Source organism: Nitrospirales bacterium (genome assembly GCA_031315865.1).
Classification (GTDB): Bacteria; Nitrospirota; Nitrospiria; order Nitrospirales; family UBA8639; genus JAGQKC01.
Genome location: JALDRJ010000002.1, coordinates 1,665,319 through 1,722,989 on the forward strand (window position 1 = coordinate 1,665,319; position 57,671 = coordinate 1,722,989).

At 51.5% G+C, this 57,671-nt stretch carries 51 protein-coding genes, 1 tRNA gene and 1 pseudogene (2 of these 53 only partly in view); 38 read left to right on the plus strand and 15 right to left on the minus strand.

Going from position 1 to position 57,671, the window contains the following annotated elements; all coding sequences use genetic code 11:
* The 3 genes from xerC to MRJ96_07750 form a co-directional block, all read right to left on the minus strand.
* On the minus strand, window positions 1-487 hold the 5' portion of the coding sequence (gene xerC, locus MRJ96_07740) for a tyrosine recombinase XerC (protein MDR4501325.1). 461 nt of this gene lie to the left of the window's left edge; the window shows 487 of its 948 coding nt (coding positions 1-487); it begins with the start codon at window positions 485-487; its stop codon lies beyond the left edge, outside the window.
* Window positions 460-1,776 carry a methylenetetrahydrofolate--tRNA-(uracil(54)-C(5))-methyltransferase (FADH(2)-oxidizing) TrmFO gene (gene trmFO / locus MRJ96_07745; protein MDR4501326.1) on the minus strand — a complete coding sequence of 439 codons (1,317 nt, stop codon included), beginning with the start codon at window positions 1,774-1,776 and terminating at the stop codon, window positions 460-462. The genes xerC and trmFO overlap by 28 nt, the downstream gene beginning before the upstream one ends.
* A gap of 70 nt (window positions 1,777-1,846) precedes the next feature.
* On the minus strand, window positions 1,847-2,671 hold the full coding sequence (locus MRJ96_07750) for a 3'(2'),5'-bisphosphate nucleotidase CysQ (GenBank protein MDR4501327.1): 825 nt from the start codon (window positions 2,669-2,671) through the stop codon (window positions 1,847-1,849).
* A 107-nt stretch (window positions 2,672-2,778) separates the two neighbouring features.
* Here MRJ96_07750 and MRJ96_07755 point away from each other — a divergent pair, with 107 nt between their 5' ends.
* From MRJ96_07755 to MRJ96_07790, 8 genes are all read left to right on the plus strand, one after another.
* On the plus strand, window positions 2,779-3,258 hold the full coding sequence (locus tag MRJ96_07755) for a hypothetical protein (GenBank protein ID MDR4501328.1): 480 nt from the start codon (window positions 2,779-2,781) through the stop codon (window positions 3,256-3,258).
* A 299-nt stretch (window positions 3,259-3,557) separates the two neighbouring features.
* Window positions 3,558-4,169, plus strand: coding sequence for a carbon monoxide dehydrogenase (locus MRJ96_07760; GenBank protein ID MDR4501329.1), 612 nt, complete (start codon window positions 3,558-3,560; stop codon window positions 4,167-4,169).
* A gap of 148 nt (window positions 4,170-4,317) precedes the next feature.
* Window positions 4,318-5,526 (plus strand): ferredoxin oxidoreductase, encoded by a 1,209-nt coding sequence (locus MRJ96_07765; GenBank protein ID MDR4501330.1) that lies wholly within the window; start codon window positions 4,318-4,320, stop codon window positions 5,524-5,526.
* A gap of 56 nt (window positions 5,527-5,582) precedes the next feature.
* On the plus strand, window positions 5,583-6,491 hold the full coding sequence (locus MRJ96_07770) for a thiamine pyrophosphate-dependent enzyme (protein MDR4501331.1): 909 nt from the start codon (window positions 5,583-5,585) through the stop codon (window positions 6,489-6,491).
* A gap of 37 nt (window positions 6,492-6,528) precedes the next feature.
* Complete coding sequence (locus tag MRJ96_07775) at window positions 6,529-7,233, plus strand: 2-oxoacid:acceptor oxidoreductase family protein (protein ID MDR4501332.1); 705 nt, start codon at window positions 6,529-6,531, stop codon at window positions 7,231-7,233.
* A 28-nt stretch (window positions 7,234-7,261) separates the two neighbouring features.
* The gene (locus tag MRJ96_07780) at window positions 7,262-7,540 is read left to right on the plus strand and encodes a pyruvate ferredoxin oxidoreductase (protein MDR4501333.1); all 279 of its coding nucleotides are present in this window, start codon (window positions 7,262-7,264) and stop codon (window positions 7,538-7,540) included.
* A 132-nt stretch (window positions 7,541-7,672) separates the two neighbouring features.
* Entirely contained in the window at window positions 7,673-7,936 is a 264-nt protein-coding gene (locus MRJ96_07785; protein MDR4501334.1) for a hypothetical protein, read from the plus strand.
* 121 nt (window positions 7,937-8,057) lie between these two features.
* Window positions 8,058-8,133, plus strand: a tRNA-Asn gene (locus MRJ96_07790).
* An 84-nt stretch (window positions 8,134-8,217) separates the two neighbouring features.
* Here the strand turns inward: MRJ96_07790 and MRJ96_07795 are convergent.
* A complete protein-coding gene (locus tag MRJ96_07795) occupies window positions 8,218-8,631 on the minus strand; it encodes a 2Fe-2S iron-sulfur cluster-binding protein (protein MDR4501335.1) in 414 nt (137 codons plus the stop codon).
* A gap of 238 nt (window positions 8,632-8,869) precedes the next feature.
* Here MRJ96_07795 and MRJ96_07800 point away from each other — a divergent pair, with 238 nt between their 5' ends.
* The 7 genes from MRJ96_07800 to iscX all read left to right on the plus strand — a co-directional run bounded on the left by MRJ96_07800 (window position 8,870) and on the right by iscX (window position 14,368).
* Window positions 8,870-9,343 carry an Rrf2 family transcriptional regulator gene (locus tag MRJ96_07800; protein ID MDR4501336.1) on the plus strand — a complete coding sequence of 158 codons (474 nt, stop codon included), beginning with the start codon at window positions 8,870-8,872 and terminating at the stop codon, window positions 9,341-9,343.
* Window positions 9,340-10,554: an IscS subfamily cysteine desulfurase gene (locus tag MRJ96_07805; GenBank protein ID MDR4501337.1), complete on the plus strand. Its 1,215-nt coding sequence runs from the start codon at window positions 9,340-9,342 to the stop codon at window positions 10,552-10,554. The genes MRJ96_07800 and MRJ96_07805 overlap by 4 nt, the downstream gene beginning before the upstream one ends.
* Window positions 10,555-10,601: 47 nt before the next feature.
* Window positions 10,602-11,012, plus strand: coding sequence for a Fe-S cluster assembly scaffold IscU (iscU, locus tag MRJ96_07810; GenBank protein MDR4501338.1), 411 nt, complete (start codon window positions 10,602-10,604; stop codon window positions 11,010-11,012).
* A gap of 43 nt (window positions 11,013-11,055) precedes the next feature.
* Window positions 11,056-11,406, plus strand: coding sequence for an iron-sulfur cluster assembly accessory protein (locus MRJ96_07815; GenBank protein MDR4501339.1), 351 nt, complete (start codon window positions 11,056-11,058; stop codon window positions 11,404-11,406).
* 124 nt (window positions 11,407-11,530) lie between these two features.
* The gene (gene hscB, locus MRJ96_07820) at window positions 11,531-12,250 is read left to right on the plus strand and encodes a Fe-S protein assembly co-chaperone HscB (GenBank protein ID MDR4501340.1); all 720 of its coding nucleotides are present in this window, start codon (window positions 11,531-11,533) and stop codon (window positions 12,248-12,250) included.
* 37 nt (window positions 12,251-12,287) lie between these two features.
* Window positions 12,288-14,108 carry a molecular chaperone DnaK gene (dnaK, locus tag MRJ96_07825; protein ID MDR4501341.1) on the plus strand — a complete coding sequence of 607 codons (1,821 nt, stop codon included), beginning with the start codon at window positions 12,288-12,290 and terminating at the stop codon, window positions 14,106-14,108.
* Window positions 14,109-14,155: 47 nt separating this feature from the next.
* Complete coding sequence (gene iscX / locus MRJ96_07830) at window positions 14,156-14,368, plus strand: Fe-S cluster assembly protein IscX (GenBank protein ID MDR4501342.1); 213 nt, start codon at window positions 14,156-14,158, stop codon at window positions 14,366-14,368.
* 20 nt (window positions 14,369-14,388) lie between these two features.
* On the opposite strand, the gene MRJ96_07835 is transcribed toward iscX, so the two are convergent.
* Window positions 14,389-16,815 (minus strand): PBP1A family penicillin-binding protein, encoded by a 2,427-nt coding sequence (locus MRJ96_07835; protein MDR4501343.1) that lies wholly within the window; start codon window positions 16,813-16,815, stop codon window positions 14,389-14,391.
* Between the two features lie 319 nt (window positions 16,816-17,134).
* Between MRJ96_07835 and MRJ96_07840 the strand changes: the two genes are divergently transcribed.
* Both MRJ96_07840 and MRJ96_07845 read left to right on the plus strand, forming a co-directional pair.
* A complete protein-coding gene (locus MRJ96_07840) occupies window positions 17,135-17,605 on the plus strand; it encodes a redoxin domain-containing protein (GenBank protein MDR4501344.1) in 471 nt (156 codons plus the stop codon).
* A 91-nt stretch (window positions 17,606-17,696) separates the two neighbouring features.
* A complete protein-coding gene (locus tag MRJ96_07845) occupies window positions 17,697-18,032 on the plus strand; it encodes a thioredoxin family protein (GenBank protein MDR4501345.1) in 336 nt (111 codons plus the stop codon).
* A gap of 25 nt (window positions 18,033-18,057) precedes the next feature.
* Here MRJ96_07845 and MRJ96_07850 read toward each other — a convergent pair whose 3' ends face one another.
* The 7 genes from MRJ96_07850 to MRJ96_07880 form a co-directional block, all read right to left on the minus strand.
* Window positions 18,058-18,855, minus strand: coding sequence for a 6-carboxytetrahydropterin synthase (locus tag MRJ96_07850; GenBank protein ID MDR4501346.1), 798 nt, complete (start codon window positions 18,853-18,855; stop codon window positions 18,058-18,060).
* Between the two features lie 182 nt (window positions 18,856-19,037).
* On the minus strand, window positions 19,038-19,358 hold the full coding sequence (erpA, locus tag MRJ96_07855) for an iron-sulfur cluster insertion protein ErpA (protein MDR4501347.1): 321 nt from the start codon (window positions 19,356-19,358) through the stop codon (window positions 19,038-19,040).
* 169 nt (window positions 19,359-19,527) lie between these two features.
* On the minus strand, window positions 19,528-20,112 hold the full coding sequence (locus tag MRJ96_07860; protein MDR4501348.1) for a DUF3501 family protein: 585 nt from the start codon (window positions 20,110-20,112) through the stop codon (window positions 19,528-19,530).
* On the minus strand, window positions 20,109-21,392 hold the full coding sequence (locus MRJ96_07865) for a hypothetical protein (GenBank protein MDR4501349.1): 1,284 nt from the start codon (window positions 21,390-21,392) through the stop codon (window positions 20,109-20,111). The genes MRJ96_07860 and MRJ96_07865 overlap by 4 nt, the downstream gene beginning before the upstream one ends.
* A gap of 99 nt (window positions 21,393-21,491) precedes the next feature.
* Complete coding sequence (locus MRJ96_07870) at window positions 21,492-21,917, minus strand: rubrerythrin family protein (protein MDR4501350.1); 426 nt, start codon at window positions 21,915-21,917, stop codon at window positions 21,492-21,494.
* A gap of 49 nt (window positions 21,918-21,966) precedes the next feature.
* Window positions 21,967-22,395, minus strand: coding sequence for a transcriptional repressor (locus MRJ96_07875; protein ID MDR4501351.1), 429 nt, complete (start codon window positions 22,393-22,395; stop codon window positions 21,967-21,969).
* Between the two features lie 149 nt (window positions 22,396-22,544).
* The gene (locus tag MRJ96_07880) at window positions 22,545-23,912 is read right to left on the minus strand and encodes a sodium-dependent transporter (GenBank protein MDR4501352.1); all 1,368 of its coding nucleotides are present in this window, start codon (window positions 23,910-23,912) and stop codon (window positions 22,545-22,547) included.
* Between the two features lie 273 nt (window positions 23,913-24,185).
* On the opposite strand from MRJ96_07880, the gene MRJ96_07885 reads away from it, so the two are divergent.
* Window positions 24,186-24,845 (plus strand): hypothetical protein, encoded by a 660-nt coding sequence (locus MRJ96_07885; GenBank protein ID MDR4501353.1) that lies wholly within the window; start codon window positions 24,186-24,188, stop codon window positions 24,843-24,845.
* A 123-nt stretch (window positions 24,846-24,968) separates the two neighbouring features.
* Here MRJ96_07885 and MRJ96_07890 read toward each other — a convergent pair whose 3' ends face one another.
* Window positions 24,969-31,667 (minus strand): YDG domain-containing protein, encoded by a 6,699-nt coding sequence (locus MRJ96_07890; protein ID MDR4501354.1) that lies wholly within the window; start codon window positions 31,665-31,667, stop codon window positions 24,969-24,971.
* A 168-nt stretch (window positions 31,668-31,835) separates the two neighbouring features.
* Here MRJ96_07890 and MRJ96_07895 point away from each other — a divergent pair, with 168 nt between their 5' ends.
* From MRJ96_07895 to MRJ96_07910, 4 genes are all read left to right on the plus strand, one after another.
* Window positions 31,836-32,390, plus strand: a complete 555-nt coding sequence (locus MRJ96_07895) for a hypothetical protein (protein ID MDR4501355.1) — start codon at window positions 31,836-31,838, stop codon at window positions 32,388-32,390.
* Window positions 32,391-32,448: 58 nt separating this feature from the next.
* The gene (locus tag MRJ96_07900; GenBank protein ID MDR4501356.1) at window positions 32,449-32,979 is read left to right on the plus strand and encodes a hypothetical protein; all 531 of its coding nucleotides are present in this window, start codon (window positions 32,449-32,451) and stop codon (window positions 32,977-32,979) included.
* A gap of 71 nt (window positions 32,980-33,050) precedes the next feature.
* Complete coding sequence (locus MRJ96_07905; protein ID MDR4501357.1) at window positions 33,051-33,455, plus strand: hypothetical protein; 405 nt, start codon at window positions 33,051-33,053, stop codon at window positions 33,453-33,455.
* 225 nt (window positions 33,456-33,680) lie between these two features.
* On the plus strand, window positions 33,681-34,076 hold the full coding sequence (locus MRJ96_07910) for a hypothetical protein (GenBank protein MDR4501358.1): 396 nt from the start codon (window positions 33,681-33,683) through the stop codon (window positions 34,074-34,076).
* Window positions 34,077-34,489: 413 nt separating this feature from the next.
* On the opposite strand, the gene MRJ96_07915 is transcribed toward MRJ96_07910, so the two are convergent.
* Window positions 34,490-36,184: a BamA/TamA family outer membrane protein gene (locus tag MRJ96_07915; GenBank protein MDR4501359.1), complete on the minus strand. Its 1,695-nt coding sequence runs from the start codon at window positions 36,182-36,184 to the stop codon at window positions 34,490-34,492.
* A gap of 294 nt (window positions 36,185-36,478) precedes the next feature.
* Here MRJ96_07915 and MRJ96_07920 point away from each other — a divergent pair, with 294 nt between their 5' ends.
* Both MRJ96_07920 and MRJ96_07925 read left to right on the plus strand, forming a co-directional pair.
* Window positions 36,479-37,969 (plus strand): FAD-dependent thymidylate synthase, encoded by a 1,491-nt coding sequence (locus tag MRJ96_07920; protein MDR4501360.1) that lies wholly within the window; start codon window positions 36,479-36,481, stop codon window positions 37,967-37,969.
* 47 nt (window positions 37,970-38,016) lie between these two features.
* Window positions 38,017-39,039, plus strand: a complete 1,023-nt coding sequence (locus tag MRJ96_07925; protein ID MDR4501361.1) for a tetratricopeptide repeat protein — start codon at window positions 38,017-38,019, stop codon at window positions 39,037-39,039.
* A gap of 6 nt (window positions 39,040-39,045) precedes the next feature.
* Here MRJ96_07925 and MRJ96_07930 read toward each other — a convergent pair whose 3' ends face one another.
* A complete protein-coding gene (locus MRJ96_07930; GenBank protein MDR4501362.1) occupies window positions 39,046-39,315 on the minus strand; it encodes a hypothetical protein in 270 nt (89 codons plus the stop codon).
* A gap of 258 nt (window positions 39,316-39,573) precedes the next feature.
* Between MRJ96_07930 and serC the strand changes: the two genes are divergently transcribed.
* The 14 genes and pseudogenes from serC to ispG all read left to right on the plus strand — a co-directional run.
* Window positions 39,574-40,656 (plus strand): 3-phosphoserine/phosphohydroxythreonine transaminase, encoded by a 1,083-nt coding sequence (gene serC, locus MRJ96_07935; protein ID MDR4501363.1) that lies wholly within the window; start codon window positions 39,574-39,576, stop codon window positions 40,654-40,656.
* A 52-nt stretch (window positions 40,657-40,708) separates the two neighbouring features.
* Window positions 40,709-42,307: a phosphoglycerate dehydrogenase gene (gene serA, locus MRJ96_07940; protein ID MDR4501364.1), complete on the plus strand. Its 1,599-nt coding sequence runs from the start codon at window positions 40,709-40,711 to the stop codon at window positions 42,305-42,307.
* 71 nt (window positions 42,308-42,378) lie between these two features.
* Complete coding sequence (gene hisZ / locus MRJ96_07945; GenBank protein ID MDR4501365.1) at window positions 42,379-43,704, plus strand: ATP phosphoribosyltransferase regulatory subunit; 1,326 nt, start codon at window positions 42,379-42,381, stop codon at window positions 43,702-43,704.
* Window positions 43,691-45,040 carry a replicative DNA helicase gene (gene dnaB, locus MRJ96_07950; protein MDR4501366.1) on the plus strand — a complete coding sequence of 450 codons (1,350 nt, stop codon included), beginning with the start codon at window positions 43,691-43,693 and terminating at the stop codon, window positions 45,038-45,040. The genes hisZ and dnaB overlap by 14 nt, the downstream gene beginning before the upstream one ends.
* Window positions 45,041-45,108: 68 nt before the next feature.
* Window positions 45,109-46,959, plus strand: coding sequence for a tetratricopeptide repeat protein (locus tag MRJ96_07955; GenBank protein ID MDR4501367.1), 1,851 nt, complete (start codon window positions 45,109-45,111; stop codon window positions 46,957-46,959).
* Between the two features lie 299 nt (window positions 46,960-47,258).
* Window positions 47,259-47,396: pseudogene (locus MRJ96_07960) on the plus strand (prepilin-type N-terminal cleavage/methylation domain-containing protein).
* Between the two features lie 480 nt (window positions 47,397-47,876).
* On the plus strand, window positions 47,877-49,181 hold the full coding sequence (locus MRJ96_07965; GenBank protein ID MDR4501368.1) for a nucleotide sugar dehydrogenase: 1,305 nt from the start codon (window positions 47,877-47,879) through the stop codon (window positions 49,179-49,181).
* Between the two features lie 225 nt (window positions 49,182-49,406).
* Window positions 49,407-51,587: a squalene--hopene cyclase gene (gene shc, locus MRJ96_07970; GenBank protein ID MDR4501369.1), complete on the plus strand. Its 2,181-nt coding sequence runs from the start codon at window positions 49,407-49,409 to the stop codon at window positions 51,585-51,587.
* Between the two features lie 15 nt (window positions 51,588-51,602).
* Window positions 51,603-52,427, plus strand: a complete 825-nt coding sequence (locus tag MRJ96_07975; protein MDR4501370.1) for a hypothetical protein — start codon at window positions 51,603-51,605, stop codon at window positions 52,425-52,427.
* 248 nt (window positions 52,428-52,675) lie between these two features.
* Window positions 52,676-53,299: an ABC transporter substrate-binding protein gene (locus MRJ96_07980; GenBank protein MDR4501371.1), complete on the plus strand. Its 624-nt coding sequence runs from the start codon at window positions 52,676-52,678 to the stop codon at window positions 53,297-53,299.
* Window positions 53,300-53,364: 65 nt separating this feature from the next.
* Window positions 53,365-54,519, plus strand: a complete 1,155-nt coding sequence (locus tag MRJ96_07985; protein ID MDR4501372.1) for an outer membrane protein assembly factor — start codon at window positions 53,365-53,367, stop codon at window positions 54,517-54,519.
* Window positions 54,520-54,683: 164 nt separating this feature from the next.
* Window positions 54,684-55,370 carry a tetratricopeptide repeat protein gene (locus MRJ96_07990; protein MDR4501373.1) on the plus strand — a complete coding sequence of 229 codons (687 nt, stop codon included), beginning with the start codon at window positions 54,684-54,686 and terminating at the stop codon, window positions 55,368-55,370.
* A gap of 156 nt (window positions 55,371-55,526) precedes the next feature.
* Window positions 55,527-57,425: a 1-deoxy-D-xylulose-5-phosphate synthase gene (dxs, locus tag MRJ96_07995; GenBank protein ID MDR4501374.1), complete on the plus strand. Its 1,899-nt coding sequence runs from the start codon at window positions 55,527-55,529 to the stop codon at window positions 57,423-57,425.
* An 11-nt stretch (window positions 57,426-57,436) separates the two neighbouring features.
* Window positions 57,437-57,671: the start of a flavodoxin-dependent (E)-4-hydroxy-3-methylbut-2-enyl-diphosphate synthase gene (ispG, locus tag MRJ96_08000; protein MDR4501375.1), read on the plus strand. Its footprint extends 971 nt past the window's final position; only the first 235 of its 1,206 coding nucleotides appear in the window; the start codon lies at window positions 57,437-57,439; its stop codon lies beyond the right edge, outside the window.

Sequence of the window (57,671 nt, forward strand, 5' to 3'; positions counted from 1 at the left end):
GGTCGTCCCAATCTAACCCAACCAGCTCACTCACCCGTGCGCCGGTAGAATAGAGGGTTTCAAGGATGGCCCGATCTCTCATGGCCGTGCGGTCTTGACTGTCCGGCGCATCCAAGAGGATTGCAGCATCATCTTTAGTCAGGACTTTGGGCAATCGTTGACCTTGACGAGGCGAGCGAATTTGGGCGGCCGGGTTCGTGTCGATCCAGCCTTCGTGCGTCAAAAAACGGTAGAAGCTTTTGAGTGTCGCGAGCTTTCTGGCCAACGATGACTTTTTTTCATGTTTGTCATCGAGCCATTTGAGGAAGCCTCGAATCGTCACGCTCTCCACAGAGGTTGGAGTGGGACATGGTTGGGATTCGGCGTGTATGGATTGCAAGAAGGTCACAAACTGTCGAAGATCGGAACGGTAGTTACGAATCGTTTCAGGAGAGGCTCCACGCTCGACGTCGAGATACGTTATGAAAGCTCTGATCGCCTCATCCATTCTTGAAACTCATGTTCAGCCCGTTGTTGAATGTTCTGTCGTTTTTTTTGTTTGTCCCGAATCGTGGATGTGAGGGGAGGGAAGAGTCCGAAATTGGTGTTAATGGGTTGAAAGTGCGCTGAGTCTGTTGTGGTAATGTACTGTAACAATGCCCCATGCGCTGTTGTGGCCGGTGGGGGGATAATTGGTTTCCCGGCTACGGTTTTCGCCGCATTGATCCCCGCCAACCCTCCGCTGGCCGCGGCTTCGACATAACCTTCCACTCCGATCAGTTGCCCGGCGAAGAACGTCTGATCGTGGGTTTTGAGTTGCAAGGTGTCTTTGAGAAGTTCTGGTGAATTGATAAACGTATTACGATGAATGCTGCCGCACCGTAAAAATTCAGCCTCTTCGAGGCCTGGAATCATTCGAAAGACTTTTTTCTGATCGGGGTACGTGAGCTTCGTCTGAAAACCGACCATATTATAGCAAGATCCATGGATATTTTCCGGACGGAGTTGGAGCACGGCATAGGGCCGTTTTCCCGTTTTCGGGTCGAGCAATCCGACTGGCTTCAGCGGACCAAAGAGGAGTGTTTGCTTGCCACGATCGGCCATGACTTCAATGGGGAGACAGCCTTCAAAGTAGGGAACGTTCTCGAAATCTTTGGGTTGCACCCGATCGGCTTGTGTCAACGCGTCATAAAAACGATCGTAGGTTTCGCGATCCATCGGGCAATTTAAGTAGTCAGCTGTGCCTTTATTGTAACGAGAAGCGCGAAACACTTTGGTCATATCCAGGGAATCCGTATCGATGATAGGTGCGATCGCATCGAAAAAAAACAAATTTTTCGAATGAGTGAGTGTGCTGATGGCATGGGATAAATCGTTAGATGTGAGGGGGCCGGTCGCAACGATACTGATACCGTCTTCGGGAATGTCTTTGATCTCCTCTCTCACGATTCGAACGTTTGGATGATCCTCCAAAGCTTTGGTGACTCCCAAGGCAAACCGTTCGCGATCCACGGCCAGTGCAGATCCCGCGGGAACCTTGGCTTGATCGGCTTGTTGGATGATCAACGAATTCAGCTTCCGCATCTCGTTTTTGAGGATGCCGGGAGCGCTCATCGCATCATTGGACCCCAGGGAGTTGGAACACACAATTTCCGCGAGATAATCGGTTTTATGAGCGGCCGTCCCTTCTTGGGGACGCATCTCGTAGAGCGTGACCTTGGCTCCGTGGTTGGCCGCTTGCCAGGCTGCTTCTGAGCCGGCCAACCCTCCACCGATAATAGCAATATCGTTTCGCATTGCAATGAGGGGTCGAAGAACAAAAAATGATATAAAGGAAGCGAATTCTAAGAGCCCTGCGAAAATCCTGTCAACCGCGAATGTGTTCAGTGATCGAACTGATGGATTGAATAATCACATCATGACAAGCCCCGTTTGTTGCGACGAGACCTTTCGTGTTTTTTAGGGTATCATGACCATAGAGAATGTGGTTGCCATAGATGTCAGAAAACTGGCCCCCAGCCCCTCGAATGATGGCTTCTGGGGCACAAGCGTCCCAGAGACTGGTGTAGGGACCCGGCTCAATATAGACATCTGCCTTTTGTCTGGCGATGAGACCTATTTTTAGCCCTACGCTTCCACTGGAATATTCCTGCGAGATTCCGGTCTGTTGTTTAATGGTTTCTATGTGAGGATTTCGGTGTGAGCGCGAGACAATGAGGGTTAAGAGTTCGGGTGTCTTCTGGCGTGCGGTTTGAAGTGGTGTGCGGCCGGTCGCGGTTTCCATCCATGCTGTTTCGTCAGCGATGCCTGCATAGAGCCTGTCTTCACTCGGTTGATACACAACTCCGAGTTTGGCTCGGCCGTTAATCGCCAGTCCAATCATGACAGAAAACTCTCCATTTTTATTGATGAATTCTTTAGTGCCATCTAAAGGATCGACGTACCAGACGCGTCCTCTGCTGGAGAGGTCTGGAGGGGGAGGACTTTCTTCGGCTACGATGAGATCTTCCGGGAATTGGCGATGGAGTCCCTCCACGATGATCGTGTTGGCTCGTTGGTCAGCTTCGGTGACTGGATCTGACGGTTTTTTGTATGCGACTGAAAAGTCGGACTGACTGACGTCCATGATGAGTGTTCCCGCTTGTTTTGCAAGATCAGAGGCTATCGAGACTTCGGATGATAGACTATGCATACCTGTTCTCCTTTATTCCCCTAGTCCTGACTGTCTGATTATCCAGGACGATGCGTAGGGTGTCGTTATTGAATCGAGTGTCATTACTTGAAAGCTGAATACCATACATGCTTCGCCTCATCATAATTCTTGCGATTCTCATTCTGATCCTTTCCGCATTTTTTCTTCCTCGTTTTCGACGTGCTCTGTGGATAACATTGGCTGTTGTCCTAAGTGGTATCGTTGTGATTATTTGGTTGGATAATCGCGAAAAAGAGCTAGCCCGACTCAATTTCCCGCTCTCACAGGTCGAGCTTGAAAACATGCAGGTAGCTCCAGGGTTAAACGCTAGATCGCATGTGGTAAGTGGAAGAATCTTCAACCACTCTACCACTGAGTCGCTGCGCCAAGTACTCATTGAAGTGACAGCTAAAGACTGTGAGAATCTAAATTGCCCTATCATTACGCAAGAAAGGGGGCGAGTGTCGGTAGACATTCCGCCGGGGCAAGCCAGGAATTTTCAAATTTCTATTCCTTTCTCCACGACCCTGCAATTAGATGACGGTCAAGCATGGGTATTTCAGGTTGTGGACGTCAATGATCGATAAGAGAAAATAGAACGAATGGGTCTTTAGTCAACGGATCAAGTTCCTAACGGCCAAAACGTTCTAACGTTCTGATTTGACAAGGAATAAAATCAGTTCATATACTGAGGATTGCCCTTTTGAATTTTAGGGCAAAAGGCTCATATCTCGCCCTGTCTTTAGTCTAATTTTATTCGTGCTTGGGCCTTTTTCGAGGTTGCGGATTTTCCATGTTTCTCCTAGAGTTAGGTGTATCACGTAGGCCGAAGGCTTCTATTTTTTTGATGAGCTTATCTATAACGTAATTGGAGATTGGAAAGAACATGACAACACATTATAAGGTGATGCCAGGGCCAGAACATTTTCTTCCTCCTGCTGCCGCGAGTATGGGGAATAGTTTGCCTGACCCAGGTCAGGGCCATATTCATGGATCGATCGTTCCAGAAGAGCAAGCGATGGAGGAGGCGGCACGCCAGTTTCTGTCGGCCAAAGTTCCGACCATCTTTCCTGGGCCTCTTGTGTTATGGGCATGGAATGAAAAGGCGGCCAAAAAGGCCACAGCGGTTCGGCACCTGTTTGAAACCATAAAAGACTCCGTAGCGTCCACCCAGACTCCGATGCTCATACCTATGCCGGATTATCGCCCTAAGTATCCGAAGATCAACCCTGAAATCGAAATTAACCCGAATCATCCTAATTTGACCATTTGGCACAATAAGATTGATGCCTGCATGTTCGTTGGCGTTCATTGTCATCAAGCGAATCTTTCTCTGAAGATTATCCGAGGTGGAACGAATTGCTATACGGTGGCCATGTGCGCACAGGCCGGACATGAGGATGCCATGTTGTCGTTCAGAGATGCCACAGCTGATAAAATATTGCGGTTAGCTGACTGGGTGAAAAAGTTAAAAGGTTCAGTTGAACCCCCTAAATAATATAATAAAGATACGTCAATGCATATTAAACGGTGATTTTATTCAACATCCTCACCAAAAATTAGACAGAGAACCGGTTTTAACTCGTGTAGTTCAAATGAAGTTCAGAAGGGTTTTTGTCTAATTGAATAAAAAGGAGGTCGTAAGTATGGCGACGCAATCTGTAATTGGACAGAAAAATAAAAAAGGCCAAACCTACACTGACCCTTGGCATATGCTTCATGATGCTCCCAAAACGCCCTCCTTTTTCACGGGAAGTGAGGTCATCAAGGAAGCGATTCGCCGGGCAAGTTGTGATGTGATGATTGCCTATCCGATCACTCCGCAGAGTGAAGCTGCGGCATTAATCGGAGAATTATTTGCTGAAGGGTATATTGGCGATTACTTTCGCGGAGAGAGTGAATTTGCGGTGATGTCTCAATGTGCGGGAGCGGCTTTCGGTGGAGCGCGAGTCTTCACGACAACCGCTGGCCCCGGCACCATGCGGGCTATGGAAAATTTTCCGATGTGGGCTGGCGCTAGGCTCCCGATTCAAATGATTGTGACCTGTCGGGGCATTAACTCTCCTCTGTCTATCCAGCCGGACACTTTGGAAATATCCTACCTGATGCAAACGGGCATGTTAGTGTGGCATGCCGAAACTGCGCAGGACTTTTATGACTGGATCTTAAAAGGATATATGGTTTCTGAAGAACCTGATGTTCATCTTCCCCTTGCGTTGTGTTGTGATGGGTTCTTTGTCACTCATACCAAGGACATGGTCGATTTAACTCCAGTCGATATGTGCCTGCCTCCCTATGATCCCTATCGTTCCCCAGTTCCATGTATGGATATGGAATGTCCGCCCGTCCGCATGATGCGTGACCCGTTTGTCATGAAGAGCAATTACATCAGTTACGCCACGCATGCCAGTTGGCAACAGGAAGTGTGGGCTGCCGTTGAACGATCCAGGAAACATTCGATCGCCTGGCTCGATGGATTAATCGATGCAGAAGATACAGATGCCGATATCATCCTTTTGGCATCAGGAACGGCCGTTTCCCAAGGGCGGGAAGCCATTGCGATGTTGGAAGACGAAGGGATCAAAGTCGGACTCGTCAAAGTAAAGACCTTGCGTCCTTGGCCAGGGGAGGAAATCCGAGAGGCCACAAAAAACGCCAAACATATTATTGTGCCAGAGTTTAACGTGACCGGATGGTTGGCTCGTGAAGTCAGATCGACGATCCCGAATAATGAACGTGTTCATGCAGGTCCTCATGTGTGTGGAGGGATGACCATGCCACCGGAGATCATTGTTGCAGAAATCAAGACGCTGATGGGAATTAAGACTGAAACCTTATCGGCTCGAGGAAGCTGATTATTCCCACGTTTCGAAATCGTTTGTAGGACGATTCAAAATAAAAGGAGAATACGATGAGCAAAGAACGAATTAAAATCGCTCCTGAGATGTTTGAGATCATGCCTCCCGAATATCAAGATCTTGTTGACCGTGCGACCTATGGTAATGAGACACGTGGATGGAAAGATATTGGAAATGCTAAAGAATTGATCGAAGAACATTCACTCTGTGCTGGTTGTCCAGAATCAATGGCATTCCGGTACATCTTGGCTTCTCTCCCGAATCCAGAAGATACAGTCATGGTTGGTTCGACCGGATGTACAAGCCTGGTGTTTCCCCATGTCGCTGTGCATAACATTCATTCACTCTTTGGTAATCAGAATGCCATTGCTTCAGGTTTAAAGCGGGCACTCAGCGTTCGTTTCCCTGATCGCCACAAAGATGTTGTCGTGCTGGCTGGTGATGGTGCAACGGTTGATATCGGTTTAGATATGACCTTGCAGGCCTGGTTCCGTCAGGAGAAGTTCACCACGATTTGTTTTGACAATGAGTTGTACGCAAACACGGGTGGACAGGAAAGCGGGCTCATGCAAAAGGGCTTCGTGGCCAAAATGGCCCCGGTTGGAAAAACCTTTGAAAAGGTCCGCCTTCCTGAAATAGCCCGGGAGTCAGGTTGTCATTACGTCGTCAATTGTACGGTCAGCAAACCTAATTTGGTTGAGAAGGTCATTAAGAATGCGATTCATGTCGCGCGCGAGATTGGTCCAACGTATTTGCAGCTGTATACGCCATGTATTCTAGAAATTGGAAAGAATAGCATGGAAGGTCTCCAGGAAATGCGAGACTCGGAAAAGCCGACAGAACGTTTTGCGTATAAAGAATATGTGAGTGAGCCGGCAAAAGAATTGCTGTCAGAACTTGCCGCAAAAGAAAAAGAACGAAAGGCTGCGGCCAAAAAACAACTCGCAGGGCAAAACGCCTAAGTCTAACAGATATCATCCCGATCGTGGAGGGCAAGCAATGATAAAACGACGAATCAATATTCGAATGTCCGGGCTAGGAGGACAAGGCGCTGTGACGGCGGCGCATGTCATGGCCATGGCTGCGGCCAAAGATGGAAAATTTGCGATTTCGAATCCATTTTTCGGCGCAGAGAAGCGAATGGCTCCGGCTGAAAGCTACTGCCGAATCGGTATCAAGAAAATTTATGATCGGGGGGAATTAGTCTTCCCGGATGTCATTGAAGTCTTTCACCCTCAGGTGATCACCATGGGGAAAAGTTATACGATGCCGTTTTATTCTGGTATCAAGGAAGGTGGAATCGTCATTATTAACACGGACATGCCACTGTTGTCGGAAGAAGATCAAGTCAGACTCAAAGATTTAAACGTTGCCGTCTTTAACATTCCTGGGACCAATATCGCTCTGGACATTGCAGGGACTGAACTTTCAACAAACATGACCATGATTGGTTCGGTTGCCGGCATTACGAAGTGCGTTTCAATGGAAGCCTTAGATAGCGCTCTTCAAGAACGGTTTGGTAAGAAGTTTGTGGCTTCTGGGGGAACAGCAACTCTGGATGAAGCCATCAAGAAAAAATTCGCCAAGAAAGAGATGTTGTTAAAGAAGAATTTAGAAACGGTCGTTCGTGCGTATGAGATAGCATCCGAATGGGCCGAGAAGAATAATGTGGAATTGCAAGTTGGCGAGGCGGCGGCTGCCTAAATCTAGAATCGAAAAAGGATAAAGATAGATGTATAACGTTGCACTTGTGACAGATGAGAAATGCGTGGCGAAAAAGGGGTGTCGGCTGTGTATCATGTATTGCCCCGAAGCGAATTGTCTTGACTTGAATTCTGATAAAATGGTCGCGGAAGTGAATATCGATCGCTGCAAAGGATGTGAGCTATGTAAGGTCGTGTGTGATGCGGCCAAACATCAAGCGATCGCGATGGTTGCGGTAAACTCCGATGGAACACTCATGGATAAAGAAGGGGAAGCCGCGGAGTTGGGGCAGGCCTATCAGGGGTAAAAACGAAAACGTGTATAAGCCCCGCGATGTCGTCTCAGCAAGTCGCGGGGCTTTTTTGTGTCCCCTGGGCATAAAGACCGTCAGTAGAAATTGATTGATCGTCACAGAATAACTTGGTGAAGAGGACAGAATATGAGTGACCAGCTTCGAGAAAAGCTCTCAGACATTGGGACTCAAATGGAACAATTCCATCTTTTGCTGAACGAACGGGCCAGAGAAATCGAAGTGACCGGTGGAGACCCTGATATAGTTACAAAACTTGTGAATGGCGCTGATGCCATGAAGGACAGTGCCAATATTTACCTGTCATGGGCTCGCCATTTTGTGGGACTTTCAGAAGGCGGTGCCTCTGAAGCTGAGGAAGGTGAAGAGGATTCTGCGGATTTTCAATTTTAACAAGAGGCCATGTTGGCAGAAGATATCATGATTGGAGAGGCAATATTGTGTGAAGTGTGGTATTGATCCTAATATGGAGTATGGTATAGTTTAGGCGTTTCTATGGACGAAGACCATCTGTTCCTCGGTAGCTCAGCTGGTAGAGCGTTCGGCTGTTAACCGAATGGTCGCAGGTTCGAGTCCTGCCCGGGGAGCCAAATACGAAAGGCCAGCGAATAATCATCGCTGGCCTTTGTGTTTTTATACGAATGATTTGAGAAAAACACTTGCGGTATAGGGGGTCAATGTGCTTCCTTTACAAGATTCTTATTCCATTCTGGAATTTCCACGACCAAATTTTTCTCACCATTTGGCACGCATTGACAGGCTAATCTGGATTGTAAACTCAATCCAGGAGCTTCTTCGAGTTGATCGTCTTCATCTTCGGTCGGTTCAGGACAAGTGTCCAGGCCTTCTTTAATGATCACATGGCAAGTTGAACAAGCGCAGACTCCGCCGCAGGCATGTTCAATGTCGATACCGGCACTTAGAGCGACATCTAGAACGCTTCCAGGTAAACCCGTTTCGCCATAGGGAATTTTCCCGGGATCTACCTTCACCTCAAGTGTTTCATCCTGGTTTTTAAAGGTAATCGTAAAAGACTTCGTCGCAGTTGGTGAGTCAACTTTTTCAATGTATGGATTGCTGCCTCCCATGATTTCTCCTTCTTAGTGATGGTAATTCGTCTCTTGTAACTTGAAAAATCACTTAATATTCAATGGCATATCGTATTTTTACTACTTGTTGAAATTAACTTGTTAATTCTCCGACAAATTCAATCTCCGACCATTTTAGTCTTGACTAGATTGCCAGGTCAATGATATTCTTAATCCGATAATATTTGTCGGACTTAAGGATGATTTGAAAAGTGCTTAAGGGCTATTGAGCAGTAAAATGTTAAAACTCTCGAAAAAGGCTGATTATGCACTTATGGCGTTGCAATACATGGCCACGGTCCAGTTTGGTGAAGTGACGGAGGCGAGAGTGGTGAACACCAAAGAAGTGGCGGAAGAGCATAATATTCCCGTTGAGCTTCTTGCCAAAGTTCTTCAAGCATTGGCGAAGCAAGATATTATTGAAAGCCACAATGGACCTAAAGGGGGATATCTCTTGGCCCGTGAACCGAAGCGAATCACTATCGCTCAAGTGCTGGAAGCCATTGAAGGGCCGTTGGGCATTGCTGATTGTTACCATGACAAGGAAGCATCGCCCTGCGACCAAATGGATCATTGTAATATCCGAACGCCGCTTTTAAAGGTGCAAGAGAGCATTCATCAACTATTGAACAGTATGTCCATTGAAGATATGGCAGTTGGCTCCCCATTAATTATCGTCGAATCGCGTAAAACAGAAGGAGTGCGATTATGAAGTTGCCGATATACTTAGACAATCATTCCACGACTCCGTGTGATCCTCGGGTTGTGGAAGCCATGCTTCCGTACTTTACCGAGAAGTTCGGGAATGCGGCGAGTCGGAATCACAGTTTTGGATGGGAAGCTGAGGAAGGGGTGGATACCGCGCGAAAGCAAATTGCCAAACTGATCCATGCAGATCCGAAAGAAGTCATATTTACCAGTGGCGCTACGGAATCCGACAACCTCGCACTCAAGGGTGTCGTGGAAATGTATAAAGACAAAGGCGACCACATCATCACGAGTGCGACAGAACATCGTGCTGTGATCGACACCGCGAAAGCTCTCGAGAAAAAAGGAGTACGCGTCACCTACTTAGATGTCGATAAATATGGCATGGTGAACCCTGACGATGTCCGGAATGCGATAACCGACAAGACCATCTTGATTTCGGTCATGCTCGCGAACAATGAAATCGGGACGATTAATCCGATCAAGGAAATCGGGAAAATCGCGAAGGAAAAGGGGATCCTTTTGCATTGTGACGCGACGCAAGGAGTTGGGAAAATTCCCGTGGACGTTCAAGAATTGGGTGTGGATTTGATGGCCTTTACGAGTCACAAAATATACGGCCCGAAGGGCATTGGAGCTCTCTATGTTCGCCGGAAAGGTCCTCGCGTCCGCTTGGAACCGATGATACATGGTGGAGGACATGAACGAGGCATGCGGTCGGGAACCCTCCCGGTTCCGCTTATTGTGGGCTTTGGAAAAGCCTGCGAACTATGCGAGCAGGAGATGGCGACCGAGGCTTCTCGACTCATCAAGTTACGAGATCGGTTGGAGGAAGGGATTACCAAAGAACTTGAAGAAGTCTACCTAAACGGTCACCGGACAGAACGCTTGCCAGGGAATCTCAACCTGAGTTTTGCCTATGTTGAAGGTGAAGCCCTGCTTATGGGCGTGAAAGAAATCGCTCTGTCTTCCGGGTCAGCCTGTACTTCGGCCACTCTTGAGCCTTCCTATGTGTTGCGAGCATTAGGAGTCGGATCTGACCTGGCCCATTCTTCCATCCGGTTCGGGTTGGGCCGCTTCAACACTGCAGAAGAAGTGGAATACGTTATTGACCGGATGGTGAAAGCGGTCAATCATCTACGGGCCATGTCCCCCTTGTATGAAATGGCCAAAGAAGGTATTGATCTCAAAACGGTGCAATGGGCAGCGCATTAATGAACAGTATTTCTGCATATTCTTGTCAATAAAGGGAGGTTTCGATCATGGCGTATAGCGAGAAGGTCATTGACCACTACAACAATCCCCGTAATATGGGAAGTTTCGGCAAGGATGAAGAGGGAGTGGGAACGGGTATTGTGGGAGCTCCAGAATGTGGTGATGTGATGAAGCTTCAGATTAAGGTGGAAAACGAGACGATCGTTGATGCGAAGTTTAAAACGTTCGGTTGCGGGTCAGCGATCGCGAGTTCAAGTCTAGCCACCGAGTGGTTAAAGGGGAAGACGGTAGAAGAAGCGGGACAGATTAAGAACACTGAAATTGTACAGGAATTGAATTTGCCTCCAGTCAAAATTCATTGTTCGGTGTTGGCTGAAGATGCCATTAAATCGGCCTTGAATGATTATAGGAAAAAAGCAGAGGAAGGCTCGAAAGTTGAAGGAGCGGCCTCATCATAAACGGATGAAGATGAGTATCATAAGTATGAGAGAGGAAAAAACGATGGAAACGAAGACAACAGAAACGCCGATCGTGACCTTGACGGATGCGGCCATCAAAGAGGTGAAGCGACTTCTTGACCTTCAAGGTATTACTGAGGGAGGGCTTCGGCTTGGAGTCAAAGGTGGCGGGTGCTCTGGATTAAGCTATACGACAAACTTCGATGATAAAATTGGAGAATTTGACACGGTATCTGACGTCGATGGGGTCAAAGTCATCGTTGATGCGAAAAGCGCCATTTATTTGACTGGAATGACGCTTGATTATGAAAAAGATATGGTGAGCGGAGCGTTTAAATTCATCAACCCCAATGCCAGTAAAACATGTGGATGCGGGGAATCCTTCTCGGCCTGATTGGCGTCGAGGTTGAGGAGTGCTATTGCATGTAGATAGCTGATAGGGAACGTTATTTGGCATTTTTTGTCGCGGGCATGGCGAAGTTGGTCATGCCCGTTTTTTGAGCCATAGGATACAAGGAATGGATCACGAACACGGCAGACACGCATCAGCAAAAGAATTACCGATGGCACGAAGCATGTGTTGGCACTGCCAATCCGAGGTGAAAGGGGAATATCTGTGCGGGCAGTGTGTCAAAGTCCAGCCACTCTCAAAGGATCTGGACTATTTCACGTGCATGCGGCTTCCCCGCCTGTTAAGCATCGATCAGGAAAAACTCCAAGAAAACTTCTATGATCTTAGTCGCACGTTTCATCCTGATTTCTATTCAGATAAGGACGAACAGGAACAAACCATTAGCCTGGGAAATTCTGCCTTGCTCAACACAGCTTATCGGACGTTAAAAGATCCTATTCAGCGGGCGGAATATTTAATCCGTTTGGAGGCCGGCGCCGTGAAAGAAATTCGTTCAACTCCACCGGCTGACCTGTTTGATGAAATACTTGAGCTTCAAGAGGATCTCGAGGAATATCGTGCGCTGTCTTCACACGATCAGGATCGACGTGAGGCGTTGCGACAGAAACTGAATGCCAGTCGAGAAACGTTGGAGCAGCGGCAGGCACAGATGGAATCTTCCCTGAAAGCAAAATTTGGAGAGTGGGATGCCGTACAGCAAGGTTCTCCAGACTCCGGTGAAGCCCGAGATAGGAAAGAGATCATACTCAAGGAAATGCGGGAAATCCTCTCGGACAAAACCTATGTTCGAAATATCGTGAATGATCTTATAGAAACGACCTCATAACGATTTTCATAAGCCAAATTCATATAGGTACTGCATTATGTCACGAATTGTTGGAATAGATCTTGGGACGACGAACTCATTAGTGGCTTATATGGATGGCGTACATCCTCGCGTGATCGCCGATCTCCATGGTCAGGCTAAAGTTCCGTCCATTGTGGGGATGACGGATAATGGGCTCATTATTGGGGAGCCAGCCAAGGAGCACTTAGTTCGAGATCCCTCTCGCACAATCTATTCCGTAAAACGATTTATGGGAAAGACCTTGGCCGATGTCGCCGAAGAACTCAAATATTTCCCCTATTCACTCCAGGAAAAAAACGGGGTGATTCGTATTGCAATTGGTGAAAAACTCTATTCACCTCCGCAGGTCTCGGCCATGGTCTTGAAAGAATTGAAAAGCCGGGCCGAGTCGCATTTAAAGGAGAGCATCACGAGAGCCGTTATTACGGTTCCGGCCTATTTTAACGACAGTCAGCGCCAAGCGACGAAGGATGCCGGAATGATCGCTGGCCTTGAGGTGTTGCGGATCATTAATGAACCGACCGCCGCCGCCTTAGCCTATGGTCTTCAGAAAAAAACCCAAGGCTGCATCGCGGTGTATGATTTAGGCGGGGGCACGTTTGATATATCTATTCTGCAGTTGAAGGGCGGAATCTTTGAGGTCCTGGCGACGAACGGGAACACGCATCTGGGAGGGGATGATATCGATCAGCGCGTAACCGATGTCTTGATCCGGGAAATCAAGGAGCACTATTCGATCGATGCGCATGAGCATTCAGAATTAGTCCAAGCCATCAGGTTGGAAGCTGAACGGCTTAAGATCACTCTGTCAGATACGCTCACCGCGAACGCGAGGGTCGAACTTCCTGACTTGAAGGGCGTGTACGAACGAGAATGGACCAGAGATGAGTTGGAAAGTCTCACCAAAGAATTAGTCGGGCAGACTTTAGGGCCTTGCCGGCTTGCCTTGAAAGACGCCGGGCTTCTCGCTGAACAGATTGACGAAGTGGTGTTGGTCGGTGGAAGTACGCGAATGCCGCTGGTTCGTCGTCGAGTACAAGAATTATTCGGGAAAGAGCCCCATTGTGACTTGAATCCTGACGAAGTCGTGGCGCTCGGGGCCGCTGTACAGGCTGATATCCTGAGCGGTAACAAAAAAGATATGCTCTTGCTGGATGTGACGCCCTTATCATTGGGCATCGAAACCATGGGTGGCGTCATGAGTACTTTAATTCGACGCAACACCACAATTCCGACGAGCGCGAAGGAAATGTTTACGACCTATGTGGATGGGCAAACATCCGTCGATATTCATATTCTGCAAGGCGAAAGAGAATTGGTGAAAGACAACCGCAGTTTGGCGCGTTTTCAACTGAAGGTCCCGCCTTTACCTGCGGCCGTGCCTCGCGTGGAAGTCACCTTTCTGATCGATGCCAATGGCATGTTGCATGTAACAGCCAAAGACATTAGAACAGGCGAGGCGCAATCCGTCCAAGTAAAGCCTTCGCATGGACTCACTGATGATGAAGTCGAAGGAATGGTTCGGGAATCGTTTGAATTCGCTGCCGAAGACATTAGGCAACGTCAAGTGATAGAAGCACGAACTGAAGCCGATGCGATACTCGTAGCGACAGAGAAGGCTTTGATGCGCGGAAAGAGTTTAATTCGTGACAGTGAGGTCAAGAAAATTCAGCAAGTCCTGGATGAACTCAAATCGGTCAAAGAAGTTGATGACCACCGGGTGATTCGTTCGAAAATCAGTGAGGTCGAAAAAGTCACGTATCATCTTGCCGAGGTCTTGATGGATGCAACACTCAAAGAAGCGTTAGAGAATAAGAAACTTTCTGAAGTGACCTGATGGGATCAAATCGGAGTTATGAGAAGCATGGGGAACGAGGATAAAATATGGCACAAGAATTAACGTGGGATGATGTCGAAGAAATTGGTATCCGTCTCTACGAAGAACATCCGGATACCGATCCGCTGACCGTACGGTTTACCGACATGCATGCCTGGATCGTGGCGTGGCCCGAGTTTACGGCGGATCCCAAAGGCTCAAATGAAAAAAAGCTCGAAGCCATTCAGATGGCGTGGTACGAAGAATATAAAGACAGCTAAACTTCAGTACACGATTCGTTCTAGTTCTCTCCTATGTATTCTGATCTCTCTTGAATGTTCCCCAAAAACGATGGACTAGCCGTAGCCGAGGATGGACCGATCTGGTCCATCTCAAAAAAGTCTAAGGGGCTGGGTTTGGGAGGGGGTGGCTTTGTCGGCTCGCTTCCTTCGGCAAAGACTTCGGTGGCGGTACTCGTAGAATTCTGTGTTGGCAGGTTTCCGGTTTTCGTATCTATCTGGGCAAAGTGAATGCCATCAGGAATCGTGAAAGTTGTCACGGGCAAGGGCTGTAAGGCATTGGCCATGTATTCAGTCCAGATTGGTAGAGCGGCATGTGCGCCTGACTCCAGCCTTCCGAGCGTACGAACGTCGTCAAATCCCACCCACACTCCGGTCGCCAGGTTTGGAGCATAGCCGACAAACCACGCATCATGATAGCTATTGGTCGTGCCCGTTTTCCCAGCCAATGGCCGTCCGATGGACTTTGCTCGGCGGCCGGTTCCACTTTGAATCACGTCCATCATCATATTGGTGACGAGGTACGCGGTTTCTTTCGAGACCGCCTGCTGCGGTTCGAAGATGTGTTGCTCAAGGACTTCGCCGTCAATGTTTTTCACGGCCGTAATGGTATACGGAGGTAGCCAGAGTCCTTGATTGGCGAAGACTCCATAGGATGAGGTGATTTCTTGAAGGGTCACGCTTGAGGAGCCAAGCGCGAGGGATAGGTCTTGGCTGAGAGGGCTGTCAATCCCGAGCGCTTTCGCCAAGTCCATCACATCCTGCACGCCAATCTGTTCTAAGAGCCTGACCGTCGCCGCGTTGCGTGAGTGACGAAGGGCCTCACGTAATGAAATCATGCCAAAGAAACGTTTTTCGTAATTTTCCGGTTTCCAGATTTCTCCTTCCTCTTCCTGTTCGTAGACAACTGGAGCATCGAGGACGAGCGTGGCGGGTGTGAACCCCCTGTTGAGTGCCGCCGCATAGATGATTGGTTTAAACGACGAGCCAGGCTGACGTTTGGCGGTGATGGCCCGATTGTATTCGCTTCGTTGAAAGTCATAGCCCCCCACCATCGCGCGTACGGCTCCTGTTCGTGGATCGAGGGAAAGTAATGCGCCTTCGACTAGAGGTGTTTGTTCAAGGACAAACGTCCCTGATTCGAGATCTCCATTTTTGGCCGCAACCTCGATAATATCTCCAGGCTTGAGAATCTGATTTGCCGTAAGATTTTGTCGAAATGTGGCTTCAGTCACTTCTTTACCGGGTTTCAGTCGCCGTTTAGCCCAAGCCATGTCGGCTAAGGCGATCTGTCCTTTGTAAAGATTGTCGACCAAGATTTCAGCGGACTCCTTCGATGTCTTGGTCACGATGGCTTTATGGAAGCCGTGGGCATTAGACTTGTCAGAAGATTCAACGGGATTGTCAGCCAGTTCTTTCAACGACACATGTCCTAGCGGCCCTCGCCAGCCCTGTCGCTTATCCAGTTCATGCAGGCCACGGTGAATGGCTTGATCGGCAGCCTGTTGCATGGCCACGTTTAACGTCGTATGGACTTGTAGGCCGCCTTTGTAGACCATCGTTTCTCCATAATGGTCGACCAATGTTTGACGAATGTGCTCTAAAAAGTAGGATGCAATTGGCTTGATGGATTTTCGGTGGAATGCGAGTTCTGTGGCAGCAGCTTCATTGGCTTCTTCCTGGGAGATAAATCCTGCCTGGACCATACGCTTTAATACGTGTTCCTGTCGGTTTTTTGACAGTTCCGGGTTACGGTAGGGGGAGTAGGTATTCGGCGCCTTAGGGAGGCCAGCCAGGATCGCCGCTTCCGCGAGGGTAATGTCCGTAAGACTTTTGTCGAAGTAGGTGTGAGAGGCTGCTCCGACGCCATAGGCGCCGTGTCCGAAGTATATTTGATTGAGATACATCTCCAAAATTTTTTCTTTACTCAATGCGAGTTCCATTTTGAAGGCGAGAATGAGCTCTCGAATCTTTCGCTTGTATGTTCGTTCACGAGACAGGAACAGCGTTCTGGCGAGTTGTTGAGTGATCGTACTCGCGCCCTGCACTTTGCCGCCACTTTTCAAGTTTGTCCACGCCGCTCGACCGATGCCAACGATATCAAGGCCGGGATGCTCAAAAAATCTGGTGTCTTCGACGGCGATGATCGCATTGATGAGGGATTTCGGCATATCATCGATGGATATGTAAATGCGGCGTTCGACGAAAAATTGGCCGATTACATCGCCTTCATCCGAGTACACGCGGGTTATGAGACTCGGTTGATAGTCCTGAAGCGACTCAATCGAGGGGAGACCCTGTGTGCCAATCCAGAGAATGCTGACGAGACCACCAATCGCGAGTCCTCCGCAAATGGCTACCCCAATGACGAATTTTCTAGAAAAAAAGATGTGGGTCAGAGTGGTGCGAAACGATCGTGTATCAGCCATATAGAGTTTTCAGGAAATTGTAAGGACGAGTCTTTCGTCTTGGGATGGCAGGAAGTGGCATGCATGACTACATAACTTTACGATACCCTGCATGTGTCGAAATTACAAGGCACCAAGACGCATGCGCGGCGATGAGCTGACGCGGGGGGAAATTGTGTGAAAGCGATTATGTGGAGAGGCCCCGTCGCATGGCGAAGTGCTGAAAACGTGGAAAGATGTAGGTCTTTTTCACGTGTTGACAAAGATTTGAATCCCATGGTACCTCCTTTGAAGGTAATGTTGAAGAGTCTTATTTGTCATTAATAAAGGGAGGGTTCTCATGTCCGATGTTGCGCCTGAAATTAAGGTCGGTGACGAAGCACCTGATTTCACGATGAAAGATCAGGATCAAAATGATGTAAAACTCAGTGATTTCCGTGGGAAGAAAAACGTCGTGCTTGCTTTCTACCCGCTGGATTGGAGCCCTGTCTGTGAAGGGGAAAATAAGTGCCTGACTGATGACTTCCCGAGCTTGGAATCCGATAATTCAGTATTGTTTGGAGTCAGTTGCGATAGTTTCTTTTCACACAAGGCGTGGGCCGATGCTTTGGATCTGAAGCATAAGTTGCTGGCCGATATGAGCCGTTCGGTGAGTAAGTCGTACGGTCTCTATTTCGAGCCGCTCAATTGTTCAAAGCGCGCAACTGTGATCGTTGGGAAAGACGGCAAGGTTGGTTACGTCAAAGTGCAAGAAATTAAGACCGCTCGTGATGATAAAGAAATCATCGATGCGCTCAAAGCCATGGGCTAACGTCGTCAAGGGAAAGAAGAAGGGGATCTTCCGAAGATCCCCTTCTTCTTGAGAACATTTTCTCTACACATCACGAAAAACGGGATACGCAATGCCTGGAACCGTCGAAAATGTCACGGATGAAAACTATGAAGCATTGACCAAATCGCCGGCTGCGGTCGTGGTGTATGGGATCGTGCCCTGTGATGGCTGTCAGGCGTACGACCCGATTTTAGTCGAAACCGCCGCCAAGTATGAGAACATCCGGATCGGGAAAGCCAAAATGCACGTTCCTGGAAAATGCCGGAACATCAAAAAACAACATAGCTTCAAAACCTACCCCACCACCCACTTCTTTTCCAATGGAACGCTCGTGCTGACCCGAGAGGGGAAACTCGAGGCTCCAGAGTTAGCGACATTGATCGACCAGCATCTGGTTAACCCATAAGTATTTCGTGCCTTTCCGTCTTCTTTTATCGCTCTCGATACACGGCATGTGAGTTTGGCCCCTCACTGACAGTGATTTGAGTCAATGTGGCTTCCGAGATTTTCTCGTGAAGGATATCCCACAGGACGTGTGAGAGTGAGGGTTCGCTGGGAGGGAAATCGGCAAATGCTTGATCGTCAGAAAGGTTTTTCCCTTCGAATCGAGCTAACACATGTTCCTTCACCAGCGCATCTAACGTTGCAAGATTGACGACTTGTCCGGTGTCCGGTGCGATGGGACCGGTGACGGTGACATCCACCGTGTAGTTGTGTCCCGTGGTTTGTCCATGAGATAGATTGTGGGCTGCTGAAAAGTGATATCGTCTCGTGACGTCCGCATGCGGGGTTTGGGCCGAACCATCTAATCCATGTAAGAGGTCGAACGTGACATCTGCAAACAGGGTGTGATCCTCGTAAAGTCTGATGCGCTCGAGGGGAGGCATGTGGGGATGCTGCTCCAGCCGCTGCCATAACGTGACCGCGAGGTTTTCCGTCGTGGGAATGCGGTCTATGAAATACGATGTATCAAGATTTAAGTTTTTATGATCGAATTCTTTCAAGATATCCCAGAGATAAATCTTCAAGTCATACAGGTTGATGATCATTCCATTGACTGGATCAATGGGACCGCAAAGCGTGACTTCGAGCATGTAATTATGTCCATGCGTGTTTTCATTGTTGCATGGGCCGAAGACTTCTCGGTTCTTGGCATCATCCCAGTTGGGATTGTGGTATCGATGGGAGGAGCAGAATTCAGTTCGTTTAGTTAATGTAGCTTTGGACATAGGTTTCGTTGCGTAAGGGTCTTAAGATAGTGGATTGAAGCTTTCCCTTCTTTTTTTCTTGGTCTTGGCCTTCTTGGTCGTCTCGCCTTAGAAGGGGCGGGGAAAGATAAAGAATGAAAAAAGGGGCTGGGCTGTGAGATTCACGCCCTAGCCCCTTTAAGAGATTTTCTGAAACCGTACGATCAGGTCGAAAAAGAGCTACCACAGCCACACGTACTCTTGGCTTGCGGATTCTTAATCGCAAACCCCGAACCCTGCAGGCTGTCAACATAGTCCACTTCGGCTCCACTGAGGAGCGGTGCGCTTTGAGAATCAACGATGACTTTGACGTCGCCTTTTTCGATCATCGTATCGTCATCGCCGATCTTGTCCTCGAAGGACATTCCATATTGATAACCGCTGCATCCTCCGCCTTTAACGTAAATACGGAGTCCAACGGCGCTCTCTTCGTCCTTTATCATTTCCTTGATTTTTTGTTCCGCGATCTCGGTAATGGTTACCATCTCTCGGCCTCCGATGCTATAAGTTAATGAAACTAAAAGGAAAATCTGAATTGATGGGAGCCTTTAATTTTAGCAAGCCACCAATAGGTTGTCAATCGAGCCACACCTGACAAGCCATTGATTCTCCGTGATATTATCGCCAACTTCTGTTGGTTTATTAAGGAGATAATCATAATGTGAGATCTTTCAACCATTCTTCGCGCATTTCTTTTGAAACCGCCACTTCAGCCTGATGGTGTGGGTGCGTCAGGCACAGAGAAGCTGGAAGATCAAAGTTTCCTAATGATTGACGAAAGGCCGGATTGGTCTTGAACCGGACAAAGTGCACCGCGCTGATTTTGTCTTCTTTGCTGTGACCTGCCTCAAATTCCGCGTAGATGCGTTGATCGCCGACACGAATGGCCAGGGTGTCAGAGCGATCGATCTCTTGAAAGGAGTCGAGGAGTTCTTGGATTCGTTCAGAGTCGGTAATCTCGATAAACAGCGTTGCACTTAATTCTCCGGATTCGGGCAACAACACATTGTAGACATCAATTTCTTCCTGAATCTTGGCTTCGTCGAAAATCCGTTCTGTGCGGATCATTTCCTGGATTTGAAACAACAGGGTTTCACGGTTTTCAAAGATCAATGTGACCAGGTCGCCCACGGAGACACGGCGTCGTTTTTTGAGGTCAATAATGTCCCGGCGAATGGCCGTACGCCGGGCTTCGTAGTCTGCGTGAGAGAGGAGATCGTGTTGGGTAATCTTATTCATGAGGAAAGCCCGTAAGCGTCTCGAATAATCTGGATCGGATGGCGAGCGGTCTTTGGAGAGTCCCGCGCGATGTCACGCACTTGATCGAGCTGGAGTGCAGACAGCGGGCAATCGGAGACGACAACATCGACTAAGTCATCTTCGATCTCTCTCACCGCCTTTTTGGCGATGTTCATCGACAGATCAAAAAATTCGACCTTAGCACCCCACGTTCCATCATGACCGGAACACTTTTCGATGAGCTGAACTTTGGCGCCGGTCAGTTCCATCAGTTCCTTGGACTTAAACCCGATGTTTTGATCACGCAGATGACATGGAATCTGATAGGCCACGCGCCCAGGATTTTGAGGGAATTCAACAGTGAGATTCCCGTCTTTCTTCAGTTTCATGAGGTACTCGCAAATATCATAGGTCCGTTCCGCCAGAGTTTTGATCTGATCGTTGTCAGGAAGAAGGTAGGGGTATTCACGTTTCAGCATCAAACTACAGCTGGCAGTCGGAACGATAATGTCATGACCGGACTCGAGGTAGGGTCGAAATGTCTGGTAGTTGGCCTGAGCCGTTGCGATCATGCTCTCCGTATCTCCGAGGTCAAAGGAGGGCATGCCACAGCATCGCTGGCCTTCGGGCACCACGACGTCGATGCCATTCTTCTCTAAGACCTGTACGGTCGCTTTCCCGATGTCCGTTGCTTGATGGTTCACCATGCAGCTCGGGAACAACGCCACTTTTCTCTTAGCGGCTGGCTTGGCCGTTGCGGTCTTTCTCTTGGACCACCATGAAGGAAAGGATTCTTTCTGGAAAGGAAGAATCTGACGATCCCGATGGACACCAATCAGGCGTTCCATCACATGACGGACCCAGGGCGTCCGCAAGGCCCAATTCGTGAGGGGAGCCGTCAGCGTCCCCATCTTTCCGATGAAATCCGTCTGAACGAGCAATCGGTCGCGCATGGTCGACCCCTTTTCCTTCACCCGTTGCTTTTTCCAGGCAGTCATCAGGCGTGGAAAATCGATTTCATACTTGTGGGGCGGGGAATAGGGACAGTGGTTAAAGCACAGCTTGCAGTAGTAGCATTCTTGTTCAATCCGCTCGAAATCATGGGCCGTAAATTTATTCACGTCATTGTCGTAGTCGTCGATCCGGTCGATGAGCGTATTAAACGAAGGACAGAGGTTGAAGCAGCGGCGACATCCATCGCAGATGTCGAACACGCGCAACGTTTCTGTCTCGAGTTGCGAGCGGTTCCATCCGGGGGTGATCAGGTCAAAGCCTTTCATAACAAGTCCTGGAAGAGAAAGAAGAGAAAATCGGTAGTGAAAACCCCAGACAGGGATCCTTACTCCTGCCTGGGGCGAACCACTTGGGTTCGTGCGTCCTTAGAGAGAAAGAGACTCTAAGCCTTTCGTGAACCGGTTGGCGTGCGACTTTTCAGCTTTCGCCAACGTCTCGAACCATTCTGCCAGCTCTTCGAACCCTTCTTCTCGCGCAGTTTTGGCCATGCCAGGATACATCTGTGTGTACTCGTACGTTTCGCCTTCAATCGCCGCCTTGAGGTTGGCTTCGGTATTCCCGATGGGTACGCCCGTCGCAGGATCACCCACTTCTTTTAAAAAGTCCAAGTGCCCGAATGCATGTCCGGTTTCCGCTTCAGACGTGTCACGAAAGAGCCCCCCGACATCGGTGTAGCCCTCAATATCTGCACGGCGTGCAAAATAGAGATAGCGTCGATTCGCTTGTGATTCACCGGCAAACGCGTCTTTTAAGTTTTGATGACTCTTTGTTCCTTTCAAACTCTTACCCATGACACACCCTCCTTAATGATTGAAAAATAACGAATCGTGAATACGTCACTCACGTTCTCTTCTGACAACTCTTGCAATATCCTCGAAACTCTACCTGATAATCCGTGATGGTAAATCCTTGTGGTAGGCCATCCGGGAACGCCAGCGTGTTTAAACGTTCATCCATGACATCCACGATTGATTGGCAGGTATGACAGATCAAATGATGATGGGGCGAGAGATTGCCATCATACCGGGCTCGATCATGTCCGACATTGACTTCACGAATGAGTCCGGCCTGTTGTAACACGCCAAGGGTGTAATACACCGTGTTTTGAGAAATCATCGGGTAATCTTGGGAAACGTGCCGGTACAAGTCCTCAGCCGTGGGATGGCTTGCCGTTTCAATCAAGGCCTTGTATATCGCCGTACGCTGAGGCGTGATCTTTAACCCTTGCTCTTTGAATCGTTGTCGAATTGTTTCAGGAACTGTCTTCATCTGATTCTCTTTTAGGAATTATTACTAACTAGCAAATTGTGGTAGGGAGGGTCAAGCGAGTTAAGAACCGTGATCCGATCTTCATTTGCTACGATCCTTCAACACTCCCAATAACGAAACACGAACGATGAACGACGAGACAGGTGTGGTTACAAAATCCCGACAGACGTGAGCAGCACGATAAACACGGCAATTGGCGCGATGTATCGAACCAGCGCTTGCCAGACCAGGTATAGGGTGGGATTTTGGATCTTGAGTTCGGACTTGGTGAGTTGAGGGTTCATCAGCCAGCCTGTAAAGATGGCGATGAGAATGCCTCCCAGCGGGAGCATGATATTCGAAGTGACAAAATCGAGAAGCTCGAAAAAGTTCAGCCCAAAGAATGTGATGTTCTCCCAAATATTGAAGGAAAACACCGTTCCCAATCCGAACAGCCAGGTAGCGATACCAGACCAGAGCGAGGCGGTGATACGGGACATGTCGAATCGTTCGATCAGCCAGGTTACGAGCGGTTCGATGAGTGAAATGGAGGATGTCCAGGCGGCCACTAACAAGAGAATAAAAAACAACGAGCCAAAGGCGATACCGCCCGTCATATTGCCGAATGCCACGGGAAGTGTTTGGAAAATGAGGCCGGGACCTGACCCGGCCTCCATCCCATTGGCAAACACGATCGGGAAAATCGCCATACCGGCAAGGAGAGCGACTACGGTGTCGGCAATCGCTATCGCGACGGTCGTACTGGCGATAGACGTCCCCTTCGGAACATAGGAGCCGTAAACCATAATCGTACCCATACCCAGGCTGAGGCTAAAGAAGGCTTGTCCCATGGCGGTGAGCATGCTGGCTCCGGAGAGTTTGCTGAAGTCGGGAGTGAAGAGAAAGGCCAAGCCTTTCCCGAAAAACCCGGTTGTCATGCTGTAGCCCACCATCAACACGAGGAGAGCGAAGAGGGTGGGCATGAGATACTGAACAGCTTTTTCCAGCCCACCTTGTACCCCGCCGGCGACGATGCCCATCGTGATGATCATGAATAGGCTATGCCACAAAAACAGAGTCCATGGGCTGCCGACAAATTCAGAAAAGGTGGAAGCGGCCAGCTCTCCCGACGCCTCGCTAAATGTCCCGATGGCGGATTTAAAAATATACGCCAGCGTCCATCCCCCGATCACGCTGTAGTACGACAGGATCAACATTCCGGCGATGGTCCCAGACCATCCGATAATCTGCCATCCTTGGCTGGCGTTGGTTTCTGTGGCCAAGACTTGCATACTGTTGATCGGAGTCGAGCGGCCACGTCGTCCCAACAAAATTTCCGCCATCATCAACGGGATGCCAAGCGCGGCCACACAGACGATATAGATCAATACGAACGCGCTTCCACCATGCTCGCCGGTTAAATATGGGAATTTCCAGATGTTCCCCAGGCCGACCGCCGCGCCGGTTGCGGCTAAGATAAAGGTCCAGCGGGATGACCACTGGCCATGCCTGGATTGTTCGGGGAGATGCACTGTCATAGAAAGGAGTCAGCAAATAAAAAGCGAAAGTGTACCGAGTGTTTTGCAGTGTTTCAAGGATTTACCATAGGAAGTGCGTTATGGCTAGGAGACTTTCGCCAGGAAGGCGGGATTTTGCCTGAAGGAAAGATCGATGATATAGAGAAAAGAACACAGACGTGACGTTTGGGTGTGAGGAACGAGACCCACATGGGACGATGGGGAGTCAGATAGCCGTTAGAGCATGGAGTGTATGGTGAGGCTTGGTCCTTCATGAGAACAGGAGGTGTGCGTATGCCACGTTTCATGCGGTTCGGGTATATGGGAGTCATGGTGACCATGTTCTGTGGAATGCTCTTGTCACCTCCTTCAGCGGTAGCGGAATCATCCGTCGACTCCGGCAACGAGACACGAGTCACGCTCGAAGGGTTTCGGTCCGCACGTTTTGGGATGAACGTGCAAGAGGTGGAACAGGCTATTTTGAACGATTTTTCAATAGAACCGGAAGCGATTCAACGGGAGAAACATCCCACCCAAAAAACGGAAAACCTGAAGGTGACGGTGGACGATTTATTGCCGGAAAGTGGTACGGCCACGCTGTATTATATTTTTGGGTTTCAATCCAAACAATTGATTCAAATCAATGTCATCTGGGGTGGGGCTGCGTCAGCGGCCACGACTCCTGATGAGATAGTCGCGATCGCCAATCAGTTACGGGAACATTTTTTCCGTAAAGGCTTTCAAAAGGAAGGATTGATGATGAATGCCCCGTTAGGTGAAGGCATCCTCTTGGTGTTTCGTGGGACGGATGTTCGGGGCCGCATGGTGGTTTTGCTGTTAACCGACCCCAAGCCTCAAGAGAAATCAGAAAAGAAGGTCCCGACTCTCAGGCTCTCCTACATCGTCGATCCCGACAATCCTGATATCTACCGGATCAAAGACGACGCCTTTTGACGAACGAGCCATGCACGGACCTCGCAGGGCTGTGATGGCCGTTTAAAATAACTTCCGTCTGGTTCTTCGTCGTCCCGCGCGGGGTTTGTCGTATTTGCCGGTTGGAACGTATGTGGATTCGCTCTAATTCTGCTCGGAAAACACGACCATCAATTCCCGTCCTCCTGTCTTGATCTTCATTTCCAGCGGGAATGCGCTCGGAGGGGGCGATGTGAGACGAAATCGCCTGTCTGCCGCTTCGTAGGTGAGCCAAGCCGGCAGCGGCTGGTCGTGAGCGAGTTCGAACGTTCCGGTGAAGGTGGACAGGGTTTGCTTGATGGATTCTGGGAACTCAATGAGGAATCCAGTGTTATCGCGTGGTCGGTCGCGGGGAAGGGAAATCGTGATGAGTCCGGGGCCATAGGGAGTCACGTCTTTCACTTCCTGAATGATCGTCGTCTGCGGTATCGGACTGGCCAGCGTCGTCAGCGTAGGGACGACAAGTGGCAGTGGCGCGTTCGTGGAACCGGCATTCGCGACTGTGGTGAGTACTTCAAGGCTCACAGCGGGGAGCGTGGCGGGGGTGCCGACGGGTGGAATCACATTCACTCCCGTTTGGCTCGAGATGCCTCCAAGAGTGTCCACGACCGAGTTCTCGATCGCGACACTGTCCACGCCCGTGAGGGCCAGTTGGCCTGTGGAGGTGACCGTTCCTGTCTGTAGTCCGCCATTCCCATCCACGATAGTGATGTTTCGGCCGTTCAAATCGACGAGGCCGAGAAAATCATTGCCGGGATTGGGGAGGAGAATATCCGCCGGTTGTCCACCAGTCCGTGCGGTGAATTGACTAGTACTGCCTGCCGTCAGCGTGGTCCCGCTCGTTTGGGTAATGTCGCCATCGGTACTCGTGACCACTAATGGGCCAGTACTCGAAAGATTGCCGAGACGAAGTCCTCCCGACGTATCCGTGAGTGTGGTGGTCCCGCCGACGGTGACGGTGCCGGTGCCCGGTTGGTCATATTCCTGTGTTGTGGTGAAGTTGCCCTGGGTTGATGTTGAGCCACTACTTTGCGTGAAACGCCCGAGCATGATATCGCCGGTGCTGGAGACCGTTCCGCCCGTTTGATCCAGGCTATTCAACGTCACTCCGCCGGTGCCCACTTGTAACGTCCCCTGTTGCATCGCGAGACCGCCATTGGTCCCCAGGCTCGTGATTTCCACCGTCCCTGTCTGTGCGGGGGGCGTGACGCTCTGATCATTGAACGTCACGGTCACGCCAGTCGGAATCGTTACGGCTTCGACGTTGGCGAGATCCGGGACCGCTCCGCCTGCCCAGTTGGCCGGATCAAACCAATCTCCTGTCGCTCCCCCTGTCCAGGTGACCGTGCCTAATCGGGTGATGGAGGCCGTCGTGCTGTCGGTGGCGCTCACGGTGTAATTGCTGGCATCCGCTCCGCCAAGACCGAGTCCTGTGACCGTCACGACTTTGTTGGTGCCCACGTTTTTATCGGCAAACATCGCTGTGGCGCCGCTGCCATCGGAGGAGACCGTATCGCCATGGACGACGCCGGCCAAGGTGCCCACATTGCTGAGAGTCGCGGCCGTGCCCCCAGTATAGACTCGATCATTGGCCGTCAGTCCCTGTCGAGTCAGGAGTTTCTGGGTGATGATCCCGTCCGTGCGTGAAAGGCTTCCGCCCGTGACATAATTGCCGGCATCGGACCCGGAAAGCGCGATGCTGCTGAGCGTATAGGTGAGTCCCGTACCCACTTGTGGCGTCGCATAGGTTCCAGTCCCGGTGACGTTTACGACGTCGCCGCTGGCCAGACCCGTGAGCCCAAGCATGAGATCAGGCATGGCTGTCGTCCCGTCATACGTCTTGCTGACCTGAGTCGTGGGGACCGTTACGGTTTTAGGGGTGACGGTATGGGTGCCGACGAACGTCACGGTATCACTAAAATTCGCACTGGACTCGGTAATCGTGTTGCTGCCGACTTGGTAAGTGCCGACTTGAAGATGTCCGCCGGTACTCGTCAGAGGGTTCAGAGCCGTGAGGGTAAACGCCGCGTTTCCGCCGGCGCCATCGGTGAGGGTCACGGTATTACCATTGGCGCTGACGTTCCCGGTGAGATCGATAATTGTGTTGCTGTTATTCAAATAGCGCGCGCTACTCACGGTATACGTGGGAGTGGTTCCAAAGGTGGAGGTGGGGGTACTCGCCACTTCCACGAGAAGCTGTTCTGCCGGGACGATCCTGAAATCGCCATTGACATAAGTAAGGCTATAGTTGGTGGCGCTGAGCCCACTGGGGACCAGGACCGAGGAATGGGTGCCGATAGCATTGTTCCCGCTATCGCTCCGGCTGACCACCGCGGTGCCGCTAAGGACACTCGTGGTTTCCCCATTTACGAGACCCTCAACCGAAATGCCATGAAAGCCGGCTGGATCAGCTTCGGTGACGAATTTGGCCGAGGGGTTGGCCCGAATGGTCAACGGGGCCTGCGTAATGGACCCGTTGCCATTCGTCCAGGCAAGAGAATAGTTGCCGGCGTCGGCGCCTTGGAGGCCGACGGTGCCTTGCTGAATCGTCCGGGCCCCGACATTTTTATCACTGTAGACCGGGGTTCCGGTCAGGGTCACTACATCACTGCCGAGGAGGCCGCCAAGCGTGCCGTATCCTGTTTGTCCTGTAGGGAGATTGGTCGTGCCATCGTAGACTTTATCGAGTCCAGTGGTCCCGGAGAGCGTCAGAGATGCGGCCGTAATGTTGGCGGTGGTCGAGGTCTGATCGGTTACGCTGTAGTTGGCGGCATCGGCTCCGCCGTAGGTGGTGCCGCTCAAGGTGACGGATTTGCCGGTGCCCACGTTTTTATCGGCAAAGGTGCCGGTGGTGCTGGCGGCGGTGACGGTATCGCCACCGACGAGGCCGGTAAAGGTAACGCCGCTATGATCGACGGTGGCGCTCGTAGTGCCGTCATAGACTTTATTGGTGGCGGTCAGGCCGGAGACGGTGAGGGCTTTGGCCGTGATGTTGGCGGTGGTCGAAGTCTGATCGGTTACGCTGTAGTTGGCGGCATCGGCTCCGCCGTAGGTGGTGCCGCTTAAGGTGACGGATTTGCCGGTGCCCACGTTTTTATCGGCAAAGGTGCCGGAGGTGTTGGCGGCGGTGACGGTATCGCCGGCGACGAGGCCGGTAAAGGTAACGCCGCTATGATCGACGGTGGCGCTCGTAGTGCCGTCATAGACTTTATTGGTGGCGGTCAGGCCGGAGACGGTAAGGGCTTTGGCCGTGATGTTGGCGGTGGTCGAAGTCTGATCGGTTACGCTGTAGTTGGCGGCATCGGCTCCGCCGTAGGTGGTGCCGCTTAAGGCGACGGATTTGCCGGCGCCCACGTTTTTATCGGCAAAGGTGCCGGTGGTGTTGGCGGCGGTGACGGTATCGCCGGCGACGAGGCCGGTAAAGGTAACGCCGCTATGATCGACGGTGGCGCTCGTGGTGCCGTCATAGACTTTATTGGCGGCGGTAAGGCCGGAGACGGTGAGGGCTTTGGGGGTAATATTGGCAGAAGAAGTCCCGGTCGTTGAACTCAAGACGTAATTGCTCACGTCAGTCCCGGTGATCGTCAATCCTGTCAGGTTGACGGTCTTGCCGGTTCCGACGTTTTTATCCCCAAACGTTGCCGTGCCGTTGACGGTCACCACATCCCCCGTGATCACCCCATTGCCAGTGGTGCTGATTGAGGCGGCGGTTGTGCCATCATACACCTTGTTGTTCACGGGGAGCGGGGTCGTGATGGTTTTCTGGTTGACGGTCAACGTGCCGTTGTTCGTGACGACCGCATAGCCTAATTGATCCACGGCTCCACCAATCGTGAGACTGTGGGTCCCTGCCGTATAACGGCCAGAGGTCGAAGTGCTGCCGCCCACGGAGATCGACGGTGGCGTGCTAAAAATTTGCGGGCTTGTATCCCCATTTTGGCTGTTGATTGTGATGGCCGTTGCGGGCATGGTCCCATAGGTGATGGTTTCATCCGTGGCTGTGACAGTGACCGATGGCTGCTCCCGGTAGATCGCGTATGTCCCTGTGGCGCCAAGTGCGGCAGTAAAGTTACTTGCCGCTTCATCGGAGTGGTAGCGGAAGTTTCCGCTGCCTGAGCCAATGAGATTCGTCAGGCCGGTACTGCCGGACACATTGCCGGAATACAGTGTGGTGTTCCCGGTCGTGGCGGTCAGGGTTGGTGAACCGCTGATAAGCAGGTTGCCGCCAGTCGCTGTGCCGGCTGCTGCATTTTTGCCGGCATTCAGCGTAATGCTGGTGCCGCTGATATTGTCTGAGACGGTGAGGTCTCCGGTGAGGGTCGCGATGTTCACGGCGCCAGTGGCGGTAATCCCGGTAGGGTTGACCGTGCCGATCGTCAGCGCATTGCTGTCGGTGAAGCTGAGGGTTCCCACGCCGCTGGCCGCCAGGGTTCCGATGTTGGTACTGCTATGATCCAATGTCACGTTGCCGCCTAAGAGGGCCAGCTTGTCGGCCGTCAGATACCCGCTGGCGCCGTCCGTGACGGAGCCCGTGCCGGTAAGGGTGACGGTATTGCTGCCCGTGGCGGTCAGCGGGGCATTGATCGCGACTGTCCCTCCGTAGAGGGTGATGTCGCCGTTGATTGTAGCGGTACTGCCGAGCGTGACGGTGTCATACGGCTTGCCGGAAGTGCCTACATTGAGGCCAGTCAACGTGCTTCCAAAATCCCACCCGGTGGTGTCGGCTGACGTATTCGCGCCCGTACCGGCGCTGGAAGAGGGTTGAAAAGCCAGGGTCCCTGTCGTCTTGATATTCAGGTTGGCTGAATTGTTTGGCACTTGGTCGGCCACGATGACGATCTCGCTGCTCGAACTGAGTATCGACGATCCCGTTTTGGCACCAAGGTAACTTTGGCTTGATGCATTGAAAAACGCGAGTTGATCGTCTCCGGTGTCAATGGTAATGGTGCCCGAAGTGGCCAGTGCTTCAAGGTTGCCACTATCGACTGTGCTGCCGACGCGAATGCCCTCGGTTGCGGCAGACCGGCCGGTCAGCGTGATGCCGCCGGTGCCTGTGGACTGTATCGTCAAGTTGTCTTCGATCAGCAGCGCCGAAAAGGACGTATCGGTCGATGCCGTCTCGGCAGACAGTGAAATGGCTGTTGGGTCATTCGAGCTGCTGGTGAGCGTTAACAAACTGTCGACGCCATTGGGGTGCAGACCGATCAACATGGAGTAGGCGCCGCTCGACCCAGCGTACGCATGCATCTCAATCGTGCCACTACCCGCACTTATCGAACCGTTAGTCCCGCCGTGAACGATACCAGAGCCTGCAATAGGGGAGCCGCCGTCGATATTCAAGTCCATTCCGGCCGCGTAGAAGTCACCACCAGCGGTCGAAATCGTCGCGTTTGCCATTCCGATGCCAGCTCGCCAATTGACACCGTTGGGCATAGGGACGCCCGCGCCGCTGGCCGCATACCCATTCCCAACTGTTAAGCCATTCCACGTCGTGGAGCCGTCACCGTTGAGTGTGCCCGGATTGCCCTTATCGGTACTGCCACCTAACCACACGTGTCCGCCATTGGTTGAAATCGAACTGCCATCGGCCAGGTAGATATAGCCATTTTTGTCGCCGCCATCTGCACTGCTCCATCCGATGACGTGACCGTTAGTGGTGGTGAGAGCCGCGCTGGAATTGACCGTAATGCTTCCAAGACTCTTCAGCAGGATGCCGGCGCCGGATGCACCGCTCACGTCAATGTCCTGGTTGATCGTGATGTCGCCGCCGTAGATCGTGACTGGCCCAGCAACAGTTGCCGTGTTGAAGGTCACGTTCGCCGTGTTCGTGGTCTTGCCAACTCGCAGGCTGCTCGGGTCGCCCGTGATGTTGGCATTCGTAAGCGTGAGGCCGGCAAGGAAGCTTGTACCAACGGACTCGATGACCACATCGCCGCTGGTCGTGATGTCGCTGGCGGCGACGTCAAAGGTCATTTTATCCGCCTGGAACGTGATGTTCGAAGAGCTGGACGTGACCGTTGATCCGTCGGCTCCTATGTTGATGTTCCCGGCTGAACTGGGGCGAAGGTAGAGACCGGTATACGTTCCTGTCAGCCCGGTCGGTTGCGCGTCGTGGATCGTGATGGCGCCGGAACTGGAAAGAATATCTGCGCTGGAACCATCGACCGCGAAGCCACGTGAGTTACCGGAGGCTTTTCCCCCGGTTCCCGTGATGTTGATCGCTCCGGATTCGGTTTGAATCAACGGGCTGGAAGCCTGCATGCCCCATGTATTTCCCGTGTTGGGATTGTTTGTCGCGTCGCCCACGATGGTTATGGTTCCGCTGCCCGTCGTCGTGATCGAGGCGCTGGATAGACTAATCGCACGGTCGGTCCCGCCGGAAGTTCCTCCAGCGCCGAACGATGCATTCAGGCTGATGTCGCCGCCATTAGCGTTGAGGGTATCGTTTACGGTGATCCCTACGTCACCACCAGATGTCCCAAGGGACCCGCTTGCCAAGAGCTGAATGTCGCCACCGTTGCTTTCAATACTCGCATCAGTGATGATCCGACTGCCGATCAGATTCACGTCGCCTTGGATGTCGATCGGATCGTAGGTCCTGATCTCTATCGTGTTGCCGACTTTCCCCAGCGTGAGTCCGCCCAACTGACTGAAATTGAGGAATTTTAGGTATAACGCGTCGCCCAACCCGGTGTAGGTGCCGCCAGACAACGTGCCGTCGAAATCGAACGTGCCACCGTAGCCGCTCCACGCGGTGCCGTTCGGTTTGTACGTCCAATGCCCGGTCGAATTGATTGTCAGCACCTGGGTGCCGATGGTGTCCGCGATCAGCGTGATATCGCCCGCGCCCGCGGTAATGGAATGTGGCGTATTCAGGGCGATACCTGAGATGCCGAGGTTGTACCCATCTCCAGCCCAGAGTAACACGTCGCCGCCGTTGGTGGTGATATCGCCAAAAAAGTCCAGTGCGTTTTGGTTGTACCCATTCGCCCCGACCGACGGACCGTTGCCCACGGTCAGGCCGTTCCATGTATCACTACCCGGTGTGGCAGCACTGCCCCCGGCCCACAAGTGTCCTCCGCCGGTGTTGATGGAGGTCAAGATCGAGACCCCACCCTGGTCGCCGCCGTCGTAATCGGACCAGAGCACCACGTTCAACCCATCGGAGGAGGACGCATCGATCGTTCCATTCACGCTCACCCGCGAGACACCTTTGAGTGTCATGGTGCCGGTTCCGGCTGTCTTGGTGAAGTTGCCCCTCAGACCAACGGACGGATTGCCGTCTGCGCTTCCGTGAAGCCATACGTCTCCCGTTGCCGACTGTGTGATAGTACCGCTGATATCCACGGTGCCGCCGTTCATGGTGATGGCGCCGGGTACGACCAGCGATGCATCGACGTCAATGAGGTTTGTCGCGGAAAAATCCAGGTCGCCGCCGGTCGTCACTGTCGTCCCGTTCACAAGCAGACCGGTTGTACTGTTGACATCAAGCCCCGAATCATAGGTTTGCGTCCCTGTGGTGACTAAGGAACTGCCATTAATGGTGACCCCGTTGGACGTCACATCCAGCGACGTCAGCGCATCGGTGCCTCCAATGCCGCCTGAGGTGACCGTGCCGGTGGCTCCCGCGTCGATCGTCACCTTTGTTGATACCGTGTTGCTTGAATTCAGCAGACCGCCAAAGACGATATTCCCGCCGTCTGAATCAAATGTCACTCCCGCTGGCGACGAATTCGCCACGATCGTGTCGCCGTCGATCGTGATGTCACCACCATTGGTTTTGATGTTCGGTGAATTGACGGTGTTGAAACCGTCTCCTGAGCTATCCGTGTCGGCCGACAGCGTCACGTTTAGTCTCGCCGTATTGCCATTCTGCGTAGCATCGATTTCCGCGCTGCTGTTTATCGTGATATGGCGAGCCGCCTGCAAGGTCAAGGTGGCATCGCCAGCCATCGCACCGGTCACAATGTCACTCGTAACGCTAATGTCGCCTGGGTCGGCGTTGTTGCCTGAACTTCCGAACGAAGCATTATCGGCTGTTGTCGTCACCGTGACATTCGTTCCGGCATCAAGCGCCGTGACGATATTGCCCGCCGCGGTCGCATCGATCACATAATTGTATGGATCGAGCAGCCACTGGCCGCCTTCCCCCGCGCTGACCGAGGCCGACGCGTCGATGGTCAGATCGTGTCCGGAAGTTTCGATCTGTCCCCCGTGGCCATAGTGCCTTCCGCCCCTGGCCAGTATTTCCCCGGCAACCGAGGTTCTGGATTCCTGGCTCGTGATATCCGACCACAAGACGATCGTGCCGCCGTCGCCCCGTTCGGTCGCGGAGGCATCGATGGATGCCCCGGGTTCCATCGTGACGGTTGTGGCGTGGCGCATCCCGCCGGAACCCTGCCAGCCACCGCCGATGAGCACTTCTCCCCCTCCGGTTGCGCCGGTCGCCGTAATGGAGGAATCGGTTCCGAGCTTCAGATCATCGCCTTCCAAGAGAACCCGCCCGCCCTTGCTGACGAGACTCGAGGCGCTCAGGATTCCATCATGTCGCACCACGCTGCCGTGGAGCTGGTTGGCCGCGTGGGCCGATAAGATAATGAGCCCATCGGGCGCGAGCACGGCGTGGCCATTTTCCACGATGGTGTCGATAGTGGCCGGGTCGACACGGATGCCGGTCAGACTGCGATTCGGATCAAATTGTAATTCGAACGCTTCGCCGGCCGCGAGCGCCACGGTTCCGAGTTCGGCGATGATCACGCCATCATTCCGGACTTCCGGGGCCAAGAGCGCGATATAGCCGCCAAGCGACGCGCGCAGTTGCCCTTCGTTGATGATGCGGCCGGTCGCCCCGTTTCGCGTAAAGTGATTCTTGCCGGCCATGAATTCCTCCACGCTCAAACTATGGGTGGTGGCCACGAGGCCGCCGACATCGATGTTGGCGCCCGGTGCGAAATACACGCCGTTGGGATTGGTCAGGAACACCTGGCCGTTGGCGTTGAGCTGGCCGAAAATCTGGCTGGGGTTGGGGCCCTGGACGCGATTGAGTATGACACTGCTGGTCGAGGGTTGATTGAAATTGACGGTGGCTTGGCTGCCAATATCGAATGTGTGCCAGTCAATCGCCGCACGATTGGTGGCCTGGTCGATGTTCATGGTGTTGTGTTGGCGACTGATGCTGGCTTGCCCTCCCACGACCTGTTCGCCTGTCGGTAATTGGGTCGCGCCTGGGGCAGCAGCGTGGCTGACTGCGGGGTTCAGCACCAAGGTGCTGCAGAGTAAGACATGGAGAAGAAGACGTTGCCGGCCGGATTGTCGTGGGGTCTTGGGTGTTCGCTGTGAATTAGGGAAAGTCATGTTGTTTGTTTCCATGAAGATCGTTTGATTCGTATCCTGGGCCATTCGTTTCTTTCTTCTGTTGTATTTTGTGAGACATTTAGAGAATTTTCGGAGACATTAGGGGAGAACTTTAAGACGAGGGCGCGCAGGATTGGCGGGCGTCGTGCGGGGAGTCCGTGACCGTCGTTATTACCTGGAAGTGTTGAATCCAAGAAGTCCATGTCGCGAGAAAGACGTCGTGCGTCCGAAGCTTCGGAGCGGTTCAACCAAGCCTTGGTTTATCAGGATTGTTAGAAGGCATAGACGGCTGAAAGCCAAAAGCGGTTGAGAATGTGGGAGCCATCTTGGTCTTTCCCTGTCGCGGTGGGATTGGGGTTGTCGCCTAAGCGGTGGGACCAGGTGGCATCCAGAGAGAGCCCAAACCAACTCACCCATGCCACGGACAGTCCGCCTCCTTTGAGGGTGTAGTCTTTCCCGACGTTCCGTTTATTGTAGACGCGGCCGACGTCGTAAAATCCCGTGAGCGTCAATCCGTAAGGGAGCTGTGCTTGGAGTTCAAGGTTGGTGGTCAAGCCGCTGGACCCACTGGCTTCATTGACTGGATACGCGCGCACGCTGCTTGGCCCTCCCATGTAATATTTTTCCGCGGAGTCGAGGGTCTCAAAGGCTTTTTGGCCGGAAAAGATGCCTCGGAGCGACAGCCAGGGAAGCAGCTCTTGCTGGCGGCTCAGAGACAAGCGAAATTTGGTAAAGAAGCCTTCCCGGTTGGAGTTTTCCGATGCTTGATGTCTTCCCTGGTCCAGGGTTCCCAATACCCAGGTGAGACTGCCGAAATTGGACCCGTGAAGGCCGGTGAGGGTTTCAAACCAGTTCCCGGCCAGACCAAAGGTGCCTTCGTTGATATGGTAATCGGATTGACGTGTTCCGAGGGCTCGATTTTCAAACTGTCGATAATCGTAGTTCATCAGCATCTGGAGGTTGTAGGTGCGGGCCCGTATGAGAGGATAAAACGCCTCGAGACCGACAGTTGAGGCATGTCCTTTTCCCCTTAATGCGGAAAACTCGGGAGCGATGAGTCGATAGGAGAGCAGAGAGGCGCTGGCGCCTATCCTCCAACCATCATGTCCAATCGGGACGGTATAGCGTAAGCGTCCATATTCACTCCCCGGCGAAATAATGGTTGATGCGATGAGTTGATCGCCAAGCTTGAGCGGGCTGTTGAGGTAGGCGGTGGCATAGCCTTGCGCCATGCCGGTCCCGCGGTTCCCGCCATTGTTTACGCCGAGCTGGCCATGAAGGAGCGGGTCGTCCGCGGCGGTGACCTGGACGGTGGTTTCTCCTTCGCGCGCTCCGGCTTGGAGAGCCCCAGCTACCGCCACCCCCGGGAGATCGTCCGCGAGGAGCAGTCCTCGATCGAGGGCCTTCGTGTTCAACAATTGCTGAGGCGTCAGTTGCGTGTCGATCAGGTCTGTGATGTCGTGCGCGGCGACGTGCGTCGGTGGCTCCCCGCTTATGGCGGCTCCGCCAAACGTGGCTTCTTGGATATTGATGGTGACGGTGCCGTCCGTAATATCTTGCTTCGGGAGATAGGCGCGCACGATCCATCCTGCCTGACGGTAGTATTCGGCGATGTCTGCCGTGGCTTTTCTGAGCGCGGCCAAATCCAGATGTTTGTTCACGTAGGGGGCGACGACGGTTTGGAGCCGTCCGTCTGAGATTTGAGTATTTCCAGAAAATCGAAAGGACTTGACCAGGATCGTGACAGCGGATTGAGGGGCTTGCTGTGGCGCGGGGGGCGCATCGGGAGGGACTTCTTCCGGGAATGACTGTTCGCGTTCCATCTCTGATTGCCGCTGTTGCTGTTGCAGTACGCCGGCATCAGGAATGGTTTGCGCGAGGCTTGTGAGGATTCCCCAATGGCCGATGGTGCAACTCAACAGAATGATCCCAATCAGCAGGCAGGTTGCGAAGTGTCGTGTGTTCATATGTGGAGAGTCCTTCCGATCTGTCGGTGTTTTGACGAGTGAACGGCGAGAGGGCCAAAATTTTGACTTTCTCCTGCCATCCGTCATGTCACCATCCGAACATCGTTCGTGGCTTCACGAAATCTGGAGAAAGGAGACGATTGGCTCTATGGCTCTGAATGTATTCACTTTTGCTCATGTCCAGAACTTGCTTACTGTGCAGGACCGCTCTATATTGATCTGATTCGACAGCCTACTTCCTTCCATGCAAGGGCATGCTGTTGCATGATTAATGCCTTGCCTTGTTGCTGATGTATGAGTTCTGACAAGAAAGCACAGCGGGTCATCGCGTTGGCGCCCATGCCGCCGGAGAAATCGGCCTATGCGTTGGCTCGGTACAGTCGGTCTCCTGATTCCATCGAAGAGAGTCTCGCGTGGGTGCATTCCCATTCGTCAGAAAAATTCTGGGAACAGTTTTATTTTGCGTATGGCCATGGATCAATCGCGGACTTGGGTCATGTGACGATTTGTTTTGAAAACATCTCGGAGTTGGCGGCAATTCGGATCGAAGACGAATCGCTGTGGGACGGGCAGGCCAAGTCGAGCCGGTATCAAAACTTCGAGGCCAGCGGGTGCTTTGTTCCGGCTTCGATTCAAGATTCAGAAACAGAGGGTGCGTATCACGGGCTCTTGAGCAGCCTGTTTAACGTGTATCGCGAGCTGAAAGGGCCTGTCGAACGGTTCTTGTCGGAACGGGACCCGCGGCCGGCGTCGATGTCTGAGGCTCAGTACAATCGGACCATCGCCGCCCGGGCGTTTGATGTCACGCGTTACTTGCTTCCATTGGCCGCTCGAACGAACGTTGGGCAAGTCGTCAGCATTCGGACATTGGAAAAGCAGATTGCGCGATTATTGTCGGCGCAATTGCCGGAATTGAAATCCATCGGCGAAGAGCTGAAGGAAGCATGTGCGAAGAAACCTTCTCCGGCTTGGGCCGATCTCGAACAGCAGGATGTCAGCTCGCTCGAGCCGTTAGCCCCAACCTTGGCCCGCTATGCCGTGGCGAGCCCCTATCAGTCGGAAGTCTACCGGGACCTTTCCCGGGCAGGGAGGCCAATTTTACGGGATGCCGGTTTGGATCGTCCTGAAGGTTGGGTTGGGCGAAGCCATCCTGTGGACTTGATTGAACCCCATGAACCGTTGGATGAATTAGTCGCCACGTTGCTCTATCGTGTGTCCCACGCGCCGTATCGCTGTCTTCTCGAACTGATTCAGCAGTGGCCGGAAGGACAGAAGCATGATTTTATCGGAGTGGCCCTGCAGACACGCGGTCCTCATGACGAGCTGATTAAAGAATTTCGTTCGGGGTATGCGTTTATCTTCGATGTGCTGATGGATATTGGTGGATGGCGAGATATGCATCGGCACCGCCGGTGTCAGCAGGTCCAACAGAACTTTACGACGCTGCATGGCTATGATGTTCCGCCAACCCTTGAAGCTGCGGGGCTGGATACCATGTATCGTCAGGCCATGGATGCCGTGAGAGACGATATCGATAAATTGCGCGCCACGAGTCAGGAAGGAGCCTTGTACGCCATTCCTTTTGGGTTCAAGGTACGTTGTCTTTTTAAAATGGACTATGCGGAAGCCGAATACGTGTCGCAGTTACGGTCGGGTGTGAAAGGCCATTGGTCGTACCGGACTATTGCATGGTTGATGAAAGAAAAGATCTTGGAACGGTATCCCTACCTGGGAAGTCTCATTCAAGCGACCCCGCCAGATATCGAAGATTCGTTGACCCGGTAAGCGAGCATAGGCAAGAGGGTGGAAGCGGGATAGAGGATGAAGATTTCATGAAGTATGAAACGGCTATTGTTGATGCGATCCGTCAGGGCGACTGGGCACATGTTCGAGAGATGGCGATTGCCTGGTCGCAAGAGACTGACGCAGGCCCGCGCGCGTTTTTCGCGGTCAATGTGAGCAGTTTAATTTTTGGAGAATTCGCTCAAGCCTGGCAGGCCCATGCCCGGTCATTGGAGCAGGAAAAGGATATTGAGTCTGTACGGGACTGGCTTGATGACATCCTCACGAGACATGCAGAGGATAGTCATCTTCACTTGCTCAAAGGCCTGTTCCTCGCGCAGTCTGGGAAATCCGAGGATTCAGTGGCCTGTTATCAACAGGCTATCGCGCTCGATGCTCAGTCGCCATACCCGCACTTTTTTCATGCGCAGATTCTTCGACGGATGGGGAAGATGGAGCAGGCGATCAAATCCTGCCGTGAGGCGGTCAAGATCATGCCTGACTATACGGCTGCTCGACTGAATCTTGGGGTCATGTATCAAGAGCAGGGGCGGTTGGAGATGGCCATTCCACAATACCGGGAAATTTTAAAATTGCAGCCTGATCATGCCGTGGCTCATACGAATTTGGGATGCGCCTTGGCAGAGCAGGGAAAAATTGAACCCGCTGTTTTGGCCTACAAGAAAGCCTTGGAGTTGGTTCCCAACGATCCAGAGGTTCACTTTGCTCTTGGCGGCTTGTATGAAACGAAAGGTCGAAAGGATCTGGCCAATCGAGAATATGAAGAGGCCTTACGCCAGGATCCCAATTTTTTCCCCGCCGCGACGGCCATCGGCTGGTATCTCATGGAGCGTGGACAGGTTGATCATGCGTTGGACTATTTTAGCAAGGCGCTCAACGCGAACCCTGATGACGCGTCTGCGACCTTCGGAGTTGGCCAAGTTTATGACAAGAAGGGAAAGGGGTCCATCGCCGCGGATCACTATTACCGGGCTTTGGACTTAGAAAAAGACCCGGACCGCAAGGCGAGAATCCTGAATTTTATCGATCGCGTCGGGGGGTTTCAGGCTTAATAGGGGTCACGGTGAAGACAGCGTTTGTTGAAGGGCGCTGATTTGGGCACTTACGTTTCCACCCTGCTCAAGTTGAGACTGAATCTGCTCTTTTAAGTATGTGGAATATCCAACCTTTTCGAGCAATATGGATAGAAAGCGGTCAGCGGTCGCCGTCGCGTGCCCTTGAAGCGTTTCCACGTCATTATCGCTGACCGGTACGTAGCAATCTCCAATGTGAAGAATGAGTTTATAATAATCTCCCTCTCGTCTTTTCTCAAAATGCAAGCCTGTCAAAGTATTACCCCATTCATGAAAGATAAGTTGGCCATCTTCAACACGCAGGCATTGTAGGCCATCGTTTTGAACAAGACAAGGCGGTTCCCATCCTTTCTTGACTGGGTAGAGACCCTATGCTAGCGTTACTCCCTTTTCCGGAAAAAGAATATTGCGTATGGAGTGGGTAATTCGGTTCATGGGAGTCTAGATGATAGATTTCTCGTGAACCCGATAAGAATTTCTTCGTCATCAATCTCCCTGGAACAGGAGCCCCTTATGTCGCGAATCTATAATTTCAGTGCTGGTCCGGCCATGTTGCCGGAAGCGGTGCTGCTTCAAGCTCAACGTGAATTACCCGATTGGCACGGGGCTGGTGCGTCCATTATGGAGATGAGCCACCGCGGGAAAGAGTTTGTGTCCGTCGCCACAGAGGCCGAGCAAGATGTCCGTGACCTTCTTGGCGTCCCGAAAAACTATAAAGTCTTGTTCCTGCAAGGAGGGGCGACCACTCAGTTTGCGTCGATTCCCATGAACATTCTGAGGGGAGAGACCAAGGCTGATTATATCTTGACAGGAGCCTGGGGGAAAAAAGCGATCAGTGAGGCCAAAAAATACTGCACAGTCAATGTGGCGGCTTCTTCACAGGATGATAAATTTTCGAGCATTCCGTCTCAAGATCAATGGGCCCTCGACCCAGAGGCGGCTTACGTGCATTATACGCCCAATGAGACGATTGGTGGCGTGGAATTTCATTGGGTACCCGATACAGGAGATGTCCCACTCGTGGCGGACTTCTCATCTACGATCTTGTCCCGCCCCATTGACGTGAGCCGTTTTGGGATTATTTATGCCGGAGCCCAAAAAAATATCGGACCATCTGGAGTCACCTTAGTTATCGTGCGAGACGACCTTATCGGTCAGGCATCATCGATCACGCCGAGTGTCTACGACTATGCCCAGCAGGCTGAGGCTGACTCGATGCTCAATACTCCCCCCACCTATGCCATCTATGTGGCCGGGTTGGTGTTTAAGTGGCTCAAGGAGCAGGGCGGCTTGGCCGCGATGGCGCAGTTGAATGAACGAAAAGCCAATAAACTCTATCAGGCCATCGACCAATCGAGTTTTTACCGTAATCCAGTCGAAAAATCAGCTCGGTCCTGGATGAATGTGCCGTTTGTCTTGGCTGATGCGGGTTTAGATAAAGAGTTCCTCGCCGGAGCCACCGAAGCGGGGCTCACGACTTTAGAGGGGCATCGTTCTGTCGGTGGTATGCGAGCCAGTATTTACAATGCCATGCCCGAGGCTGGTGTTGATGCGTTAATTCAGTACATGACAGATTTTGAAAAGCGCAAGGCATAAATTCAACGCATGTCTTGAGGCGAGAGACTAGAGGAGGCCGTCAGAGAACATCATGAATATTTTAGTGAGCGATAAACTCTCTGCCCGTGGGGTCGAAGTGTTAGAACGTGCGGGATTTTCAGTTGGTGTGAAGACCAAACTGTCTAAAGAAGAATTACTTGATGAGATCAAGAATTATGAAGGTCTGATCGTCAGATCCGCGACCAAAGTGACCAAAGAAGTGATCGAGGCGGGCGGTCGACTTCGAATCATTGGCCGTGCCGGCACGGGGCTGGACAATGTCGATAGTGACGCGGCGACTCGGCGGGGCATTGTCGTCATGAATACGCCCGGTGGGAATACCATTACCACCGCTGAACATACGATGGCGATGGTCGTGTCAATGAGCAGGAAAATTCCTCAGGCCACTGCGTCGATGAAGGCGGGGAAATGGGAAAAAAGTAAGTTCATGGGGGTCGAGCTGTATAACAAAACGATGGGGCTGGTTGGACTGGGTCAAATCGGTTCTCATGTCACCAAATTGGCTCAAGGGCATTTCATGAACGTTATTGGTTATGACCCCTATTTGGCCAAGGACCGTGCACAGCAAATGGGGATTGAGGTCGTGGAATTGGATGAACTTTTTCAGCGAGCCGATGTCATCTCTGTGCATACGCCGTTGACCAATGAAACTCGGGGGTTGATCAACGCGAAGACGATTCAGGAGATGAAAGATGGGGTTTTGATCGTCAATTGCGCCCGGGGCGGGATTATTCATGAGCTCGATCTGTATGAGGCGTTGAAATCAGGGAAGGTCTATGCTGCGGCATTTGATGTCTTTGAAGAGGAACCCATAAAGCCCGATCACCCTCTCCTGTCTCTCGATAATTTTATCTGTACCCCGCATATCGGGGCTTCGACGGAAGAAGCCCAGGAAAATGTGGCGATCGGGATCGCAGAGCAGTTCGTGGATTACTTTAAACGGGGGTTGGCGCGTGGCGCGGTGAATGTCCCTTCGGTTTCTCCAGAAGTCCTGCCTCAGCTTCAACCGTACCTGACGCTGGCGGAACGGATGGGTCTTTTCCAAGCGCAATTGCTCGACGGGGGCGTGAAATCGGTGACGGTCGAATATTTCGGCGAAGTTGCCGGTTTGTCGGTGGCGCCTTTAACGACTGCCGTCTTGAAAGGCTTATTGTCTCCGATACTGGAAGATGTGATTAATTTCGTCAATGCCCCTGTCGTCGCGAAGGAGCGCGGGATTGAAGTCAAAGAAGTGAAGAGTAGTGACGCCGGAGACTTTACGAGTCTTATTCGCGTCAAAGTCCAGTCTGGACAGAAAGATTACCAATTGGCTGGTACGCTCTTTCATCGACAAGAACCGCGAATCGTCGAAATCAATCAGTTCCAAGTCGAAGTGAGTTGCGACGGACAAATGTTCTTGATCGACAATGTCGATCGGCCGGGAGTCATTGGAACAGTTGGGGGTATTCTTGGTAAGCACTCGGTCAATATTGCACAGATGCAATGCTCCCGGGTTGAACAGCAAGGCGGTCAAGCTCTTCTCATTTTTAGCTTGGATGCTCCTCCTCCGAAGGAGGTCCTCGAAGAGGTCAAGCGAGAGGATGGTATTCTGTCCGTCAGGCTTGTTGACCTTTCTAGAAGCCACTCATAGGACGCGCTCACGTATTCCGCCAGCGGCGGTTCTAGTCTAGGCTTGGCATTTAGACTTTCACCAACACGGTCATGAAACCAGCCCGCGCCCTCATTCCGATCGGAACAGCCACGTTTGGTCCTGACACGGCTCGCCGCGTCAGGACATTAGAAAGACAGCTGATCACACTCCTCTCCCGGTGGGGGTACCGGGAGATTATCCTTCCCATCTTCGAATACCTGGATGTCTTATCAGTGGGACTTGCGCCTGAAGTCCTTGAGAAATGTTATAAGTTCGCCGATTGGACGACGGGCCGTATTCTGGTGTTACGTCCTGATATCACGGCCCAAATTGCTCGAATCGTTGCGATGGGCATGGGCGGGGCTGAGCTGCCTCTGCGACTGTCCTACCGCACGACGGTCTTTCGGTATGAACCCGAACATGCCGGAAGAGAAAGGGAACGGTTTCAGGTTGGCGTTGAACTGATAGGGACAGATGATGCATCCGCCGATGCTGAAGTCGTGATGTCTCTCATCGAACTGCTGAAAACCATCGGTCTTCCGGACTTTAAGGTTTCGCTCGGCCATGTCGGGTTTTTTCAAGCCTTACTGAAAAAGTCCGGTCTCTCACCATCCGATCAGCGGAACGCGGCGTATGCCGTGGCCCACAAGGATCTTCCTCTGCTGGAAAATCTTTTACGGCAGGGACGATTACCTCACAAGAAAATTCACGTGATCTTGGAAGCCGCGGGCCGATGTGGCCAGGAAGATGTCCTGGAGTGGGGGCGAGGCGTGGCTGGGCGTGATCGAAACTTGATACGCCCGATTGAGCGTTTAGTCGCCGTGTATGCCCTGCTTGAGTCCGCGGGGCTTAAAGATCATATCTTGGTCGACCTCGGTGAATTTCGAGGGTTTGACTATTACGATGGTGTGGTCTTTGATGTGTTTACGTCCTCGCTCGGGCAGGAAATTGGGGGAGGAGGGCGGTATAATCACCTGTTGGGAAGGTTTGGGCGCGACTTGCCCTCGACAGGGTTTGCCCTGGACATGGACCGTGTGTTCGCGAGCTTAGACCATACTGGGCTTTTTCCCAACGAGCACGCGGCTTCGATATTGCTTATGGCATCTCAGAAGCAATTTGGGGCAGCGTACCGTCTGGCTCAACGCTTGCGCCGTGAAGACATGCCGGTCATTCAGGAAATGGTCAGTGTCGGGACCGCCAGCCGACTCAAGGAGCATGCCAACGATCGGTTAAAGAACGTGGGCGCATCGACCGCGATTCTCTTGGGAGGCGGGCGATCTCCGGAATCGGCGATCCTCATTCGTCGCACGGCATCACAGAAAAACCCTCGCCACGTTACCGTGCGGGTTGAAGATGTACCGGCTATCTTAAAGGAAGGTGCATATGCCCGTCTCTGAAATGACGGATCTCCGGCTGCCTCCCCAAAATCTCGAAGCAGAACAATCGGTGCTTGGTGCGATTTTGCTCGATAACGCGGCGCTTAACCGTGCTATCGAGATTGTCTCGGAAGAGGATTTTTATCGTTCAGCTCATCAAAAACTGTACCGAGCGATGATGACGTTGTCGGAACAGAATGAACCGGTCGATCAAATCACCTTGACGGAACACCTCAAGGGTATCGGTGAGCTCGATACTGTCGGAGGCGCCTCGTACATTGCTGAGCTGGTCCATATCGTCGCGAGTGCGGCGAATATCCGCTATCACTGTAAAATCGTTCACGATAAATCCATGCTCCGTGGGCTGATCCGTACGGCAACCGATGTGGCCACGCGAGGGTATGAAGGAACGAGCCCGACTGAGGAATTGTTGGATTTTGCCGAACGCGAAGTCTTTCGGCTGGCGCAGGGAAAATTAGGACGTTCCTTTCTGCCGGTCAGTGACATTATTAAAGAAAGTGTCGAGATTGTCGATCGTTTGTACAGTCGGAAGGAACGGATTACGGGAATCCCCACAGGGTACGCTAAATTAGATGACTTGACCGCTGGATTGCAGCCGTCCGATTTGATCATCATCGCCGGTCGACCGAGTATGGGGAAGACGAGTCTGGCGTTGGGAATCGCTGAGAATGCTTCGATCAAGGCCAATAAAGTCGTCGGTATCTTTAGCCTGGAAATGTCGAAGGCGCAGTTGGTCTTGCGGATGTTGAGCTCGCAAGCCTTGTTGGATTCCCATGCCTTGCGGACCGGACAGTTGTCCAGTCAGGATTGGCAAGCCTTGACGAATGCGGCGACGCGGTTAGAAGACGCTTCAATTTTCATCGATGACTCGGGCAATTTAACCGTTCAGCAAATGCGGGGAAAAGCCAGGCGGCTCAAGGCCGAACATGGGCTTGATCTGCTCATCATCGATTATTTACAACTCATGGAAGGCCGTCGTGACTCCGAGTCTCGTCAGCAGGAAATTTCAGATATTTCCCGTTCCTTAAAAGCTCTGGCCAAGGAGTTGGATATTCCAGTGATTGCTTTATCACAGCTCAGCCGCGCCGTCGAGAACCGAAAACCGCCGGTGCCTGTTCTTGCTGATCTTCGGGAATCCGGCGCCATCGAACAAGATGCTGATGTGGTCATGTTCATTTACCGAGAAGAAGTGTATGATCCAGATACGGAGGAAAAAGGGGTTGCCCAAATCCTCGTTCGGAAACATCGAAATGGCCCCATTGGCGAGCCGAGGTTGCATTTTCATGAGCGATATGCTGCCTTTAGAGATCTTGAAGAGCATCGACAAGTCACTTAGGGAGGGTGTGGAAGTTTTTGGTGGTGCTGTACTTTGTGCGAATAATAAAAGGATAGTATGATACGAATATGTCTGGCTCTTCTCCTATGATGAGACGCGAGTGTGCTCGCCATGACCGATGTCATGTGACGTCATGGACACGTGTCTCGTTAGTATTCCTGGCCGCTCCTCTGCTTATCCTGTCTTGTGGTACCGCCCCACAAGGGAGTCTCCAAACGCCTGACGCGACTCCGGTTCAAACGTCTGCACCGATTCACCCTCAGGCCTACTATTATTTCTTGCGTGGCTACTTAAATGAATTAGCCAATGATCCCGATCAGGCGATTATTGAATATCACAAAGGGTTACGCGTTGACCCGGATTCCGTCTATCTTAGGATACGAATCGCGAGGCTCTATTTTTCCAACAGTGAAATGTCCAAAGCCGTTGAGATGGCTGACAGTATTTCAACCTCGAACGTGACGGACCATTCCGAGCTTTTCGATCTTGCGAAGATTTATGCGGGAACGGGCCATTCGGAGAAAGCTCTTGACTTGTTTGACCGTGTGATCGAAGCCGCCCCAGACCAAGAGAAGGGATACCTCTCCAAGGGGATGCTTCTATTGGGGTTAAAGCGAACAGGCGAAGCCCAAGCGGTCTTGCAAGAAGCGATCGCCAACGTTCCCCGCTCGTCCTCTGCCTATTATTACTTGGGTGTTGCGGTGCACGAAGATGGCAAAACGGCGGACGCCACACAATACTTTGAAAAGGCCATAGAATTACAACCAGATTTTCGCCGAGCCTATCAGGGCTTAGGAACGCTCTATGAGAGACAGCAGCAGCTTGAGCATGCCAGCCGGGTGTACGGACGTTATTTGGAGGAGGTGAACCCGCATGACAAGGAGTTTCGCCTGCAATTGGTGAAGCTCCATCTTGAGACGCAGGCGTACGCCGATGCCTTGAAACAATTGGAGCTGATCATCAAAGATTATCCGGGTGATTTGAATGCCCAAGTCCGCGTGGCCCTTGTGTACGGTGAAATGGGGGATTACCAACAGGCTATCGATAGGTTGACAGGTATTTTGAAAGCTCGTCCCAATGAACTCCGGGTGCGTGATTATTTAGGCTTGATGTATGAAGAAATGAAAGATTATGACCAGGCCGCAGAGATTTATCGTGAAAATTTGCGATTGAACCCCGATTTTTACGATAGCATCTTGCACTTGGGGTTTTTGTCCTATCGTCAGAAACAATTTTCAGAAGCCATCACTCGCTTGGAACATGCGAAGGCCATTCATCCTAAGCGTTCAGAGTCCTATTTGCTCTTGGGCCTTACCTATCTCCAGCAGGAGCAGTATGTGTCGGCTATCAAAGAGTTTGAAGAGGGCATTCAACAGGACCCCACCAATGCCGACCTTCATTTCAACCTGGGGACCGTCTACGATAAGTTGAACAGATTTGATGACGTCGTTCTGGAAATGGAACGCACGTTGACCTTGGAACCCGAGCATGCTGACGCTCTGAATTACCTGGGGTACAGTTATGCCGACCGAGGAGTGAAAATTGAGCAAGCCGTCGAGTTGACAAGACGCGCGGTCAAATTAAGACCGAACAACGGCTATTATATCGATAGTCTTGGATGGGCCCTGTTCAAGGTCGGTCGAAGTGAGGAAGCTCTCGCGACGATTCATCGTGCATTGTCCTTCGTTTCAGATGATCCCGTCATTTTTGAACATCTCGGAGAGATCCATCTCCAACGACAAGAACTGGAAAAAGCTCAAAAGGCCTGGTCTCGATCGATTGAGCTGGACTCATCCAATGAACGGTTGATCCAACGTTTTCGAGATCATGGATTTGGAGAGCCCACTCTTCTTCATACGCCCGAAGCCGAATTACCCAAAGTCAGCCATAGTACTTCCGAACATTCCGTTTCCCCGTAAAGATTACATGTTTCTGGTACGCCTTTCTGTGTGAGGGGTGATTTTATAGGGACGACGGCTGGTGAGAGAGGGAACTGCGATTTTGGGGCCTTAAAACGAGCATCAGCGGATTAAGGCAGGCTTTCTGTCTGCCGACAAGTACCATACAGAAAAAACAGGGCTAATGGGTCTTGCTTCTCAACAGGAGAGGCATGGACAGAAGTAGAACAATCATGCACAATGAACACTGGTATTGGCAGTGTCGTCAATCCTGGCGTCTGCGCAATCTACCCAGTGTCGTCTTACGTCGGAGTCTCATTATGAACAGGAACATCGCGCGAAATGCACGTGGGTTTAGTCTTACGGAGTTGATGATCGTTGTGGCGATTATCGGTATATTGGCCACGATTGCCATTCCAAAGTTTATGACCTATCAAGCCAAGGCCAAGCAAACCGAAGCCAAGAATAATCTCGTGGCGATTCACACGGGTCAAATCGCGTATTTCGCCGAAAATAATGGTTATATCGATGATTTTAACGCGATCGGGTTTGCGGTCAGTGGATCCTCTCAACGGTACTATTACGAACTTGGCAGAGCCAACATGGGCACCCTTCCTCCTGGTTGTACAGCTTCGACGCTTGATCAAGCGTCGTCAAACGCATTCGTTGCGGTAGCGATCGGCAATATCGATGGAGATGCAACGTGTGATGTTTGGACTATTAACCAGGAAAAAGTTCTGACCAACGTCACGAATGATGTTTCATCGTAACGCAATTCAGATCCAACGCTGACAATCAGGCGCTTCGCGGCCCATGACGGCAACCAGAGAGTTTCACGATGTGTGTACATTATCCCTGTATAATCGCGTAACAGCCATCATGCCGGTAATTGATCTTGATCTAGACTTCCGCAGCAGGACCGAACAAGGGGTAGAGCAATGAACATACTCGATAAAATCAAAAACCATTCGGCGAAGATCGGCGTGGTGGGACTTGGTTACGTAGGGCTTCCACTTGCTGTTCTTCAGGCCAGGACAGGCTTTTCTGTCGTAGGGATTGACTCCGTCCCTCAAAAAGTTGACTTGGTCAATCAAGGTCACAACTATATCGGTGACGTAGTTGATGCGGAGCTTCGCGAAGTCGTCGACGAGAAGCGGTTGGTGGCGACGTCGGACTTTTCTGTCTTACAAGATTGCGATGTGGTCTTGATTTGCGTGCCGACTCCCCTTACGAAGAATAAAGAGCCGGATATTACGGCGATCGTGAAAGTGACAGAACATCTGGCTCGTCATGCTCACCCGGATATCTTGGTCGTATTGGAAAGCACGACTTACCCCGGTACGACCGAAGAAGTCATTCTTCCCCGGCTCGAAGAAAAAGGGCTTACGGTTGGACAGGATTTATTCGTCGCGTTTTCACCTGAACGGGTTGATCCAGGAAATGAAAACTTCAAAACTCATAATACGTTTAAATTAGTCGGTGGCGTGACCAAAGCCTGCCGGGAAGTCGCCCAAACGTTCTATGAACAGTCCATCGTTAAAATTTTTCCACTGAGTTCACCAAGAGTCGCAGAAATGGCCAAGGTGTTTGAGAATGTATTTCGTTCCGTCAACATTGCCTTGGTGAATGAATTGACCCTGCTGTGCGATCGTATGAACATTAATGTATACGAAGTTATCGATGCCGCGGCGACCAAAAACTTTGGATTTATGCCTTTTTATCCAGGTCCGGGAGTGGGAGGGCATTGTATTCCCCTCGATCCGTATTATTTGGCTTGGAAATCAAAAGAGTATGATATTCATACCCGCTTTATTGAGTTGGCTGGTGAAATCAACGAAAACATGCCCTACTATGTCGTCAGTAAACTTCAGCGGGTGTTAAATCACCGGGGGCAATGTTTGAATGGAGCTCAAGTGCTAGTCCTCGGCATCACGTATAAGGCCGATATCAGTGACGAGCGGGAATCTCCTGCGACAAAGGTCATGGAATTACTGCAAAACGAAAACGCGAAGCTTGTCTATTCAGATCCATTCGCCTCTAGCGTTTGTATCGGGAGCCATCAGTATAAATCTCAACCTCTGACCCCAGAGCTACTCTCAGGGAGTGCCTGTGCTCTAATCTTAACCGCTCACTCTGCTTTCGATTATGAAATGATCGTCCAACACGCTCCTGTCGTGTTTGATACGAGAAATGGAACACGACATGTGCAACAGAATCGTGATCGCATCGTGCTCCTGTCTTAGTATGTGAGCGTTGAGTTATTTCACTTGGTTTGCTTCCTATTTCAGCTCCGTTTCCCCTGAGTCGTCAGCCTCTCACCTATTTGATTGACACGATGAGAGGGCTTTGTTATAAGCAGTGGCCCTTCCTTATGTGACGACTGAGGGGGAAGTGCGTGTGCGTTCTTCCAAATAACTGGCGTATTTTCCTCTGATCGCACTCAATTCACAAACAGGTATCTATAGTCAATGAGAATTTTCAAGCAACTTCTCGTGCGCCTATCTGATAGTCTTTTGGCGAATGTGCATCCGGTCTTAAAATCAAAGAACCCTCAAAAATCTCTGCCTGCCTTAAAGTTGGTTGCGGACAATCCTCATCCAACAGCCGCGTCGCAGGCTTCATCCAACCGAACGCCATCGTCCGTGGCTGGCCATGCGGAATCAATCGAGGAGGCGCTTCAGCGAGGGGAATCTTGGTTTTTATCACGACAACATGCTGACACCGGTTTTTGGGTTGAAGAATTAGAAGCGGATACCACGCTGACTTCAGAATATCTCATGCTGAGACGGTTCATGAATCGAGTGGATCCGGAACGAGAGCAGAAGGCTGTTCAGTATCTCATCGAGACGCAATTAGCTGATGGAGGTTGGCCGATTTATTCGGATGGCCCAGCCGATCAGAGTGCCTCGGTTAAAGCCTATTTTGCGTTGAAGCTCTCTGGCGTCTCTCCGGATGAACCGTTCATGCAAAAAGCTCGCGAGGTCATCCTCAATAACGGCGGCGTTGTTGAGTCCAATGTCTTCACGAAAATTACGCTTGCTCTGTTCGGGCAGTATCCTTGGCGAGGTGTCCCAAGCATGCCTGCCGAAATCATGTTGGCCCCACGCTGGTTTTATTTTAATCTTTATGCCGTGTCCTATTGGTCTCGTGTTGTAATTATTCCGCTGTTAATCATCTTTGCCTACCGACCACTTTGCCGAATTCCTCAAGAGCAAGGCATTGAAGAACTCTTCATTCGACCTTCGCATTTGGTCGAATATTCACAAGAATCACCGTTTAAGAAGGACGGGGTCTGGTTGAGTTGGAGGAACTTCTTTGTCTGGATTGATTCGGTCTTAAAGCTGTATGAACTCTTCCCGATTCGATCCTTGCGGAAGCAAGCGATCAAAAGGGCGGAGGCCTGGATGCTCGACCATATGAAAGGAGAAGGTGGCTTAGGCGCCATCTATCCGGCCATGGCGAATTCGATCGTGGCTCTTCAGGCGCTCGGGTATTCCACCGACCATCCGACGGTGGTCAAGGCTTTACAGGAAATCGAAGAGCTTGAAGTCTATTCCCACTCACGCGAACGAGGCAGTCAAAAGGAGACTCTTCATCTGCAGCCCTGTATTTCTCCAGTGTGGGATACGGCCTTGACCCTTGATATGTTGATCGAACGCGGGTTGAAGCCGAACCACCCGGCGTTATCGCGTGCCGCGTCATGGTTACGGTCACGGCAGACACAACGTGTTGGTGATTGGATTGTCTCGTCACCTACGGCTCGTCCTGGTGGTTGGTATTTTCAAGGTGAAAACGATTGGTATCCGGATGTCGACGACACTGCCGCCGTTGTCATTGCCTTATCAAAGCTTGAGACCGAATTGCCAGCGGACCGAGATGCGGCGATACGGTTGGGATGTGAGTGGGCGCTTGCCATGCAAGGTTCAGATGGTGGGTGGGGTGCGTACGACAAGGATAACAATCGGCTGATCTTCAACAAAATTCCCTTCGCTGATCATGAAGCCTTGCTAGACCCGAGTACGGCCGATCTGACCGGACGATGTCTTGAAATGTTGGGAACCTTAGGCTATGACCAGACACATCCGTCCGTAGGGCCGGCGTTAGAGTTTTTACGGCGCGAACAAGAATCAGACGGGAGCTGGTATGGACGTTGGGGGGTCAACTATGTGTATGGCACATGGTGTGTTCTCGCCGGGCTCCGAGCCATCGACATCGATATGACCTCGCCCTGGGTCCAAAAAGCCGTCACGTGGTTAGAAACCGTTCAGAATCAGGACGGGGGGTGGGGTGAGTCGTGCCTTTCTTACGCCGATGTATCGGAATCGGGACGAGGTGAAAGTACGGCCTCTCAAACAGCCTGGGCCTTGATGGGCTTATTGGCCGCTGGGGTTTCCGATTCCATTAGCGTCGTGCGCGGCGTGAATTTTCTCCTCCGTCATCAACGACCGGATGGTGTGTGGGATGAGCCGTTCCACACAGGGACCGGTTTCCCCAGAGTGTTTTATCTTCGCTACCACGGATACTTTAAATATTTTCCCTTGTGGGCGCTGGCCATGTATCGAAATGTGAAGATGAATGGTCAATCGCGGGCTGATGAATTGCGCAAAGCCACACAAGCGGCTCGACGGCAACACGAAACAACTCGCTAAAAGATCGAGATTCCCGTGAGCCAGTCGGTTGCATCCGAAGCTCTCCCTTTCAGGCTTGCGATCTTTACGGCCACTCGGTGGGAATTCCGATCTGTCCAAGAGTCCATCACGGTAGACGAATCTCTTGCCATTGCAGGAACGCGCGGTATCGTTGGCCGTGTGGGGCGGGTCCATGTCTACGTATTTCAATCTGGCATCGGGCTGCAAAACGCCTATCGGGTTTCTCAGGCCGTGTTGAGTCTTCAGTCGTGGGATCTCGTCATTTCTTCAGGATTTGCGGGAGCGCTCGTTCCCTGCGACATCGGTACTCTCGTAAACGGTCATGCCGTTCTGCTCGATCAGGCTGCAGAGGTTCCTGGGTTTCTTCACTCGCGACCGATTGTCTGCGACGAATACTTTCAAGCTAAAGTTTCTGAGGTGGCATCATCACTGGGTTCTGAGCGTCGGTCGGGGACCATTGTGAGTACGTCGCGTATCGTGGGAACCGGACGAGAAAAGCATTCTCTTGCCGTACGAACGAATGCGGTCGCGCTTGATATGGAAAGCGCGTCTTTGGGACAAATGGCACGTGAGCAACACATTCCCTTTCTCGTCGTCAGAACCATTTCCGATCTGGTCGATGAAGACTTACCCGTTGATTTTAATCTTTTTCTTCAGCCAAAACTGTGGCCCAAGGGTATCGGTCAGATCTTACGGCGACCTCTGTGTTTGCTCCGAATGCTGACCCTCCGGAATCACATGCTAGTTGCCTCTAGGCAGTTAACCGTATTTTTCCAAGAATTTTTTAACTGCATGAGTCGGGGGTCTTGTTCATCGGATATTTCGCATTCACGTTTCTGATCATATGATCAGTATTTACTGTTTCAATCATCGCGTATAGTATGATAAGACCAGGTGTCTAGAGAATTTCTGAGCAGAGCAAAACTTGGTAATGCAGGGACTCTGGAGCTGAAGTTCTTTCCCAAGTTCTCCAGGCTGGTTGGAGGATATGAGTAACATTTTGTGAATCGGCCTGACAAACAGTATGAGAGTTTCCAGCATTTCTATGAAGTCACTTGAATGTCTCTTCCAGACCAAGGGAGTGTGTTATGGAATCAGCTAAGAATGTGAGTATCGTGGTCCTGAGTCTTTGTGTGATCTGCGTCATGTTTCTCTCTTCGATCGGGCATGCGGCGAGTCCGGTCACTGCGACGGAGTCGATTAAAGAAACGATTGACCAGGTTCTTGCCGTGTTACGGAATGAGGAACTCAAGGGTGCGGATAAAAAAGATGAACGTTTAACTCAGTTGACCGAAATCATTGGGCAACGGTTCGACTATGAAGAAATGGGAAAGCGGACTCTTTCTCGAGAATGGAAAAACCTGACTCCTGAACAACAAGAGGAATTCGTGGGTCTGTTTCAACGATTTCTCACCAAATCCTATGCTGGCAACGTTGATTCATACTCGGGTGAAACCATTGAGTATATTAAAGAGCGGAACAAAGGAGACTTTGCCGAAGTCCAAACGAAAGTCGTCTCGCTCAAGTCTCAAGTCCCCTTGGATTATCGTCTTCTTAAAAAGAATGAAGAGTGGCGAATTTACGACGTCGTCATCGATGGTGTGAGTCTCATGAAAAATTACCGCGGACAATTTGACCGGATCCTCAAAACCTCTTCGTTTGAAGGTCTCTTGACCAAGCTTCGGGCGAAAGCTGATCAGGCACAACCCTGATTTCTTGGTCCATGCCCCACGTCCGTTGGTTATTCAGTCTTTTCCTGGTTGTGGGGATGGTAGCCATGAGCAGTATCGCCTCCCTGGCGATCGCGAAACGTTCGATCTTTGGCGTCCCTGCCATTTCAACCTCTAAGAATGATGGCCGAGATTTTGGGATCATCGTCCCAATTTTGGAGTCGGATGATGAGGGCAATCTTGTCTCTCTTATGGCGCCGATGGTGATTCATAATTCGTTCTTGGGCGTTCGCGGCACGATGAATTATTATCGGTACTGGTCTGCGGGGCGGCAATTAGAATTCGTCGGGTCCTACACGGAAGACATCGAGCGGAAGCTCAAGATTCAATATAAGGACCCGGGGTTTATTCAAGGGCTCTTTTTTCTCGATGTGGGCGCGGAGTTTTTTAAGAACGCAACGAAACGATTTTATGGGATCGGCCAGACCACGCCGAAAAGTAATGAAACCAATTACACGAGTCGAGAAATCGGAGTGCGTTGGAATTTTGGGATTCATCTCAACGACGTGACGCGTTTAATGATCGGCCAGCGATATCGTGATGTCGAAATGCAGCCTGGCGGTGTGGATACGTTGCCGTATACCAAAGATCGGTTCCCTGGAGTTGATGGAACGCAAAGAGTCACGATATTGGCCAATCGCCTGAGTTTTCAGTATGACAGTCGTGATAATCTCGTGACCCCCACGGCTGGAGTTCGCGCGGAAGCCTACGCCGAAGCTGTTCATAATTTTCAGCGGCAGAGTGCGGATGATTTCGTCTACTTTCGGTATGGGGTCGATGTTCGCGCCTTATTCCCCAGCCCCTCGAAACGTCTGATCCTTGCCGTTCGTGGGAATGTACAGCTCAGTGTCGGGAGTGGTATCCCGTTCTATGAACGAAGCTCGTTAGGAGGACAGGATAATTTACGGGGATATGGGCAGGATCGTTTTATCGATCGACACCTTGTCTCATTGAATGTTGAAGAGCGTATTCATGCGCTGGGAATCAATTTATTTAACGTGAATGTTGAGTTTGAAGTCGTCCCATTCATCGATATGGGAAGGACATACCGGAATTTTAAATATCGACAATTTAATGAATATGAGCTGACGCCGGGTATCGGGTTTCGCGGGATAGTCCGTCCTAATGTCGTGGGACGGGTCGATTGGGCGTACAGTAAAGACGGTGGAGCGGTCTTTGCGGGCTTGAGTTATCCGTTCTAGCTCGTCGATGGCCTCAAGTTCGAAAAACAAAATGCAGGAAAAGTGAGAATATGAGTTTCAGGGCGAAGAAAAACCTCAATCGTTCTGGCTTAAGGCATGCCCTAACTTTGTCTTCTGTGATTTTTCTATTTTCCTTATGTGTTGCGCTGAGCTTTTTGGTGCTGATGTCTGTGCTACATGTGTGGAGCCAGCAGGATGAGACATTCTATCTTCAGACGATTCACGAACAGATCAAGCATGCGCAGGTCGAGATTGAGGCAAGTCCGCGTGATCCGCGACTTCTCACAAAGCTGGCGGGTCTGTATTTGAATCTTGGCGCGGTGAAACAGGGTTCAATCGAACAACGGATTTCTTTTCATGAACAGGGAGCGCAGCTCGCTAAACGAGCCTTGACGATTCAAGAAACTCTGGCTGATGCGCATTTTTACTATGCGGCCAATCTCGGAAGCGCGACCCAGCTTAAAGGAATGATGGCATCAGCATTCGTTGTCCAAGAGTTGAAGTCCCACGCCAATCGAGCCCTGGAACTTCAACACGATCATGTCCCGGCACTTCACATGCTTGGTCGGATATTCGATGAGTTGCCCTGGTTTCTCGGTGGCGATGAAGAGTTGGCTCTCCAATATATGGAACGAGCGGTCGCAATCGATGAACATGACGTTCATGTCCGCCTTGATCTTGCAAAATTGTACATCAAAAGAGACCACGTCCACGCCGCGAAGCGGGAGCTCGAGAAGATCGTGACCGAGAACTCTCAAAAACAGGATTGGATGTGGAAACGGTATTATCAACCCGAGGCGACTGAGTTGCTCACGGAACTTCAATCATATGATGATGCGGATCAGGAGTAAGCGCGTGAGCCTGCGTTCGCCACGCGGCATTTCTTGACATGTTTTCACGACTATGGGAAAATCACCGTGGTTAAAGAAAACTACGCATGTCTGATATTTTCCTAGCTTTTCCTGCCTAGGTGTCTCATCAATCGTCCATAGCGAAAGGTTGATCTTATGTCGGTATTAAAAAGGATTGAGAGTCCTCAAGATCTCAAAAAGCTCTCTCCGGATGAGTTTCCTGAGCTCTGTCAAGAAATCCGGAGTCTCATTATCTCTGTAGTCTCGGATGTCGGTGGACACCTTGCGTCAAATTTGGGTGTCGTCGAATTGACGGTTGCGCTGCATTATCTCCTTAAAACGCCTCAAGATAGGATTGTATGGGACACGAGTAATCAAGCCTATGCTCATAAGTTGTTGACCGGTAGACGAGAACAATTCCATACCCTGCGCCAGTTCGGCGGCATGAGTGGATTCTGTAAGAGAGAAGAAAGTGATTACGATGCTTTTAATGCCGGACATGCAGGGACGGGTGTTTCAGCCGCAGTCGGGTTCTCCGAGGCTCATGAGCAACTCAGGCTTCCGCATCGAACGGTTTGTGTCGTGGGAGATGGGGCGCTCACGGCCGGTATGACCTTGGAAGGATTACAGCACGCAGGAGATCTTGGAAGAAATCTCATTGTGATACTCAATGATAATCAAATGTCGATATCCCGGAATGTCGGGGCCATCTCTGCATACTTGAATCGAACCTTTACGGGTGAGTTTTACACCAGACTTCGTGAAGAAACTTCGCAACTGCTCGAGACCATTCCGCAAATTGGCGAGCCCGTCAAGAAAATGGCCATTCGGGCGGAAGAACTCGCCAAAGGCTTTTTGCTTCCGGGCTTGCTCTTTGAAGAGTTAGGGTTTCGTTATGTCGGACCGATCGATGGACACAATTTTGAACATCTTTTGCCGACCCTGGAAAATATACTCAAACTCAAAGGGCCCACGCTTCTGCACGTGATCACGAAAAAGGGGCTCGGGTTCGAGCCGGCCATGAAGAATCCGGTCTGGTTCCATGCCTGCTCACCGTTTGATGCCCATACCGGTGAACCCAAGAAGAAATCATCCAGGCCGTCATATAGCGCTGTGGCCGTGAAGACATTGGTCAATATGGCCAAGGAAGATAAACGGATCGTCGCGATCACCGCGGCGATGTGCGAAGGCACCGGTCTCAATGCCTTTGAAAAAGCATTTCCCGATCGTCTGTACGATGTCGGGATTGCCGAACAACATGCTGTAACCTTTGCAGCTGGCCTCGCAGCCCAAGGCATGCGTCCCGTGATCTGTATGTATTCCACGTTCTTGCAGCGGGCCTATGATCAGGTGGTCCATGACGTGGCGACCCAAGACTTGCCCGTCACATTGTGCATTGACCGGGGAGGTTTGGTGGCCGAAGACGGAACGACTCACCACGGCGCCTTTGACTATGCCTATCTTCGGCACGTTCCAAACATGATTGTCATGGCACCAAAAGATGAGAATGAATTGCAGCACATGGTGAAGAGTTGTGTGCATTACGATAAGCCTGTGGCCGTGAGGTACCCGCGTGGTTCGAGCCTTGGTGTGCCCATGGATCCCGAGCCTGAGCCACTTCCTCTCGGGCAGGGAGAGTTACTGCGAGAAGGCGACGACGTGGCGCTTGTGGCGGTCGGGGTGCTTGTTCACCATGCCTTGGAGGCAGCCGATCGACTGGCCGAGGAAGGTATTTCGGCGGCCGTGGTGAATGCCCGTTTTGTGAAGCCTCTTGATGAAGCGTTGATCGGGAATGTGGCTCGAAACGTGAAATGTCTGTTGACCATGGAAGAAGGATGCCGCATGGGTGGTTTTGGATCGGCCGTCCTGGAGTCATTATCAGACCAAGGTCTATGGCAGCTGCCAACCAAAGTGTTAGGGCTTCCCGATATCTATATTGAGCAGGGCCCTCAAGAACTCTTGCGCGAAAAGTATGGATTGACGGCGAATGGCATCTATGATCAAGCTAAAGCCCTTCTTGAACGGGTTTCCCTCCAGACGACTGTCATGAGTTAGGTAACGGACTCGTGTACATCACCCGTCGGAAAACCAAGCAAGTACAAGTTGGGAACGTCAAAATTGGGGGGGATGCCCCTATCTCCGTTCAATCCATGACGATTCCGCATCCTAGCGATGTTCAGTCTACGCTCGAGCAAATTCAGCAGCTTGAGCAAGCCGGGTGCGAATTAATTCGAGTCGCGGTCCCAGACCTGGAAGCTGCCGCAGCACTCCCCAAGATTAAACCGCACATGTCAGTGCCTT

Coding starts and splice junctions, on each gene's coding strand:
- dnaK (MDR4501341.1), top strand. CDS start 12,288: ATGTCACGAATTGTTGGAATAGATCTTGGGACGACGAACTCATTAGTG.
- MRJ96_07920 (MDR4501360.1), top strand. CDS start 36,479: ATGAGTTCTGACAAGAAAGCACAGCGGGTCATCGCGTTGGCGCCCATG.
- hisZ (MDR4501365.1), top strand. CDS start 42,379: ATGAAACCAGCCCGCGCCCTCATTCCGATCGGAACAGCCACGTTTGGT.
- MRJ96_07925 (MDR4501361.1), top strand. CDS start 38,017: ATGAAGTATGAAACGGCTATTGTTGATGCGATCCGTCAGGGCGACTGG.
- MRJ96_07985 (MDR4501372.1), top strand. CDS start 53,365: ATGAGCAGTATCGCCTCCCTGGCGATCGCGAAACGTTCGATCTTTGGC.
- MRJ96_07795 (MDR4501335.1), bottom strand. CDS start 8,631: ATGGGAGGCAGCAATCCATACATTGAAAAAGTTGACTCACCAACTGCG.
- MRJ96_07875 (MDR4501351.1), bottom strand. CDS start 22,395: ATGAAGACAGTTCCTGAAACAATTCGACAACGATTCAAAGAGCAAGGG.
- MRJ96_07815 (MDR4501339.1), top strand. CDS start 11,056: ATGGAAACGAAGACAACAGAAACGCCGATCGTGACCTTGACGGATGCG.
- MRJ96_07860 (MDR4501348.1), bottom strand. CDS start 20,112: ATGAATAAGATTACCCAACACGATCTCCTCTCTCACGCAGACTACGAA.
- MRJ96_07800 (MDR4501336.1), top strand. CDS start 8,870: ATGTTAAAACTCTCGAAAAAGGCTGATTATGCACTTATGGCGTTGCAA.
- MRJ96_07750 (MDR4501327.1), bottom strand. CDS start 2,671: ATGCATAGTCTATCATCCGAAGTCTCGATAGCCTCTGATCTTGCAAAA.
- MRJ96_07955 (MDR4501367.1), top strand. CDS start 45,109: ATGTCTGGCTCTTCTCCTATGATGAGACGCGAGTGTGCTCGCCATGAC.
- iscX (MDR4501342.1), top strand. CDS start 14,156: ATGGCACAAGAATTAACGTGGGATGATGTCGAAGAAATTGGTATCCGT.
- MRJ96_07780 (MDR4501333.1), top strand. CDS start 7,262: ATGTATAACGTTGCACTTGTGACAGATGAGAAATGCGTGGCGAAAAAG.
- MRJ96_07990 (MDR4501373.1), top strand. CDS start 54,684: ATGTCTGTGCTACATGTGTGGAGCCAGCAGGATGAGACATTCTATCTT.
- MRJ96_07880 (MDR4501352.1), bottom strand. CDS start 23,912: ATGACAGTGCATCTCCCCGAACAATCCAGGCATGGCCAGTGGTCATCC.
- serA (MDR4501364.1), top strand. CDS start 40,709: ATGAATATTTTAGTGAGCGATAAACTCTCTGCCCGTGGGGTCGAAGTG.
- MRJ96_07755 (MDR4501328.1), top strand. CDS start 2,779: ATGCTTCGCCTCATCATAATTCTTGCGATTCTCATTCTGATCCTTTCC.
- MRJ96_07850 (MDR4501346.1), bottom strand. CDS start 18,855: ATGTCCAAAGCTACATTAACTAAACGAACTGAATTCTGCTCCTCCCAT.
- MRJ96_07775 (MDR4501332.1), top strand. CDS start 6,529: ATGATAAAACGACGAATCAATATTCGAATGTCCGGGCTAGGAGGACAA.
- trmFO (MDR4501326.1), bottom strand. CDS start 1,776: ATGCGAAACGATATTGCTATTATCGGTGGAGGGTTGGCCGGCTCAGAA.
- MRJ96_07845 (MDR4501345.1), top strand. CDS start 17,697: ATGCCTGGAACCGTCGAAAATGTCACGGATGAAAACTATGAAGCATTG.
- serC (MDR4501363.1), top strand. CDS start 39,574: ATGTCGCGAATCTATAATTTCAGTGCTGGTCCGGCCATGTTGCCGGAA.
- dxs (MDR4501374.1), top strand. CDS start 55,527: ATGTCGGTATTAAAAAGGATTGAGAGTCCTCAAGATCTCAAAAAGCTC.
- shc (MDR4501369.1), top strand. CDS start 49,407: ATGAGAATTTTCAAGCAACTTCTCGTGCGCCTATCTGATAGTCTTTTG.
- MRJ96_07965 (MDR4501368.1), top strand. CDS start 47,877: ATGAACATACTCGATAAAATCAAAAACCATTCGGCGAAGATCGGCGTG.
- MRJ96_07980 (MDR4501371.1), top strand. CDS start 52,676: ATGGAATCAGCTAAGAATGTGAGTATCGTGGTCCTGAGTCTTTGTGTG.
- iscU (MDR4501338.1), top strand. CDS start 10,602: ATGGCGTATAGCGAGAAGGTCATTGACCACTACAACAATCCCCGTAAT.
- MRJ96_07835 (MDR4501343.1), bottom strand. CDS start 16,815: ATGGCTGATACACGATCGTTTCGCACCACTCTGACCCACATCTTTTTT.
- dnaB (MDR4501366.1), top strand. CDS start 43,691: ATGCCCGTCTCTGAAATGACGGATCTCCGGCTGCCTCCCCAAAATCTC.
- MRJ96_07915 (MDR4501359.1), bottom strand. CDS start 36,184: ATGAACACACGACACTTCGCAACCTGCCTGCTGATTGGGATCATTCTG.
- MRJ96_07885 (MDR4501353.1), top strand. CDS start 24,186: ATGCCACGTTTCATGCGGTTCGGGTATATGGGAGTCATGGTGACCATG.
- MRJ96_07760 (MDR4501329.1), top strand. CDS start 3,558: ATGACAACACATTATAAGGTGATGCCAGGGCCAGAACATTTTCTTCCT.
- MRJ96_07765 (MDR4501330.1), top strand. CDS start 4,318: ATGGCGACGCAATCTGTAATTGGACAGAAAAATAAAAAAGGCCAAACC.
- MRJ96_07770 (MDR4501331.1), top strand. CDS start 5,583: ATGAGCAAAGAACGAATTAAAATCGCTCCTGAGATGTTTGAGATCATG.
- MRJ96_07805 (MDR4501337.1), top strand. CDS start 9,340: ATGAAGTTGCCGATATACTTAGACAATCATTCCACGACTCCGTGTGAT.
- erpA (MDR4501347.1), bottom strand. CDS start 19,358: ATGGTAACCATTACCGAGATCGCGGAACAAAAAATCAAGGAAATGATA.
- MRJ96_07840 (MDR4501344.1), top strand. CDS start 17,135: ATGTCCGATGTTGCGCCTGAAATTAAGGTCGGTGACGAAGCACCTGAT.
- hscB (MDR4501340.1), top strand. CDS start 11,531: ATGGATCACGAACACGGCAGACACGCATCAGCAAAAGAATTACCGATG.
- MRJ96_07785 (MDR4501334.1), top strand. CDS start 7,673: ATGAGTGACCAGCTTCGAGAAAAGCTCTCAGACATTGGGACTCAAATG.
- MRJ96_07870 (MDR4501350.1), bottom strand. CDS start 21,917: ATGGGTAAGAGTTTGAAAGGAACAAAGAGTCATCAAAACTTAAAAGAC.
- MRJ96_07865 (MDR4501349.1), bottom strand. CDS start 21,392: ATGAAAGGCTTTGACCTGATCACCCCCGGATGGAACCGCTCGCAACTC.